General features: G+C 69.4%; 50 protein-coding genes (2 of these 50 cut by a window edge). 13 read left to right on the top strand and 37 right to left on the bottom strand.

What is annotated here, in order from left to right; genetic code table 11:
- The 7 genes from ACFWHT_RS12090 to ACFWHT_RS12060 form a co-directional block, all read right to left on the bottom strand.
- Positions 1 to 424, bottom strand: the beginning of a protein-coding gene (locus ACFWHT_RS12090; RefSeq protein ID WP_378829490.1) for a branched-chain amino acid ABC transporter permease. It extends 464 nt beyond the left edge of the window; 424 of the gene's 888 nt are visible here — the first part of the coding sequence; its start codon is at positions 422 to 424; its stop codon lies off the left edge, out of view.
- A gap of 70 nt (positions 425 to 494) precedes the next feature.
- A complete protein-coding gene (locus ACFWHT_RS12085) occupies positions 495 to 1,682 on the bottom strand; it encodes a branched-chain amino acid ABC transporter substrate-binding protein (RefSeq protein ID WP_378828806.1) in 1,188 nt (395 codons plus the stop codon).
- 140 nt (positions 1,683 to 1,822) lie between these two features.
- Positions 1,823 to 2,488 carry a GntR family transcriptional regulator gene (locus ACFWHT_RS12080; protein ID WP_378828803.1) on the bottom strand — a complete coding sequence of 222 codons (666 nt, stop codon included), beginning with the start codon at positions 2,486 to 2,488 and terminating at the stop codon, positions 1,823 to 1,825.
- Positions 2,489 to 2,510: 22 nt separating this feature from the next.
- Positions 2,511 to 4,262 carry a thiol reductant ABC exporter subunit CydC gene (gene cydC / locus ACFWHT_RS12075; RefSeq protein WP_378828801.1) on the bottom strand — a complete coding sequence of 584 codons (1,752 nt, stop codon included), beginning with the start codon at positions 4,260 to 4,262 and terminating at the stop codon, positions 2,511 to 2,513.
- Positions 4,259 to 5,893 carry a thiol reductant ABC exporter subunit CydD gene (cydD, locus tag ACFWHT_RS12070; protein ID WP_378828799.1) on the bottom strand — a complete coding sequence of 545 codons (1,635 nt, stop codon included), beginning with the start codon at positions 5,891 to 5,893 and terminating at the stop codon, positions 4,259 to 4,261. Before cydD ends, cydC begins: the two co-directional genes overlap by 4 nt.
- Before the next feature lie 10 nt (positions 5,894 to 5,903).
- Complete coding sequence (gene cydB / locus ACFWHT_RS12065) at positions 5,904 to 6,932, bottom strand: cytochrome d ubiquinol oxidase subunit II (RefSeq protein WP_378828797.1); 1,029 nt, start codon at positions 6,930 to 6,932, stop codon at positions 5,904 to 5,906.
- Positions 6,933 to 6,946: 14 nt separating this feature from the next.
- Positions 6,947 to 8,359 carry a cytochrome ubiquinol oxidase subunit I gene (locus tag ACFWHT_RS12060; RefSeq protein WP_378828795.1) on the bottom strand — a complete coding sequence of 471 codons (1,413 nt, stop codon included), beginning with the start codon at positions 8,357 to 8,359 and terminating at the stop codon, positions 6,947 to 6,949.
- Between the two features lie 258 nt (positions 8,360 to 8,617).
- Between ACFWHT_RS12060 and radA the strand changes: the two genes are divergently transcribed.
- Entirely contained in the window at positions 8,618 to 9,982 is a 1,365-nt protein-coding gene (gene radA, locus ACFWHT_RS12055; protein WP_378828793.1) for a DNA repair protein RadA, read from the top strand.
- 61 nt (positions 9,983 to 10,043) lie between these two features.
- Here the strand turns inward: radA and ACFWHT_RS12050 are convergent, their stop codons facing one another.
- From ACFWHT_RS12050 to ACFWHT_RS12000, 11 genes are all read right to left on the bottom strand, one after another.
- Positions 10,044 to 10,454: a dehydrogenase gene (locus ACFWHT_RS12050; RefSeq protein ID WP_378828791.1), complete on the bottom strand. Its 411-nt coding sequence runs from the start codon at positions 10,452 to 10,454 to the stop codon at positions 10,044 to 10,046.
- Positions 10,455 to 10,680: 226 nt separating this feature from the next.
- Positions 10,681 to 11,331: a hypothetical protein gene (locus ACFWHT_RS12045; protein WP_378828789.1), complete on the bottom strand. Its 651-nt coding sequence runs from the start codon at positions 11,329 to 11,331 to the stop codon at positions 10,681 to 10,683.
- A 9-nt stretch (positions 11,332 to 11,340) separates the two neighbouring features.
- Positions 11,341 to 11,844 (bottom strand): amino-acid N-acetyltransferase, encoded by a 504-nt coding sequence (locus ACFWHT_RS12040; RefSeq protein ID WP_378828786.1) that lies wholly within the window; start codon positions 11,842 to 11,844, stop codon positions 11,341 to 11,343.
- A 55-nt stretch (positions 11,845 to 11,899) separates the two neighbouring features.
- A complete protein-coding gene (locus tag ACFWHT_RS12035) occupies positions 11,900 to 12,289 on the bottom strand; it encodes a Rieske (2Fe-2S) protein (RefSeq protein WP_378828784.1) in 390 nt (129 codons plus the stop codon).
- Complete coding sequence (locus ACFWHT_RS12030) at positions 12,286 to 12,594, bottom strand: hypothetical protein (protein ID WP_378828782.1); 309 nt, start codon at positions 12,592 to 12,594, stop codon at positions 12,286 to 12,288. The genes ACFWHT_RS12035 and ACFWHT_RS12030 overlap by 4 nt, the downstream gene beginning before the upstream one ends.
- Positions 12,594 to 13,859, bottom strand: coding sequence for an amidohydrolase family protein (locus tag ACFWHT_RS12025; RefSeq protein ID WP_378828780.1), 1,266 nt, complete (start codon positions 13,857 to 13,859; stop codon positions 12,594 to 12,596). The genes ACFWHT_RS12030 and ACFWHT_RS12025 overlap by 1 nt, the downstream gene beginning before the upstream one ends.
- 26 nt (positions 13,860 to 13,885) lie before the next feature.
- Positions 13,886 to 15,043 (bottom strand): ABC transporter ATP-binding protein, encoded by a 1,158-nt coding sequence (locus ACFWHT_RS12020; protein WP_378828778.1) that lies wholly within the window; start codon positions 15,041 to 15,043, stop codon positions 13,886 to 13,888.
- A gap of 21 nt (positions 15,044 to 15,064) precedes the next feature.
- Entirely contained in the window at positions 15,065 to 16,183 is a 1,119-nt protein-coding gene (locus ACFWHT_RS12015) for an ABC transporter substrate-binding protein (RefSeq protein ID WP_378828777.1), read from the bottom strand.
- A gap of 23 nt (positions 16,184 to 16,206) precedes the next feature.
- Positions 16,207 to 17,970, bottom strand: coding sequence for an ABC transporter permease (locus tag ACFWHT_RS12010; RefSeq protein WP_378828775.1), 1,764 nt, complete (start codon positions 17,968 to 17,970; stop codon positions 16,207 to 16,209).
- 158 nt (positions 17,971 to 18,128) lie between these two features.
- Positions 18,129 to 19,178: a pyridoxal phosphate-dependent aminotransferase gene (locus tag ACFWHT_RS12005; RefSeq protein WP_378828773.1), complete on the bottom strand. Its 1,050-nt coding sequence runs from the start codon at positions 19,176 to 19,178 to the stop codon at positions 18,129 to 18,131.
- 112 nt (positions 19,179 to 19,290) lie between these two features.
- Positions 19,291 to 19,968 (bottom strand): FadR/GntR family transcriptional regulator, encoded by a 678-nt coding sequence (locus ACFWHT_RS12000; RefSeq protein ID WP_378828771.1) that lies wholly within the window; start codon positions 19,966 to 19,968, stop codon positions 19,291 to 19,293.
- Between the two features lie 145 nt (positions 19,969 to 20,113).
- Between ACFWHT_RS12000 and ACFWHT_RS11995 the strand changes: the two genes are divergently transcribed.
- Positions 20,114 to 21,328, top strand: a complete 1,215-nt coding sequence (locus ACFWHT_RS11995) for a M20 family metallopeptidase (protein WP_378828769.1) — start codon at positions 20,114 to 20,116, stop codon at positions 21,326 to 21,328.
- A gap of 86 nt (positions 21,329 to 21,414) precedes the next feature.
- On the opposite strand, the gene ACFWHT_RS11990 is transcribed toward ACFWHT_RS11995, so the two are convergent.
- Positions 21,415 to 22,101, bottom strand: a complete 687-nt coding sequence (locus tag ACFWHT_RS11990) for a DJ-1/PfpI family protein (RefSeq protein WP_378828767.1) — start codon at positions 22,099 to 22,101, stop codon at positions 21,415 to 21,417.
- A gap of 26 nt (positions 22,102 to 22,127) precedes the next feature.
- The gene (locus ACFWHT_RS11985) at positions 22,128 to 23,738 is read right to left on the bottom strand and encodes a thiamine pyrophosphate-binding protein (protein WP_378828765.1); all 1,611 of its coding nucleotides are present in this window, start codon (positions 23,736 to 23,738) and stop codon (positions 22,128 to 22,130) included.
- Between the two features lie 148 nt (positions 23,739 to 23,886).
- Between ACFWHT_RS11985 and ACFWHT_RS11980 the strand changes: the two genes are divergently transcribed.
- Together ACFWHT_RS11980 and ACFWHT_RS11975 are read left to right on the top strand one after the other, a co-directional pair.
- Positions 23,887 to 25,053: a PucR family transcriptional regulator gene (locus tag ACFWHT_RS11980; RefSeq protein WP_378828763.1), complete on the top strand. Its 1,167-nt coding sequence runs from the start codon at positions 23,887 to 23,889 to the stop codon at positions 25,051 to 25,053.
- A gap of 114 nt (positions 25,054 to 25,167) precedes the next feature.
- Positions 25,168 to 26,544, top strand: a complete 1,377-nt coding sequence (locus ACFWHT_RS11975) for an aldehyde dehydrogenase family protein (protein ID WP_378828761.1) — start codon at positions 25,168 to 25,170, stop codon at positions 26,542 to 26,544.
- Between the two features lie 75 nt (positions 26,545 to 26,619).
- Here ACFWHT_RS11975 and ACFWHT_RS11970 read toward each other — a convergent pair whose 3' ends face one another.
- The 9 genes from ACFWHT_RS11970 to ACFWHT_RS11930 form a co-directional block, all read right to left on the bottom strand.
- Entirely contained in the window at positions 26,620 to 28,287 is a 1,668-nt protein-coding gene (locus tag ACFWHT_RS11970; RefSeq protein ID WP_378828759.1) for an FAD-dependent monooxygenase, read from the bottom strand.
- 58 nt (positions 28,288 to 28,345) lie between these two features.
- Entirely contained in the window at positions 28,346 to 28,999 is a 654-nt protein-coding gene (locus ACFWHT_RS11965; RefSeq protein WP_378828757.1) for an RraA family protein, read from the bottom strand.
- Positions 28,996 to 29,652: an RraA family protein gene (locus tag ACFWHT_RS11960; protein WP_378828755.1), complete on the bottom strand. Its 657-nt coding sequence runs from the start codon at positions 29,650 to 29,652 to the stop codon at positions 28,996 to 28,998. The genes ACFWHT_RS11965 and ACFWHT_RS11960 overlap by 4 nt, the downstream gene beginning before the upstream one ends.
- Positions 29,653 to 29,656: 4 nt before the next feature.
- The gene (locus tag ACFWHT_RS11955; RefSeq protein ID WP_378828753.1) at positions 29,657 to 30,319 is read right to left on the bottom strand and encodes an RraA family protein; all 663 of its coding nucleotides are present in this window, start codon (positions 30,317 to 30,319) and stop codon (positions 29,657 to 29,659) included.
- 1 nt (position 30,320) lies between these two features.
- A complete protein-coding gene (locus tag ACFWHT_RS11950) occupies positions 30,321 to 31,337 on the bottom strand; it encodes a hypothetical protein (protein ID WP_378828750.1) in 1,017 nt (338 codons plus the stop codon).
- Positions 31,338 to 31,361: 24 nt separating this feature from the next.
- Complete coding sequence (locus ACFWHT_RS11945; RefSeq protein WP_378828748.1) at positions 31,362 to 32,363, bottom strand: amidohydrolase family protein; 1,002 nt, start codon at positions 32,361 to 32,363, stop codon at positions 31,362 to 31,364.
- A 144-nt stretch (positions 32,364 to 32,507) separates the two neighbouring features.
- The gene (locus tag ACFWHT_RS11940; protein ID WP_378828746.1) at positions 32,508 to 34,388 is read right to left on the bottom strand and encodes an FAD-dependent monooxygenase; all 1,881 of its coding nucleotides are present in this window, start codon (positions 34,386 to 34,388) and stop codon (positions 32,508 to 32,510) included.
- A 190-nt stretch (positions 34,389 to 34,578) separates the two neighbouring features.
- Positions 34,579 to 36,027 carry an aldehyde dehydrogenase family protein gene (locus tag ACFWHT_RS11935; protein ID WP_378828743.1) on the bottom strand — a complete coding sequence of 483 codons (1,449 nt, stop codon included), beginning with the start codon at positions 36,025 to 36,027 and terminating at the stop codon, positions 34,579 to 34,581.
- A gap of 228 nt (positions 36,028 to 36,255) precedes the next feature.
- Positions 36,256 to 38,775: an ATP-dependent Clp protease ATP-binding subunit gene (locus tag ACFWHT_RS11930; RefSeq protein ID WP_378828741.1), complete on the bottom strand. Its 2,520-nt coding sequence runs from the start codon at positions 38,773 to 38,775 to the stop codon at positions 36,256 to 36,258.
- Between the two features lie 202 nt (positions 38,776 to 38,977).
- Here ACFWHT_RS11930 and ACFWHT_RS11925 point away from each other — a divergent pair, with 202 nt between their 5' ends.
- From ACFWHT_RS11925 to ACFWHT_RS11905, 5 genes are read left to right on the top strand one after another with little or no spacing between them, the layout of a single operon-like run.
- Entirely contained in the window at positions 38,978 to 39,595 is a 618-nt protein-coding gene (locus tag ACFWHT_RS11925) for a hypothetical protein (RefSeq protein WP_378828738.1), read from the top strand.
- Positions 39,595 to 40,191, top strand: a complete 597-nt coding sequence (locus ACFWHT_RS11920; protein WP_378828736.1) for a hypothetical protein — start codon at positions 39,595 to 39,597, stop codon at positions 40,189 to 40,191. Before ACFWHT_RS11925 ends, ACFWHT_RS11920 begins: the two co-directional genes overlap by 1 nt.
- Positions 40,191 to 40,907, top strand: a complete 717-nt coding sequence (locus ACFWHT_RS11915) for a hypothetical protein (RefSeq protein WP_378828734.1) — start codon at positions 40,191 to 40,193, stop codon at positions 40,905 to 40,907. The genes ACFWHT_RS11920 and ACFWHT_RS11915 overlap by 1 nt, the downstream gene beginning before the upstream one ends.
- Positions 40,904 to 41,146, top strand: coding sequence for a helix-turn-helix domain-containing protein (locus tag ACFWHT_RS11910; RefSeq protein ID WP_378828733.1), 243 nt, complete (start codon positions 40,904 to 40,906; stop codon positions 41,144 to 41,146). The genes ACFWHT_RS11915 and ACFWHT_RS11910 overlap by 4 nt, the downstream gene beginning before the upstream one ends.
- Positions 41,146 to 41,364 carry a hypothetical protein gene (locus ACFWHT_RS11905; protein WP_378828731.1) on the top strand — a complete coding sequence of 73 codons (219 nt, stop codon included), beginning with the start codon at positions 41,146 to 41,148 and terminating at the stop codon, positions 41,362 to 41,364. Before ACFWHT_RS11910 ends, ACFWHT_RS11905 begins: the two co-directional genes overlap by 1 nt.
- A 183-nt stretch (positions 41,365 to 41,547) precedes the next feature.
- On the opposite strand, the gene ACFWHT_RS11900 is transcribed toward ACFWHT_RS11905, so the two are convergent.
- The 5 genes from ACFWHT_RS11900 to ACFWHT_RS11880 all read right to left on the bottom strand — a co-directional run bounded on the left by ACFWHT_RS11900 (position 41,548) and on the right by ACFWHT_RS11880 (position 48,929).
- Complete coding sequence (locus ACFWHT_RS11900) at positions 41,548 to 43,026, bottom strand: DUF222 domain-containing protein (protein ID WP_378828729.1); 1,479 nt, start codon at positions 43,024 to 43,026, stop codon at positions 41,548 to 41,550.
- 73 nt (positions 43,027 to 43,099) lie between these two features.
- On the bottom strand, positions 43,100 to 44,026 hold the full coding sequence (locus ACFWHT_RS11895) for a restriction endonuclease (RefSeq protein ID WP_378828727.1): 927 nt from the start codon (positions 44,024 to 44,026) through the stop codon (positions 43,100 to 43,102).
- 73 nt (positions 44,027 to 44,099) lie between these two features.
- Complete coding sequence (locus tag ACFWHT_RS11890) at positions 44,100 to 46,646, bottom strand: restriction endonuclease (RefSeq protein WP_378828725.1); 2,547 nt, start codon at positions 46,644 to 46,646, stop codon at positions 44,100 to 44,102.
- A complete protein-coding gene (locus ACFWHT_RS11885) occupies positions 46,639 to 48,303 on the bottom strand; it encodes an Eco57I restriction-modification methylase domain-containing protein (protein WP_378828723.1) in 1,665 nt (554 codons plus the stop codon). Before ACFWHT_RS11885 ends, ACFWHT_RS11890 begins: the two co-directional genes overlap by 8 nt.
- Complete coding sequence (locus ACFWHT_RS11880) at positions 48,300 to 48,929, bottom strand: N-6 DNA methylase (RefSeq protein WP_378828720.1); 630 nt, start codon at positions 48,927 to 48,929, stop codon at positions 48,300 to 48,302. The genes ACFWHT_RS11885 and ACFWHT_RS11880 overlap by 4 nt, the downstream gene beginning before the upstream one ends.
- A gap of 93 nt (positions 48,930 to 49,022) precedes the next feature.
- Here ACFWHT_RS11880 and ACFWHT_RS11875 point away from each other — a divergent pair, with 93 nt between their 5' ends.
- Entirely contained in the window at positions 49,023 to 49,298 is a 276-nt protein-coding gene (locus ACFWHT_RS11875; RefSeq protein ID WP_378828718.1) for a helix-turn-helix domain-containing protein, read from the top strand.
- Positions 49,299 to 49,423: 125 nt separating this feature from the next.
- A complete protein-coding gene (locus ACFWHT_RS11870; protein ID WP_378828717.1) occupies positions 49,424 to 50,842 on the top strand; it encodes a dicarboxylate/amino acid:cation symporter in 1,419 nt (472 codons plus the stop codon).
- A gap of 90 nt (positions 50,843 to 50,932) precedes the next feature.
- Here ACFWHT_RS11870 and ACFWHT_RS11865 read toward each other — a convergent pair whose 3' ends face one another.
- The gene (locus ACFWHT_RS11865) at positions 50,933 to 52,645 is read right to left on the bottom strand and encodes a cation:proton antiporter (protein WP_378828715.1); all 1,713 of its coding nucleotides are present in this window, start codon (positions 52,643 to 52,645) and stop codon (positions 50,933 to 50,935) included.
- Positions 52,646 to 52,729: 84 nt separating this feature from the next.
- The gene (locus tag ACFWHT_RS11860) at positions 52,730 to 53,362 is read right to left on the bottom strand and encodes a phosphoribosyltransferase (RefSeq protein ID WP_378828713.1); all 633 of its coding nucleotides are present in this window, start codon (positions 53,360 to 53,362) and stop codon (positions 52,730 to 52,732) included.
- 136 nt (positions 53,363 to 53,498) lie between these two features.
- On the opposite strand from ACFWHT_RS11860, the gene ACFWHT_RS11855 reads away from it, so the two are divergent.
- The gene (locus ACFWHT_RS11855; RefSeq protein WP_378828711.1) at positions 53,499 to 54,542 is read left to right on the top strand and encodes an LLM class flavin-dependent oxidoreductase; all 1,044 of its coding nucleotides are present in this window, start codon (positions 53,499 to 53,501) and stop codon (positions 54,540 to 54,542) included.
- Between the two features lies 1 nt (position 54,543).
- On the opposite strand, the gene pheA is transcribed toward ACFWHT_RS11855, so the two are convergent.
- Positions 54,544 to 55,488: a prephenate dehydratase gene (pheA, locus tag ACFWHT_RS11850; protein ID WP_378828709.1), complete on the bottom strand. Its 945-nt coding sequence runs from the start codon at positions 55,486 to 55,488 to the stop codon at positions 54,544 to 54,546.
- Between the two features lie 123 nt (positions 55,489 to 55,611).
- Here pheA and pgm point away from each other — a divergent pair, with 123 nt between their 5' ends.
- A protein-coding gene (gene pgm, locus ACFWHT_RS11845; RefSeq protein WP_378828707.1) for a phosphoglucomutase (alpha-D-glucose-1,6-bisphosphate-dependent) crosses the window boundary here: on the top strand, positions 55,612 to 56,769 show its 5' portion. Its footprint extends 486 nt past the window's final position; 1,158 of the gene's 1,644 nt are visible here — the first part of the coding sequence; it begins with the start codon at positions 55,612 to 55,614; its stop codon lies off the right edge, out of view.

Raw genomic sequence — 56,769 nt, 5'->3', positions numbered from 1 at the left:
CCGTGATCCGCATGCCCGCGAACGAGAAGCCGGTGGACTCCAGCCGCACGGGGAACGCCTCGGGATTGGGGCCGAAGATCTGGCGCACCGCGTACTCGAGGGTGAAGGAGACGCCGATGGCCGTGATCAGCACGGCCAGTCGCGGGCTCTTGCGCAGCGGCCGGTACGCGATGCGCTCGATGCCGACACCGATCAGCCCGGTCGTCACCATCGAGAGCAGCAGGATGACCAGCAGCAGCGGGATCGACGACTCGTTCGAGATGCCGAAGGCCGAGAGGGTCGCGAAGCCGGCGAAGGCGCCGAGCATGTAGATGTCGCCATGGGCGAAGTTCAGCAGCTTGATGATCCCGTAGACCATGCTGTAGCCGAGCGCGACAAGGGCGTAGAACGAGCCGACGATCAGGCCGTTCCAGATGAGTTGCATCACTGCGGATGTCCTTCCGCGTCACAGGACGCCGATGCGGGTGGGGCGGCGACCGCCCCACCCGATCGGGTCAGCCCTGGAGGTCGTCCTCGAGCACGAAGTCACCCGTGGCCGGGTCGATCCCGACGATCACGAAGCCGCCGCCCGAGAGGGTGTGCTCCTTCGTGAAGGTCAGCGGGCCGGCGAAGGTGTCGAAGTCCTTCAGGCCCTCGAGCGCCGAGACGACGTCGTCGAAGTCGGTGCCGCCTGCCTCCTTGATCGCCTCGGCGACCACGCGGACCGCGTCGTAGGACTGCGTCGAGTACGGGCCGGGCTTGCCGCCGGCCAGCTTCTCGTAGTCGGCGATCCACGAGTCGGCGCCCTCGATCATGTCGGGGGTCTGCGTGAAGGTGCCGAGGACGTGCTCGGTGTAGCCCTTGCCCGCGATCTCGGCGAACTTCGCGTCGACCGAGCCGTCGCCGACGAGGAAGTCGCCCTCGTATCCGGCATCCGTCGCCTGGCGGACGATCAGGCCGCCCTCCTGGTAGTACCCCGTCCAGTACACGAGACCGGGCTGCGCGTCGGAGAGCTGCGTGGCGACCGAGGCGTAGTCGTTCTCGCCGGGGGTGACGGTGGCTTCGAAGGCGACCGTGAGCCCCTCGGCCTCGGCCTGCTCGACGAAGGAGGCGGCGAGGTCGGCGGAGTACGACGTGGCGTCGTCGATGACGGCGACCTCCTCCGCTCCGATCTTCTTCGCGTAGGTGACGGCCGCCTGGGCCTGCTGCGTGCCGGTGCCGTTGATGAGGAAGACGCCGGGCAGGTTCTGGCTGACCAGCTCGTTCGAGTTGGCCGCGGGGATGACCATGGGGATGCCGGCCTCGTCGAAGATGGGCAGCGTGGGCAGCGTCGCGCCGGAGCAGTAGCCGCCGACGGATGCCACGATGCCGTCGGTGACGAGCTTGTTGGCGCCCGAGACCGCGGTGGTCGCATCGCACGCGTCATCTTCGACGACCAGCTCGAGTTCGCGGCCGTCGATGCCGCCGTCGGCGTTGATCTCGTCGATGGCGAGCTGTGCGCCGTTCTTCATGTAGTCGCCGAAGGCCGACTCGCTTCCCGAGAAGGGCGCGAGCATGCCGAGCTTGATGGGTCCGTCGCCGCTGCCGGAGCCGCCTGCGTCGTCGGAGCCGAGACCGCCGGAACAGCCGGCGGTGAGGATGATGGCGCCGATGGCGGCGGCGATGGACAGTGTGCGCCGGATGCGCGGGGTGCGGGTGTGCATGGATGGTCCTCCTGGATGCCTCATTGCATGTGCCACGGGATAGCACGTGACACATTACTCAGCGAGAGGACCGAGCGGAACCCATCGAGACCGATCCGTGACCGAGGCGGCCCGAGTGGCCGGTCGAGACCGAGGCGCGATCAGCCCTCGTCACGTCCGCTCCACACCCCGCCGACGTGCCGGATGTGGCGGCGCATCAGCTCTTCCGCATCCGCTCCGCGCCCCGCCACGAGCAGGTCGACGAGCTCCGCGTGCTCGAGGGCTGTGGAGATCAGGGCATCCGATTCGGCCAGCTGCACAAGGCCCAGCAGCCGCGTCTGCTGCCGCAGCTCGCGGACGGTCTCGACGAGTTTGCCGTTGCCCGTGCACTCCAGGATGCGCAGGTGGAACTCGGTGTCGGCGGCGAGGTACTCGTCGAACCGCCCCGTGCGGGCGGCGGAGACGATGCGGTCGGCGACGGCCCGGAGGTCGGTCTCGGTGGCGGCGTCGAGCGCGCCGGCCACGGTCCGCATGGGCGGTGCCTCGAGCAACATCCGCACCTCGGTCAGTTCGCGCAGTTCGTCGGGCGAGACCTCGGTGACCTCGAAGCCGCGGTTGCGGATCGGACGCAGGAATCCGCGGCGGGCGAGATTGAGCATCGCCTCGCGCACCGGGGTGGCGCTCACGCCGAAGTCGCCCGCCAGCGTGGGCACGGTGAGCACCTGCCCCGGCGGGATCTCGCCCGAGACGATGCGCGAAGCCAGCTGCGCCTCCACCTGCTCGCGCAGACTCTCGGCGGGCGAGAGCAGCGTCGTGAAGCCGCTCATCGCTCACCCCGGCAAAGAATGGTCATGCGTCATATGGTACTGCGCGCGTCGGGTCGAGCGTGCGCCCGCGGCCCATGCGCACCACGCGATCGACCGCCCCCTCGGGCGGGGGCACGTGCGAGATGAGGATCATGGTCTGATCCCCCGCGGCGCGGAGCAGATCCTCCAGCAGTGCGCGGGATGCCTCGGGGTCCACGCCCGCGGTCGGCTCGTCGAGCACGAGCACGGGGAAGCCGCGCAGCAGTGCTCTCGCCAGCGCGATGCGCTGCGCCTGGCCGCCCGAGACCAGCGCACCGCGGTCGCCCACGCGCGCATCGAGCCCACCGCGCTCGCGCGCCCAGTCCGCCAGGCCGACACGGCCGAGGGCTGCGAGCAGCTCGTCGTCGGTGGCCGTGTCGCGGGCGAAGAGCAGGTTCTGCCGCAGATCCTCGTCGAACAGGGTCGGCGTCTGCTCGCACAGCCCCACCGTGCGCCTCAGCTCCGGTCCGGGGATGCGGTCGGCGTCCCTGCCGTCCACGGAGTACTCGCCGTCGTGGCGGAGGAACCCGGCGAGCACCGCCGCGAGTGTGGACTTGCCGGCTCCGCTCGGGCCCGTCACCAGCACGCGCTCGCCCGGCGCCGCATCCAGATCGACGCCGACCAGGGTGGGCACGGGCGACCCCGGCCAGGCGGCCTGGACGCCGCGGAGTCGCAGCCCTCGCACGGCGAGGCCGTCCGGAGCGTCCGTGACTCCCCGTGCCGCGACGCGGCTCGGCGCAGCAACGTCCTGCGCGATCGGCAGGACCTCGTCAGGACGCACCTGCGCGGGAAGGGCAGCGGGCGCCACCGCGGCGATGCGCGCAGCGCTCGCACGCACGCCGCGCCACGCGGACGCCGCCTGCGGCACGACCGCGAACACCTCGAACACGGCCATCGGCAGCAGGACGGCCACGGCGAACCACGCGGCATCCCGAGCACCGCCGTCGGTGCCGGGCACAGCGGCGGCGAGCGCCCACATCGACGCCGTCCCGGCTGCCACGGACACGATCGCCGCCGACGCGGCCTGCGCCAGCGCCGCGCGGGTGACGGTGCGGCGCAGCCGGGCATCCGCCACCCGGATCCGCTCGCGGGAGGAGTCCTCGGCGCCGTAGGCGATGAGCACGTCGAGACCGGTCAGGTGATCGACGAGGGCACCCGTGAGCTCGGCGCGCCGGCGCGACACCTCGCGCTCGGCGCGGCCGCCCAGCATCCAGCCGACCAGGATCGCGCCGGCGACCGCCAGCGTCAGGCAGATCGCGAGCGCGAGTGACGCTGCGGGCGAGATCAGCGCCATCGCGCCGACCGCGAGCACGGCGACCACGATGCCGGTGACGAGGGGCTGCGCGACCCGCAGCGGCAGGTTCTGCAGGCCCTCGACGTCATCGACGAGCGCGGCGAGCACCTCGCCCCGGTCGGTGCCGGCTAGGCCCGCGGGCGAGAGCGGGGTGAGCCTGCGCACGACGCCCGCTCGCAGGCTCGCCAGCTGCCGCAGCGCCGCGTCGTGCCCGGCGAGCCGCTCGAGATAGCGGAAGACCGCCCTCGAGACGGCGAAGAACCTCACCCCGACGACCGCCACCGACAGCGGCACGAGCGAGTCGACGATCGAGGCGCTCACGATCAGCCAGCCGCTCACGAGCAGCAGGCCGATGGCCGCACCGGCGGAGAGGACTCCGGCGACCAGCGCCGGCAGGAACCGTCGCGCCGGCGGCATCGCCTGCCGCAGCATGTCGCGGACCTCGGGCCGCAGGAGGCTCATGCGGGCACCCCCAGGGCGACGATCTCATCGGCGATGACGCGGGCGGAGCGCCGGTGCGAGACGAGGAGCACGGTCGCTCCGGCATCCGCGGTCGTGCGAAGCGATGCCCACAGCTCCGCCTCCGTCGCCTCGTCGAGTGCACTCGAGGGCTCATCGAGCGCGAGCACGCGCGATCCGCATCCCAGCCGGTACAGCGCCCGCGCCACCGCCACTCGTTGCGCCTGGCCGCCGGAGAGCCCGGTGCCCTGGACGCCGAGCCGATGCCCGGGGTCGAGCTCGGCGGCACCGGCGCGCGCCAGGGCGTCGCGCACGCGTCCGAGATCCGGCTGGGCGTCGCCGAGGGCGACGTTCTCCGCGATCGTCCCCCGCATGAGCGCAGGGTGTTGCCCCGACCAGGCCAGCCACGCCGAGGGCGGCAGAGCGCGCACGTCGTCGCCGTCCACGGAGGCAGCGCCCTCGAAGGGCACCGCGCCGCGCAGCGCCGCGAGCAGGCTCGACTTTCCCGCGCCGCTGGGACCCTCGATGAGGGTGATCGTGCCCGGTCGGGCGGTGAACGACACCGGCGGCAGATCCCTCACGCGCAGGTCGCGCACCGTGAGGGTCGCGGCGTCCGGCGCGGATGTGGCGCGAACGGTCGCCTCCGCGCCGGGGATGCGACCATCCGCGCCACCTCCGGCGGCACCGGGGGTGGAGTCGAGCACGGCGAACACCTGCTCCGTGGCGGCGACGCCCTCCGCCGCCGCGTGGAACTGCACGCCCACCTGCCGCAGCGGCAGGAAAGCCTCGGGGGCGAGCAGCAGCACGAACAGCCCGACGCCGAGCGAGAGCTCGCCCGACAGCAGCCGGAACCCGACGGCGACGGCGATGAGGGCGACCGCCAGCGACGACAGCAGCTCCAGAGCGAACCCGGACAGGAACGAGAAGCGCAGCACGCGCATCGTCTCGGCGCGATACTGCTCGGCCGTCTCGTGCGTGCGCTGCGCGGCACGGCGCTCCCGCCCGAAGATCCGCAGCGTCGACAGTCCCTGCACCGTGTCGGCGAAGCGCGCGGCCAGCTGCTGCAGCACGGCCAGCTGACGGCGCTGCACGCTGCGGGTGGCGAGTCCGATCAGCACGAGGAACAGCGGGATGAGCGGCAGCGTCAGGGCGGCGGTCAGTCCGCTGGGCCAGTCGGTGAACCACATCACCGCGACGATGGCCGGCGTCGCGATCACGGTGAGCACCAGCTGCGGAAGATATCGCGAGAAGTAGGGATCCAGCGCGTCGAGCCCGTGGCCGGCGGTCACGGCCAGTGCGGCACGGTTGTGCCGGGCGAGCCAGCCCGGGCCTCGGATGCCGATCGCGGCGATGAGGTGCTGTCGCAGCTCGGCGCCGGCTCCCGCGGCGGCGCGCAGGCCCCAGGCCTCGGATGCCCAGAGCAGCCCACCCCGGGCGAAGACCACGAGGGCGATCAGGCCGAGCCGCTGGGCATCCACCCCGTTCCCGCCGGCGATGGAGGTGATCGCGTCGGCGAGCAGCCACGAGAAGCTGATCGTCACCGCCGTCTGGGCGAGGGCGATCAGCGCGGATGCCGCCAGGAAGCGGCGCGCGGACGGCGCGCGGCGCAGCAGCCGGGGATCGACGGGCTTCATGACCGTGGTCTCATGCGTGGGCCGGCGCGGTCTCGATCGAGCGGCGGGTGACCCGCTTGCGGAACACCCAGTACGTCCACGCCTGATACGCGATCACGAGGGGAAGGGCCACGAGAGCCGTCCAGCTCATGATCTGCAGCGTGTACGGGGTGCTGGACGCGTTCTCGATCGTCAGGCTGTTCGCGTCGGCGATGGTCGACGGCAGCACGGACGGGAACAGCGCGGCGAAGAGCATGACCACGGACGACAGCACGGTGACCGCGCCCGCCGCGAACGCACGGCCGTCGCGACCGCGCAGCGCGAACAGCGTCGAGGCGATCAGGGCCGCCGCCGCCATCGCTCCCGCGGCGACCACGATCCACAGCAGGGGCGCTTCGCGCCCCGCCGCCAGGGCGATCGTCCACACCACGGCGCCGGCGGCGACCGGCACCGTGGGCAGGGCGGCCCGTCTGGCCAGGCGACGGGCGTCCGCCTGCACCCGGCCGTCGGTCTTCAGCGCGACGAAGTACACGCCGTGCAGGAAGAACAGCAGCAGCGTCGTGACGCCGACCAGCAGCGCGTAGGGGTTCAGGAGCGTGAAGAATCCGCCGATGTGCACGTGGTGCTCGTCGAGGGGGATGCCCTGCACGATGTTGCCGAACGCGACGCCCCAGAGAAAGGCGGGCACGGCCGATCCGATCACGATCATGCGGTCGAAGCGGGCCTTCCACTGCGCCTGCGGGCGCTGATGCCGGTACTCGAACGACACCCCGCGCAGGATCAGGGCGAGCAGGATGATCAGCAGCGGCAGGTAGAACCCGCTGAACAGCGAGGCGTACCACTCGGGGAACGAGGCGAACAGGCAGGCGCCCGCGACGATCAGCCAGGTCTCGTTGAGGTCCCAGATCGGCCCGATGGTGTTGATCACCTGCCGACGCGAGACGTCGTCCCTGCCGAGGAACGGCAGGGTCATGCCGACACCGAAGTCGAAGCCGTCGAGCACGAAGTAGCCGACGAAGAAGAACGCGATGAGCCAGAACCAGAGGTACGAGAGATCCATGTCCGTCCTTCCGCTCAGTAGACGACCGAGGGCGCCGGCACCGACGCGTCTGCGGTCTCGCTGGTGTCGGGTCCCTTCTGGGCGGCCCGCACGATCAGGCGGACCTCCACCACGGCGAGCGCGGCGTAGACGGCGGTGAACGCGATCAGCGAGATGAGCACGTCCACGCCGTTCATCCCGGGCGAGACGCCGTCCCGGGTGGACATCAGGCCGAAAACGATCCAGGGCTGGCGGCCCATCTCGGTGAACACCCAGCCGACGATGTTCGCGCCCAGCGCGAGGGGGTGCGACCAGATCGCGATCTTCCACATCCAGGCGGCGACCGGCTTCTTCGCGTTCTTGCGCGTGACCCAGAGGCCGGCGAGCGCGACCAGCGCGTGCGCGATGCCCAGGCCGATCATCCAGCGGAACGCCCAGTACGTGATCCACAGCACCGGTGCGAAGTTCGTGATGCCGAGGTCGGCGTACGTCGTGGCGTACTCGGCGTTGAGATCGTTGATGCCGTGGACGCACGAGTCGAGGGAGTGCGTCGACAGCAGCGAGAGCAGGTACGGCACCCGGATCGAGAACAGCTCCGAGGTGCCGTCCGGAGTGCCGAGCGTGAAGAGGCTGAACGACGCGTCCGCACCGCAGACGGTGTCGAAGGTGGCCTCGGCCGCCGCCATCTTCATCGGCTGGGCGGCGTACATCGCGAGCCCGAGCTGATCTCCGGAGAGCACGACGCCGGCGGTGGATGCCAGCATCCCCCACAGGCCGAACTTCAGCGACACCCGCATGGTGTCGACGTGCTGACCGCGGGCGAGGTGCCAGGCAGAGACCGAGATGATCACACCGGCGGCGAACATGAACGCGCCGAAGATCGTGTGGGGGAACGCGGCGAGCGCGACGGGGTTGGTCAGGAGAGCGGCGAAGTCGACGAGCTCGGCGCGGTTCGTGACCGGGTTGTACTCGTAGCCGACCGGGTTCTGCATGAACGCGTTGGCGGCGATGATGAAGTACGCCGACAGGATGCTGCCGATCGACACGCACCAGATGGTGGCCAGATGCAGCTTCTGGGGGAGGCGATCCCAGCCGAAGATCCACAGACCGATGAAGGTCGCCTCGAAGAAGAACGCCAGCAGCCCCTCGAAGGCCAGCGGTGCGCCGAAGACGTCGCCGACGAAGCGGGAGTAGTCCGACCAGTTCATACCGAACTGGAACTCCTGCACGATGCCGGTGACGACGCCCATGGCGAAGTTGATGAGGAAGATCTTGCCGAAGAAGCGGGTGAGGTGCAGGTAGTGGATCCTGCCGGTGCGCACCCAGGCGGTCTGGAAGATCGCCGAGACGGTGGCCATGCCGATCGTCAGCGGCACGAACAGGTAGTGATACACGGTCGTCAGACCGAACTGCCAGCGCGACAGCACCAGCGGATCGAGCCATTCCATGCCTTGCTCCTCGCTCTCATCCGGAAGAGGTGGGGCGCGGCGCTGCGCGGGCTGCGGATCGGACTGTGAGGAGCCCGCCGCCTGCTCTGCCTCCATTATCAGCTCGCGTCGCCCGCCCCCAGTGGCCACGGGCCGCGGAAAAGGCCCGATGACGATAGGAATGCCGGATGCCGTCGATAGCCGGGGCGCATGGCCGGCGCCCCGGTGGCACGCTTCTGCGGCGCACCGATGTCCGGGGTCGCGGATAGCCTTGCCTGCATGGCCACCCGTCGACCTGCACCGCCCGCCTTCGTCTGCACCGAATGCGGCTGGACCACGGCCAAATGGGTGGGGCGGTGCGGCGAGTGCCAGCAGTGGGGAACCGTTCAGGAGCAGGGTGCGAGAACCGGCCTGACCCGGCAGACCGAGGCGGTCGCGCCGGTCGCGGAGCGTGCTGCCCGACCGATCACGCAGGTCACGACGACGGATGCCCCGCGCCGCACCAGCGGCGTGGGCGAGTTCGATCGCGTGCTGGGCGGCGGGATCGTTCCGGGGGCGGCCATCCTGCTCTCCGGCGAGCCGGGCGTCGGCAAGTCGACCCTCCTGCTCGAGGTCGCGGCGTCCACCGCCCGCGCGGGCCGGCGCGTGCTGTATGCGAGCGCCGAGGAGTCGCCCGCCCAGGTGCGCCTGCGCGCCGAGCGCACCGGCGCGCTGCACGACGAGTTGTACCTGGCGAGCGAGACCGACCTCGCGACGATCCTCGGACACATCGACGAGGTCCGGCCGGATCTGGTCATCGTCGACTCGGTCCAGACCGTCTCGTCCGGTCTGATCGACGGTGCGGCCGGGCAGCCCAGCCAGGTGCGCGAGGTCGCGGCGACCCTCATCCGCATCGGCAAGGACCGCGGCCTGCCGGTGATCATCGTCGGTCACGTGACCAAGGACGGCCAGGTGGCGGGGCCCCGCGTGCTCGAGCACCTGGTCGACGTGGTGTGCCACTTCGAGGGCGACCGGCAGACCGCGCTGCGGTTCATCCGGGCGCTGAAGAACCGCTTCGGCCCCACCGACGAGGTCGGGTGCTTCGAGATGACCGGCGCCGGCATCGCCGAGGTGCCGGACCCCAGCGGACTGTTCCTGTCACAGGGCGCGGCCGAGCCCGGCACCTGCGTGGCGATCGCGATGGAAGGACGGCGTGCCCTGCCCGTCGAGGTGCAGGCGCTCACCATCGAGTCCGGCGCCCCCAACCCGCGACGGGTGGTGCACGGCCTGGACTCGTCGCGGGTCGCGATGGTGCTCGCCATCCTCGAGCGGCGGGCGGGGATCTCCACGTCGAAGCTCGACGTGTACGTGTCGACCGTGGGCGGCGTGCGCTTCACCGAGCCCGCTGCGGACCTCGCGATCGCCGTGGCCGTCGCGGGCTCCATCCGGCAGATGTCGGTGCCGCGCACGGTCGCCGCCGTGGGAGAGCTCTCGCTCGCCGGCGAGATCCGGCCCGTGACCCAGGCGGCGCAGCGCCGCAGCGAGGCCGCCCGGCTCGGCTACCAGCAGGTCGTCGACGATCGCTCCAAGACGCTGCGATCGGCGCTCAGTGACGTGCGCTCCCGCATGACGGAGCGCCGCGCCGACGACATCCCGCCGTTCTAGGCATCCGCGCGCGGGAGGCCGCAGATTCGCACCTGCAGGCCGCCCGCGCGAGACGCGGTGCTCACACCTCGAGAGCCTTCAGCAGTTCCGTCGGCGGCGCCTGCATGGGATGCGGCCCCGCGATGTCGAGGAACACGGTCGTGATCGCGTCCCGGTGCGTGGTGAGGAACGCGCGCAGCCAGGCCGGCGAGTACACGCCCACGCCCGGGGGGAGGTTGGCGGGCTTGTTCTTCGCATCGCTGAAGAGCAGGAGTGCGACATCGCCGGTGGCCGGATCGCGGTAGGTCCACACCTCGCCGCCGTCGAGCGGGTTGTCACGAGGACCGGGCTTGATCAGCGGGACGACCGTGTTGCCGTTGCGCAGCGCCAGAGCGACGGCCGCCATGTCCTGCTTCTCGAGGGCCAGGGCCAGGGCCTCGGAGCGGAAATCCTGGGGTGCGGGGCGCTTGGCGCCTGCCCTCTTCTTCGCCATGTTTCCAGCTTAAGAGTGTGGGGCCCTCTCGAGTCCTCCATTGGGGACTGGGGTACTCGAGAGGGCCCTCTGGTTCTCGCGCGGTGATCGTCGAAGCGCTGGGGACGCTGGAATCGACACCACTGGGGATGGCTTCACCGCATGGTTCGGAGAACCAACCTCCATGGTATCCCAAAATACCGGTGCTCGGCAGAGGATACCCGGACTCCGTACACCATTTGTCGACTCAGCGCAGGAAGATCTGCCGGGAGGTCTCGCTCTCGAAGCCCCCGATCGCCACGGACACGTGGTACGAGGCTCCGCCGCCCGGCGCGCGGGGCCGGTTCTTCTGCTCGCAGGTGTCCACCGATGAACGGGTGCGATCCCAGACGACGGGATCCGCGCTGCTCACGGTGGTGCCGGCCTTGAGGGTGACGATCATGTCGCTGGGATCGCTCTGGCAGTCGGTCGAACGCCACCACACGTCCTTGCCGCTGGTGACCGTGAACCTCTGCGTGCTCGAGCCGACGTTCATCGTGCAGTCCTCGGTGCTCCTGCTCGTGAGCGTGATCGACAGCTTCGGCAGCGCGCCGGCCGCGTACGACTCGGCATCCGTCACCGCCTTCACCTCGACGTCGCCCGCCTCGCACGCGACCAGTCCGGGGGTCTCCGAGGGATCCGGAGCCGGTGAGTCGGCACCGGCCGTGGGCGCGGGCGCCGAGCCCGTGGGTGCGGGCGCCTGCTGCGTGGAGCTCGGGGCCGGGGCCGGGGCCGGGGCGCTCCAGGGCTGCGCGACGGCGAGCCACACGCCGCCCGCGATCGCGGCGATCGACACGATCAGCAGCAGCACGACCGCGAGCCGCCGGCGGCGGTACACGGCGGCGGAATGACGGGGCATGCCTCCAGGCTAATTCAGCTGCTTGAGCATCCTGGTGTTGCCGAGCGTGTTCGGCTTGACGTGCGCCAGGTCGAGGAACTCCTCCACGCCGGCGTCCCCGCTGCGCAGCAGCTGGGAGTACACGTCGGCGTCGACGATCTGCTCCCCGATCGGCGAGAACCCGCGACGGACGAAGAAGTCGGTCTCGAAGGTGAGGCAGAACAGGCGCGACAGCCCCAGGCCACGCGCACGGCGCTCGAGATCCTCCACGATCGCGCGGCCGACGCCGTGGTGCAGCCAGTCGTCGCGGACGAGCAGCGTGCGCACCTCGCCGAGGTCCTCCCACATGACGTGCAGGGCGCCGCAGCCGATCAGCACGCCGTCGGCCTCGGCCACGACGAACTCCTGCACGGCGCCGTACAGCACGGCGAGGTCCTTGCCGAGCAGGATGCGCTGCTCGACCAGCGGCGCCAGAAGGGCGTGGATGCCGGTGATGTCGCCGCTGCGCGCGGCGCGCACGATGTAGTCGCTCACGTCGTCCAGCCTAGAACCGGGTTCCTGTGCGACCGCTCCCCTCGCGGGGGGGGACTCAGATCGTGACGATCACGTCGTCACCGTCGACCCGCACCGGCACGGGGCGCAGGCCCACCTGCCGGTCGGCCGGATGCTTGCCGGTGAGCACGTCGAACTCGAAGCCGTGCCAGGGGCAGACGATGTTCCGGTCGGTCGGGTGATGTCCCGGCCCGCCGCTCTTGAGTCCTCCCTCGCCGCGCACGAGCTGCACGGTCCTCGGCATGGTCTTGCCCTGGCAGACCGGCCCGCCCTGATGGGGGCAGACGTTGTACCAGGCACGCACCTCGTCGGCGTGGAAGTACAGTCCGAACTCGGTGCCGTCGACGTCCAGCACGATGCGCTCCCGCTCCCGCAGGTCGCTCAAGCTGGCCACCACGACCTCGCGGCGGATGATCTGCGCGGTCATTGCGCTCTCCGGTACCAGATGGCCATGTCGAAGAGGTTGACGTCAGCGGCGTCGAGCAGCGCGGTGACCAGCACCACGGTCTCGGTGGCGTTCAGCGCATCCTCGCGGATCGGCCAGGCGATCTTGCCCACCCGGTCCTGCTTGGCGGAGAACAGCCGGGCCGCGGCGTACAGCACGTCGGCGATGTGCTCGTCGGCCACCTGCGCGCCGAGCTCCTGCTCGGTCACCTGGCGGGTGAGGTCGCCGAGCCGGGCGACGAGGCCTTCGAGCTCCGCGAGCTCGGGGGTGGTTGCGGCGTCAGTCATCACGAGACTCCCGGTCGGTTCTGGAGCACCTGTTCTGCGGTGGGCTTCTGTCGGTCGGTGGGGAGGTTGAACACCCGCGCGGCGTTCAACCCGAGGATGTTGCGCTTGGCCTGATCGGACAGGAACGGCAGACGGGTGATCGTCGACGGCGCGTCCCAGTCCCAGTGCGGCCAGTCGGAGGAGTACAGCAGCTGCGTCTCGGCGTTGAACGACTTCATGGTCGCCTCGAGCAGCTCCATGTTCGTGCGCTCCATCGGCTGCGTCGTGTACCACATCTCCTTCATGTACTCACTCGGCAGGCGCTTCAGGCCGGGTGCCTCGCTGGGCCGCATGAGCACCTCGTGATCGAGGCGCTGCATCAGGAACGGGATCCACGCCAGCCCGCTCTCCACCCACACCATCTTCAGCTTCGGGAACCGCTCGGGCATGGCGTTGATGATCCAGTTCGTGACGTGGATCTGGTTGTAGTGCGTGAACGACAGGGCGTGCATCGACAGGAAGCGGTTCAGCTGCGCGAACGACGGGTCGCCCCAGTGGTAGCCGGAGTGGAACGCGAGCGGCTTGCCGCTGTCCTCGATGAGCTTGTACAGGCGCGTGTACACGTCGGAGTGCACCGGGTTGTTGCGTGTGGAGCAGACCGTGTAGCCGATGATGCCGGGGTCGTCCGCGTACTTCTCGACGAGCTCCTCGCACACCTCGGGGGTGTTGTACGGCAGGTAGAGCATGCCCTTCAGACGCGGGTTCGGGGGCAGGATGACCTCGGTCAGCCAGCGGTTGAACGCGCGCCCGAGGACCACCTCGACCTCGTCCTGCGGGTGCATGCCCAGCAGGAGCATGGCGCTGGGGAACACGACCTGGTAGTCGAGTCCCATCGCATCCATCCCGCGTCGGGCCGCGGTGACGAACGGATGCCCCTCCCCCGGCTCGACCGGCTCCTTGCGACCCTGGTGCCCGATCCTGCCGCCGACGCTCTGGTGCGACATGCCCGGCTGGATGTTCAGCAGCGCGTTGGCGCCACCGAATCCGGCGTGCTGCTGCAGCCCGATCTGCTTCCAGACGTCGTTGTCGATGAGATCCAGCACCTCGCCCCAGAAGTGGTCCTCGGAGACGTGGGCGTCGATGTCGACGATGAAGTAGTCGTCATAGCTCTCCTGCGCCTGCTTGGTGGCGTGCGCGAGGACGTCGCGGGTGTCGGAGCGCCCGCCGATCTCGGCGAGCTCGCGGATGCGCGGCGCGTCGGAGCGGGGGGTGGGCAGATCACTCATGGTGTTCCTCTCGGATCGGGCGGGGGTCAGCGGGGCGAGACGACCGCATTGGTCGCGACGGTGAGGTACTCGTCCTCGACCTGCGCCTGGGGGATCACGACCGCCCGGGCGGGCGCGACCGCGAAGGACAGCCGATCCCCCACCTGCGGGACGTCCTCGGCGTTCAGCTCGGAGGTCTCCACCCGCACGCGCAGCGGGATGCCCTCGGAGCGGACGAGCAGGTTCACGGCGCTGCCCAGGTAGGTGCTGCGCTCGACGGTCCCCTCGAAGCGTCCGGCCCCGGATGCCCCACCCTGACGGTCGATGCGCACGTGCGCCGCACGGAAGGCGACGTCGGCGCGGTCTCCGATCGCGACCTCCCCGGTGACGACACCGGTCACGATCAGGGATGTGGCGTCGACCCGCACGTCGGCACGACCGTCGGCGACGGCCACCACCGAGCCCGGGAGGATGTTCTGGAAGCCCATGAAGTCGGCGACGTACGTCGAGCGCGGCCGGTCGTAGAGGTCGGCGGGCGAGCCGTCCTGCACGATCTCGCCCTCGCTCATCACGATGATGCGGTCGGAGAGCGTGATCGCCTCCTCCTGGTCGTGGGTGACGTAGACCGAGGTCGTCTCGAACTGGTTGTGAAGGGCCCTGACCTGCTGGCCCATCTGGTAGCGCAGCTTGCTGTCGAGGTTCGACAGCGGCTCGTCGTAGAAGATGATCCCGGGCCGGGCGGCCAGTGCGCGCGCCAGTGCGACGCGCTGCTGCTGGCCGCCCGACAGGGCGGTGACGGGTCGGTTCTCGAGTTCGGCGAGGCCCACGGCGGCGAGCATCTCGCGCATCCGCTTCTGCCGATCCTGAGCGCCCAGGCCCGCCACCTTGAGCGGGTACGCGACGTTCTCCGCCACGCTCATGTGCGGCCACAGGGCGTAGCTCTGGAAGACCATGCCCACCTGCCGCTTGTCCGCCGGCACGAAGGTCCGCCGCTCGGTGTCCACGACGATCCGGTCACCCATGGTGATCCGGCCCGTCGTCGGCCGCTCGAGACCCGCGAGACAGCGCAGCGTCGTCGTCTTACCGCAGCCCGACGGGCCCAGCAGGGTGACGAACTCGCCGGACTCGATGGTCAGGTCGAGCCCGTGCAGCGCCGACTTGCTGCCGTACCGCTTGGTCAGTCCGGATACCGAGACCTCAGTCATGCCGATGTGTGCTTTCTCGTCTTACTTCTTGAACGCTTCGTTGATGAACTCGAAGTAGGGGGCGTTGAACTCGGGGTCCGGGTTCGAGAACGGGAGCCGCTTGAGCTCGCCGAGCGGCGGTGCACCCGCGGGTCCGGGAGCCTCAGGCGTCCAGCCGTACGAGTTGTCCTTCTCGGCGAGTGTCTTCTGCCCCTCGGGAGAGTACATCCAGTTGATGTACAGCTGCGCGACGTCGGCGTTCGGCGCATCCTTGATCAGGCACATCGCGGAGCGCGCCATGTAGTTCCCGCCGTCTTCCAGCGGGAAGACCATCTCGAGGTGCGCGCCCTTGTTCTTCTGGGACTGGTAGTAGCCCTGGAAGACACCGATGCCGATCGGGAAGCGACCGCTCGCGACGTCGGCCGAGACGACCGCCTCGGACTGCGCGATCTGCACGTCCTGCTCGGCGAGCTTCGCCACGTAGTCCTCGCCCCAGGTCGCCTCGTTCTCCGGAAGCATGAGGGAGGTCAGGATGTAGCGGATGCCGCCGGGGACCGTCGGGTCGCCGACGGTGATCTTGCCCTTCCACTGCGGGTCGAGCAGGTCGTGCCAGGACTTCGGTGCGTCCTCCGCGTCGACCATGTCGGTGTTGTACACGAAGCCGAAGTACCGGAGCGCGAAGTAGGTGAGCCGGCCGTCGTGGAGCGTCTCGATCTCGAAGTCGTCCGGGGCCGTGCGCACATCGGCGGGAGTGCAGATGTTCGGCTTGGCCGCGGCCTGCGGGGACTCGCCGCCGATGTAGATGTCCGCGATGCGATTGCCGCTCTCGGCCTCGGTGTCGAGTTTGGTCAGGCTCTGCGCGTCGGGCTGATCCTGGGGGATCACGGTGATGCCGGGGAAGCGGGCCATGAAGACCTCGTTCATCGCCCGGTTCGAGCTCGGTCCCGGGCCGTAGAGCACGAGCTCGTTCTGCCCGCCCTCCTTGGCCTTGTCGTAGAGCTCGTTCATGTACGCGTTGGCGTCGTCGGAGGCGCCCGGCACGTCGATCGGACCGTCCGACGTGTTCCCTCCGGCGGGTGATGAGCAGCCTGTCAGCAGGGCGAGAGCGCCCACGGCGACGACCGCGGCGGTCGTGTGCAATCTGGTGCGGTAGAACGTCATTATTCTTCCTCTCGTGGTTCGGGTCAGGGAGTGATGCGCAAGAGTGAGGCCGTCTCGCCGACGGCCCGGGAGCGGAACCGTGCGCCGAGCTTCATCGACAGGGCGGCGAGGCCCAGGACGACGGCAGCGGCGATCAGGATGATCATGAACAGGGCGGCGCCGCTGGAGAGCTCTCCGTTGAGGAAGAGCTGGAAGGCCGTGAGCGACACCGGCTGCAGCCCTGGCGGGGCGAGCAGCATCGGAACGGCGAGGTTGCCCGAGATGAACAGCGCCGAGAGGAACCATCCCGCCAGGAAGCTGGGGATGACGAGCCGCAGCACGATGGTCACCAGCACGCGCATGGCGCCCGCCCCCGAGATCCGCCCCGCCTCCTCGAGCTCGGGCGACAGCTGCGCGAGCGCGCCCTCGGCGATGCGGCTCGACACCGGGATGGTCGCGACGATGAGCACGATGGTCATGAGCAGCGCCGACCCGTACAGCCCGCGGAAGGCCGGCACGTAGAGCACCGCGAACATGTAGGCCAGTGCCAGCACGATCCCGGGCAGTGCCCAGGGGATCCAGACGGCGAAGGACGTGTAGGACTTCAGGAAACCCGAGCGGCGAGCCGTGACGTATGTGGTGAGCAGGGCGATCGCGATCGATCCGAACCCGCCGATCACGGCGAGCCAGGCGGTGAGGCTGAGGCTCGAGCTGAAGAGCGGATCGGTCAGCATCCGCACGTAGTTGTCGAAGCTCAGGCCGGTGTCCGTGACGCCGAAGATCGGCTGCAGGCTCCCCAGGATCATCGCGAACAGGGGCGCGACGAGGTTCAGCAGCATGAACACGACGATCAGCGCGCTGAGCAGCCACCGGGCGGGGCCCAGCTCCTGCGGGTCGCGCCGGGAGGTCTTGCCGGTGAGGGTCGTGAAGCTGCGCCCGCGCAGCAGCCACCGCTGGGCGAGGAACAGCACGAGCACGAGCACGATGAGCACGAGCGACAGGGCGAACGCCTGGGTGTACTCCGCGGGCGCCTCGTCGCGCACGTAGCGGTAGATCTGCGTGGAGAAGACGTAGATGCCGGCCTGGCGGCCGATGAGCTGAGGGCTGTCGAACGACTGGAAGATGAGCACGGCGACCAGGATCGCGGCACCGGTGATGGCGGGTCCGACCGAGGGCACGGTGATCGTGAAGAACGTGCGGATGGTGCCGGCACCGCTGATGGCCGAGGCCTCATCGAGCGCCTGATCGCGGTTCTTGAACGCCCCGAGCATGAGCAGGTACGCGAAAGGCAGGTACCCGAGCGACATCAGCAGGATCAGCCCTCCCCACGACTGGATGTTCAGGATCGCTCCCGGGGCGCCCAGCGCACGGCCGAGCTGGTTGAGCAGCCCGTTCTGCGGGTTGCCGAGCATGATCCAGCCCAGCGTGTGGAACAGCGGAGGCACGAAGAGGTTGATCGCCATGAGCGGCGTGAGCAGCCTGCGACCGGGCACGTTCGTGTTGGCGGCGATCCACGCGAACAGCCCGCCTCCGGCGACCGAGATGGTTCCGCACACGAGCACGAGGATGACCGAGTTCGACAGGGTCTGCCAGGTCTCGGGGGCGAGGAAGGCGTCGCGCAGCCCCACGAGGGTGAACGGCAGGCTCTGCGACGGCAGACCGTCGCGGAAGGCGCCGATCACGATCATCGAGACCGGGTAGACGAAGATCAGCGTGACGGCACCGACGAAGATGCTCCAGAGCACCCCGCTGGTGAGGGACCGGCGGAAGGATGCCCGTCGGTCGCGCTCGAAATCGGTCGCAGTCACTGCCAATCCTTTCGCGCGGGTGGTGTGGGAGGACCGGGTCATGGCGGGTTCAGACCTCTTCGTCCGTTGTTCTGTCAGCGTATGAATCGAAGCTGTGCGTCCTCATCGGCGGGCGATCCGAAGTCCTCCCACCCGAATCCGACACAGTGTCGGAGCGGTCAGCGCAGCGCTGCCAGCGTCGCGTCGTTCTCGCGGGGCAGGCCGACCGTGACGCGCACGCCGCCCGCGTGCGGGAAGGGGCGCGCGAGCACGCCGTGCGCCTCGAAGCGGTCGAGCAGCTCGGCTGCGTCGCCGTGCACGAAGAGGAAGTTCGACTGGCTGGGCAGGAAGGAGACTCCGCGGTCGCGGAGCGCCGCGATCATCCGCTCCCGTTCGGCGACGACGGTCGCGATGCGCTCGGCGGCGACCGCCTGCGCCTCGGCGCCGAAGGCGCTGATGACCGCGGCCTCGGCCACGCTGTTCAACGCGAAGCCCACCGAGCTCCGCCGCAGCGCCTCGGCCACCCGGGGTGCTGCCAGGGCGTAGCCGGCGCGGATGCCGGCGAGACCGTGCGACTTGGAGAGGGTGCGGAGGATGACCAGGTTGTCGAACTCGTCGAGCAGCGCCGTCGTGGCGTCGACGGGCTCCGAGGTGACGAACTCGCGGTACGCCTCGTCGAGCACGACGAGGACGCGCGACGGCACATCGCGCAGGAAGGCGCGGATCTCGTCCACCGGCACGAGCCCGCCGGTGGGGTTGTTCGGGTTGCAGAGGTAGACGATGCGGGTCGCGGGGCCGATGGCGGCGAGCATGGCGGGCATGTCCATCGCCCCGCTCTCGGCCAGCCCCACGGCGATCCCCTTCGCGCCCGCCAGGCCCAGGGCGGCGGCGTACGCCTCGAAGGACGGCGAGCAGTAGACCCCCTCCACACCCGTTTCGCAGACCAGGCGCGCCGTGCCGTGCAGCAGCGAGCCGGAGCCGTTGTCGATCGCGACGCGGCCCGCGTCCACGCCGAACGCCGCCGCCACGGCCGTGCGCGCCGCCGTGCGGTGATAGTCCGGGTAGCGATGGCTCGACCGCACGGCCTCGATCATGGCTTCGACGATGACGTCGGTGGGCGACCAGGGCATCTCGTTCTGCGACAGCCGGATCGGGGGCACGACGGCCCGCGCGGGGCGGTCCGGAACGCCGAGCATCTGGTCGATCACACTGCGGAACTCGAGTGCCATGGTCTGCTCCTAGCGACGGGGGAAGGATTGTCCGTATTGAATATGAACAATAGGAGCACGCGTCGTCACTGTCAACTCGCGCGCCCGTGCGGGCGGGTCGAGGGCGACCGCGTCAGTGGGAGCCTGCAGACGAGGAGCCGCGGTGGCGCTCGACGGCGGAGGCGGCGAGATCGTGATCGCGGTCGATCACGGCGTCGGCGAAGTCGAGATGGGTCTGAAGCCGCTCCGGCGTGCTCGGCGCCGTCGCGTCCTGGAGCTCCTCGACCAGGATGTACTCCACGAGGTTCGTGTACAGGCTCCTCAACAGCTCGTTGGGGGTGATGCGCGCGATGCGCGCATGCAGCGTCCACATGGTCTCCGACCCCTCCGGGGTCTGCCAGTTCGCTTTCAGTGCCTCGGCGATGCCGCGGATGTCATCGATGTCGCCCTGCTCGGCGTGCTCGACGGCATCGTGCAGGACCGCGCCGTCGAGCGCATCGAGCACGCGCAGGCAGTTGGCCACCGTGGCGGTCCCCTCGCGCAGGCGCAGCAGCTGATCGCTCAGCTGGGTGAAGGGCGAGCGGTCGGCGACGAAGATCCCGCCGCCGGGGCCGGGCTTCGCGTCGACGATTCCTCGCGAGCGCAGCAGCTGGATGGCCTCGCCGAGCGTGGCGGGCGCGACGCCGAAGCGGGCGGCGAGCTCCTGCCGACGGCCGATGAAGTGCCCCGGCTTCCAGCCGTTGGAGGTGATCTCCTCCTCGAGCGTCCTGGCGACCTGCACCGCGACCGCGGCGTTCACGATCTGCGCCATGCTGCTCCCTTCGACGACGAGGCACCGCCATCGGCAGGCGCCACTACAGATTAGACATAGATGATCGGATCGCCGTTGAGCGACGTATTAAGTATATTGATATAGGTAGATCGCTCGTGATCGCGCAACCATGCAAAGGAACCCGATGTCCGTTTACACCGGCCTCGCCACCGACGCCGAGACCCTCCTGCCCGAACTCGTAGAGCTGCGCAGGGCGCTGCACCGGCATCCCGAGACCGGCTTCGCCCTCCCGCGGACTCAGGCCGCGGTGCTGGCAGCGCTCGAAGACCTGGGGCTGGAGATCACTGCCGGACCCGAGGACTTCTCGTCGATCGTGGCCGTGCTGCGCGGCGCCTCCCCCGGGCCCTCCGTGCTGCTGCGCGCCGACATGGATGCGCTGCGGGTCACCGAGGAGACCGGCCTTCCCTTCGCCTCCGAGCGAGAGGGGGCCATGCACGCCTGCGGCCACGACCTGCACACCTCGGCACTGGTCGGCGCCGCCAAGATGCTCAGCGCCAGACGCGAGCAGATCGCCGGTTCGGTGGTCTTCATGTTCGAGCCCGGTGAGGAGGCCGGCGGCGGAGCGCCGAGGATGCTCGCCGAGGGGATGCTCGATGCGGCGGGCGAACGCGTGAGCGCCGCCTACGGCATCCACGTCCTTCCGGGGACGAGAGGCGTCTTCTCCACCCGGCGCGGGGCGCTGATGGCCGGTGCCAACAGCCTGACCGTCCGGGTGATCGGCCGGGGAGGCCACGGCTCCCGCCCCCACCAGGCCATCGACCCGGTCCCGGCCGCCGCCGAGATCGTCCTCGCGCTGCACGCCTTCGCGACGCGCCGCTTCTCCCCCTTCGACCCCGTCGTGCTCTCCGTCACGAAGATGCAGGCCAGCGACGTCATCAATGCGATTCCCGAGGAGGCAAGCCTGGGTGTCACGATCCGGACGCTGTCCAATCGCAGCATCGAGGTGCTGGCCGCCGAGCTCCCCCCGCTGGTCGAGCAGATCGCCGCCGCTCACGGGTGCCGAGGCGAGGCCGACTTCCGCACGGTCTACCCGGTGACGGCCAACGATCCCGCTGCGGCGGAACACGTGCTGGCGGTGCTCGGCGAGGTCTTCGGGCCCGAGCGCGCCGAGGATCTCGAGCATCCCACGATGGTGTCCGAGGACTTCTCGTACGTCCTGGACGAGGTGCCCGGGGCCTTCCTGTTCCTCGGCGCCACGCCGGAGGGCGAGGACCCGGCGTCGGCCGCCATGAACCACTCTCCCCGCGCGGTGTTCGACGACGCGATCCTGGGCGATCAGGCCGCGGCGCTCGCGGCGCTGGCGCTCAGCCATGTGGGCACGCCCGTCGCTCGCGACTGAGCGCATCTGCACCCGGCTCGCTCCGGCACGACGCGGAAGGGCCGGTGGCGGTGCAGCGCACCGGCCACCGGCCCCGGAGCAGCCGGTCAGTTCGCGGAGAGCCGCTCGGCCGCGCGCCTGACCAGCGGACGGCGTACCTCGTCCATCCGCGCGCGGAACGCGGTCACCTGCGCCTGGTCGGCATCGGGCCGGTCGGGCGAGCCCGCGTCGAACGGGGGTGCCGGGTCGTACTCGATGCCGAGCTGGATGCGCTTGGCCTGGGCATCCCCGAAGAGCTCGGCGGTCAGCGAGAGCGCGAAGTCGATGCCGCTGGAGACCCCGGCACCCGTGATGAGCTTGCCGTCGCGCACGACCCGCTGCGAGGTGGGGATCGCCCCGAACTCCTCGAGCATGGCGAGTGAGCCCCAGTGGCTGGTGGCACGGCGACCCGCCAGCAGGCCCGCGGCGCCGAGCGCGAAGGAGCCGGTGCACACGCTCGTGACGAAGCGCGCGCCCACCGCCTGCGTGCGGATGAAGTCGAGCGCCACCTCGTCGTCGAACAGGTGGAACGCGCCGGCGCCGCCCGGCACGAAGAGCACGTCTGCCTGACCCGCGTCCTCGAACGTGGTCGAGGGCAGGATCGAGAATCCGGCGTCGGTCGAGACGGGTTCGATGCGGTGCCAGGCGAACTGGACCTCGACGTCCGGCATCCGGGCGAACACCTGGGCGGGACCGGTCAGGTCGAGCTGGGTGACGACGGGGAAGGTGAGGCAGACGATGCGGGTGGTGGTCATGGTGGTTCCTCTCTCTCGGACTGCGGTCAGTGCTTCTCGTGGATGAGCGGCCAGGGCGACGGGAACACGTCCACCGGCACCTTGATGATGGCGGGCCTGCGGGCCGCGATCGCAGCGCCGACGGCCTTCTGCACGGCATCGGCGTCCTCGGCGAGTGCGAAGTCGACGCCGAAGGCCTGCGCGAGAAGGGCGAAGTCGGGGTTGACCAGGTCGGAGCCGATGAATCTTCCGCCGTAGCTGTCGCGCTGGATGCGCCAGACGTTCCCGAAGCGGTTGTCCTCGAAGAGCACCGTGATCAGCGGGATGCCGTACCTCTTCGCGGTCGCGAACTCCTGCAGCGACCAGCCGATGCCGCCGTCGCCGGTGACGACGACCACCGGGCGCTCGCCGGCGCCGACCGCGGCGCCGAGAGCCGTCGGCATGGCATACCCGAGGGTGCCCTGATATCCGGGCCAGACGTACGAGTGCGGGGCCTGCACGGGGAAGCCGTAGGTCGACACGTAGCCGATCTGGGTGAGCTCGTTCACGAAGATCCCGTCGGCGGGGAGCGAGGCGCGGATGGCGTCGACGAAGGCCATCTGCGGCGCGACCTGGGCCCGGATGCGGTTCTCGCAGTCCTCGCGCAGCCGGCGCAGCTCCTCGCCCCAGCCCGCGCGGGCCTCGAGCCGGGCGACGAGCGCCTCCAGCACGGTCGTCGCGTCGGCGATGACCGTCACATCCGGGCGCCGTGGTGCCCGGACGTCGTCGGGATCGATGTTCACGAGGGCGAGCCGCGCGTCGCCGATGTTCGCCTGCTGCCCGAAGGGCGTGAGGAACCGGCTGCCGAACGAGACGACGGCGTCGGCCGTGCCGCGCAGCTCCCACAGGGAGAAGGCGGGCAGGGCATGGGGATCACGGGCGTCGAGCGCGCCGCGTCCGTTCTCGCTCATCACGACCGGTGCGTCCAGGAGCTCGGCGAGGCGCGGGAGCAGGTCGAACGCGCGCTGCCCGCGGACGCCGCCTCCCACGTGGATCACCGGGCGGCTGCTGGCGTTGAGGAGCTCGACGATCTCCGCGACGCCGTCGTCGGGGACGGTCGGCGCGGCTGCCGCGAACGGCTCCCCCACCTCCAGATCGGCGACGGCGTGCAGGAGGTCGGGGCCGAGCTCCAGTGCGACCGGCCGCGGACGCCCCGTGCGCATCTGACGGAAACCCTCGTGCACGAGTTCGGGGATCTCCTCGACGCGGCTCGGCCGCGCCGTCCACTTGGTCAGTCCCTCGATCGTCTCGGTCTGCTTCGGGATCTCGTGCAGAGCGCCCAGCCCGGAGCCGACGAGCGTGCTGGGGATGGTTCCGGCGAGGAGCATCACCTGCGAGGAGCAGGCGTAGGCGGTCGCCATGCCGGCTGCGGCGTTGAGCACCCCGGGACCCGGCACGACCATCGCGACGCCGGGCCGGCCGGTGACCCGGTGGAATCCGTCGGCCATGTAGGTGGTGCTCTGCTCGTGCCGTGGGACCAGCAGGCTCAGCTCGTCCTGGCGTCGGTACATGCCGTCGGTGAGTCCGTCCAGCTGCACCCCGGGGATGCCGAAGACGGTGTCCGTCCCCTCGCTGATCAGTGCCTGGGTGAGGGCATCGCCGCCCGTCATCTTCGCCATGGATGTATGCCTTTCCTAATTGACTATATTGAATATATATCAGTTGGCGGCGCCATCACAAGCGCAGCTGGCGGCCGCATAGAATCGACTGCGGCGCGGATGCCAGGCGACGCCGACGACGACCAGCCAGGCGAGAGGGAGTCGTTCGATGAATCTCGAGGAGCACGTGCAGGCGTACGCCGATCATCTCGGCCGCCCGATCATCGTCTTCGACGCCGACTTCAACGTGATCGCCTTCAGCATCCACGGCGAGGACGTCGACCATGCGCGGCTCGCGATCATCCTCTCCCACCGCGGTTCGTCGCGAGCCCGGGAGTCGATCCGCGAGTATCGCGTCGCGCAGTCCGACGGCCCCGTGCGCATTCCGCCGCTCGAGGGGGGCAGGACCCGCATCGTCGCCCCGGTGCGCCATGACGGCCACCTGGTCGGCTACATCTCGTCGACGATCCCCGATGACCTGCCGGACGGCGACGTCGTCGAGGACGAGGCGATCCGCGAGAGCCGCGCGCAGATCGGGGTGATCCTGGCCGCCATGGCCCTCGGCGCGCGCGAGGACGAGGACCGCACCCGTCGCCTCGTGGCGGCCCTGCTGGAGGGAGACGGCGATCAGAGCATCCGGGCCGCCGACGAGATGCTGACCGACCGCCTGATCTCACCCGCCCCGCACTACACCGTCATCTCGCTCTCCCCGCCCCCGCGCGCGGACGTGAACACCGCCACGCTGCGGCTGGCGCTCGACCGCGCGCTGGCCGCGATTCCCGCCTACCCGACACTCAAGGCCGTGGGGACCGTGCTGGACGCCGAGGCCGTCCTGCTCGTGCCGTACGAGATCGACAGCGACCGGCTGAGCGCACTGCTCGACCTGCCCGCCTTCACCGATCTGCGCGCCGGGGTCGGCGGCGCGCACGCGACACTGGCGGATGCGCACCGCTCACGGCGAGAGGCTCGCATCGCGGCACGCGGCGCCGACATCGACCCCTCGCGCGGTCGCATGGTGCACTGGGACGACCTCGGCCTGGACCGCGTGCTCTTGCAGCTGCCCGTGGAGAAGCTCACCCCGTCGGATCTGCCCGCTCCGGTGCAGCGACTGCTCGCCGCCCAATCGGGGCCCGACCTCGCCGAGACGCTCGAGGCCTATCTCGACCACGGGTGCGACGCCCAGCGCACCGCACAGGAGCTTCACATCCATCGCAGCACGCTGTACTACCGCCTCGACCGGGTCAAGGCGATCGCCGATGTCGACCTCGCCGACGGCGTGATGCGGCGCGAGCTGCACACCGCTCTGCGAGTCGCCACGCTCGCCGGTCTGCGCTGATCCGCGACGCCGGAAGCCGGCCAGCACCCCCGGCGACAAATTGAGTATATTGATTAGAGATCATTATTCGGTCGTCGCCGACGCTCCGCCGGTGCAGACGGAAGGACTCCGCAGATGAACGCACTCCTCGACACGGTCTCGGTCGACGCCGAGCACGGCCGCCCCCTCCTGGATGCCGCGACCCGTGAGGTGTTCGGCCACGCGCCCGAGCAGACGGTGGCGGAGCTGCACGCGGCGATCGCTGCGGCATCCGCGGCGCAGCCGGCCTGGGCGGCCCTGGGCCACGCCGAGCGCTCGCGGCTGATGCACGCCGTCGCCGACGACATCGACGCGCATGCCGAGGAACTCGGCGAGATCATCACCCACGAGCAGGGGAAGATCGCCGGCGCGGGCGAGGCCCACGGCGCGGCGCACTGGCTGCGCGGCGCCGCCGACACGGTGCTCGAGACCCAGCGGCTCGACGACCGCTCGGAGCTGCACTACGTGCCCCTCGGCGTCGTCGCCTCGATCGGTCCGTGGAACTTCCCCGTGATGATCGCCGTCTGGCACATCGCGCCCGCGCTGCGGATGGGCAACACCGTCGTGATCAAACCCTCGGAGAACACTCCGCTCAGCGTGCTCGCCCTCGTCGAGATCTTCCGCCGGCATCTGCCGGACGGCGTCGTGACCGCGATCTCCGGCGATCGCGAGGTCGGCGCCGCACTCGCCTCGCACCCTGACGTCGCCAAGATCGTCTTCACGGGATCGACCGCGACCGGGCGTCGCATCGTCGAGAGCTCCGCGAACAACCTCGCCCGCCTGACCCTGGAGCTCGGCGGCAACGACGCGGGCATCGTGCTGCCCGGAACGGATGTCTCCCAGGTGGCCGACAAGCTCTTCTGGGGCGCCTTCATGAACACGGGGCAGGTCTGCGCGGCGCTCAAGCGCCTGTACGTGCACGAGTCGGTGTACGACGAGTTGGTCGAGGCGCTCGCCGCGATCGCCGAGACCGCACCGATCGGCTCCGGACATGTGAAGACCAACCGGCTGGGACCGGTGCAGAATCCCTCGCAGTTCGACATCGTCTCGCGGCTCGTCGAGGACGCCCGTGCGCGCGGCGCGCGCATCGTGACCGGCGGCGAGCCCGCGACCGACCTCGGCCCACTGTTCTACCGCCCCACGATCATCGCCGACGTCGAGGACGGGGCGGCCATCGTCGACGAGGAGCAGTTCGGTCCGGTGCTGCCCGTGGTCCGCTACAGCGATGTCGACGACGCCGTCCGCCGCGCGAACGGCACGGACCAGGGGCTCGGCGCATCGGTGTGGGGGCCGGACGAGGAGGTGGCGAAGGAGATCGCACTGCGCCTCGAGGCCGGCACCGTGTGGATCAACCAGCACGGAGGCGTCGACCCGTCGACCCCGTTCGGCGGTGTGAAGGCCTCCGGCTACGGGCTCGAGTTCGGCGTGGAGGGGCTCAAGGCGATGGCGGCGACGAAGGTCATCCGCCGCTGAGCCCGACCCTCTCCCGAGAACGAGAAGGCGCCGGATCTTTCGATCCGGCGCCTTCCTGTTCCGCCGCGGAGCCGCTCAGACGGCGACGCGCACGCGGGCGCCGCGGAGCAGTTCGCAGAGCTCGGCGGCATCCGCCGCGTCGAGCGCGGCGCCCCGCCAGACCACCTGCTGATCCTGGCGGACCAGCGTGAGCGGCGCCGCGTACTCCGCCGGGAGCACCCGGTCACCGGGCTCGACCACGACCAGCGGGATGCCGCGTCGCTCGGCCTCCTCGACGAGGGCGGGGCTGCCGTACCCGTCATGTGTCACCAGCGTGTACCCGTCGGAGAGCCGGTCGTAGAACGAGGTGCCGTCGGCGAGCACGAAGTGCGGGGCCCGGCAGCCCGGAGCCGTCGAGGGCGTGTATGTGCCCATGGTGTACCCGGGCGCCTCGGCGCCGTCGTACGCGATGATCGGCGAGGCGTCGTACACGTAGCCGTAGTTGAGCCCGGCCGCGGCGAACTGCGGCTCGTTGAGGGCGTGCACGGCGGCGCCGAACTCGGCGCGGGCTCTCTCGCCCTCCGGCGTGCTCTCCTCGAGTGCATCCGGGAGCGCGGGCCGTGCGAGCTTCTGCTGGTGATTCATCGCGAAGTGCGAGACCTGCTGGGTGATCGGTCGCCGCTCGGCCTCATAGGCGTCGAGGATGCCCTCGTCGGCCCATCCGCTCAGGTGCGCGCCCAATTGCCAGGTGAGGTTGAGCACGTCGGCGATGCCCGCGTTCATCCCGAATCCTGCGAAGGGCACCCACAGGTGGCTGGCGTCACCGGCGATGAAGACCCGGCCGCTGCGGAAGCGGTCGGCCAGCAGCCGGCGCGCGATCCAGTCCTCCTTCGAGACGACCTCGTAGTCGAAGTCCTCGTCGACGCCGAGGATCGCGCGGATCGCGGCGTCGCGATCCACCGACCCCTCCTGCGCGGCCTCCTCCGGGGAGAGGTAGGTGTGCACCAGGAACGTCTCTCGACCGTCGATCGCGTAGACGTGCCCGAGGCGGCGACGGTTGAACGTGTAGTAGCCCCACGCCCGCGGTTCGTCCGCCGACATCCCGCGGTAGAGGTCGGCCGAGCGGATGCAGGTGGACTGCACGTGCTGCAGCACAGGATCGCCGCTCAGCTTGGCGCCGATCTGCTTGCGCACCATCGAGCGCCCACCGTCGGCACCGATCAGGTAGCGGGCGCGCACCGTGCGCTCGTTCGAGGCATCGAGGTCGGAGATCACCGCCGACACCGAGGACTCGTCCTGCGCGAGGGTGTGGAAGAGGGTGCGGTTCAACAGGGTCACCCCGGGCGCCTGCGCGGCGTGGCGCGCGAGGATCGGCTCGAGGAAGGTCTGGTTGATGCGATGCGGCGGCTCGGGCGTCTGCCATGCGGTGTCCGGTCCGGTGCGCGACGTGTACCGCTCGCCGCTGGCCGGGATCGGGATGCGGGCGAACTCGATGCCGGTCAGCGAGGTGCGGAAGGCGACGTCCTGCGGGTAGTCCGCCGGCAACCCGGCCGCCCGTACCTCGGCGGCGATACCCAGCCGGCGGAAGCTCTCCATGGTGCGGGAGGCGACGTGGTTGCACTTCACGTTCGGCGGCTGGAGGAACTCGCGCTGCTCCACGACGATCGTCGACACACCTCGCGCGCTGAGGTCGAGCGCTGCGACCAGTCCGACGGGGCCCGCCCCGATGATGAGGACGTCCGCGTCCAGCGCCGCCTGCGTCATGTGATTCTCCCGATTCCGATCAGTGTGAGGTGTCTGCGTCCGGTCGCGCCGTCATCGATCAGCGTTCGGCCGGCCCGCGCTCCGGCGCCCCGAAGCCGCGGAAGTCGTAGAGGTCGAGCGTGCTCTCGCCGTCCCGCAGCCTGGCCATGAAGGCGTCCTCCTTGGCGGCGCGCTCCCGCGAGGACGCGAGCACCTCGTCGTAGCGCGCCGAGGGGATCACGGCGATGCCGTCGCGGTCGGCGACGATGACGTCGCCGCGGTGGACCACCCGTCCGCGCAGGGTGACGGAACGACCGAGCACTCCCGGCCACTGCTTGATCGTGCCGCGGATGGAGATGGAGGTACTGAACGCGGGAAAGCCCAGGCCGGCCAGCTGAGCGGTGTCGCGCACGCCGCCGTCGATGACGAGACCCCGGATGCCGCGCGCCTGCGCGGCGACCGTCATGACCTCGCCCCAGTAGCCGTGGACGCCGCCGCCGGCGTCCACGACGAGCACGTCTCCTTCGCACGCCGCCTCGATGCCGTGGTGCAGGGCGAGGTTGTCACCGAGCTGGGCGGACACCGGGTACGCGCGCCCGACGACCTGCGCACCCTCCCAGGCGGGGCGGAACGCCGCATCCAGGAAGCAGTCGCTGCGAGACGCCTCGTAGAGCGTGGCGCTGCCCAGCCGCAGCAGCTCCTCGGCATCCTGCAGAGCGTCGGCGGACGTCATCCCTCGGCCCTCTGCAGGTTGTGGTAGCCGAAACGCGCGCGGGCCTCGGCGATGGTGGCGCCGGCCAGGGCCGCCTCGAGGATCGACTCCTCGCGCGCGTGGATCGTCTCCGCGGTCTCGAGGATCTGCTTCTCGATGTCCTGGGGGACGGCCACGACCCCGTCGGAGTCGCCGAGAAGGATGTCGCCGGGCCGCACGGTCACGCCGCCGATCGTCACGGGCGCCTGCTCCTCGGCGACCTCCACGCGGTCCTTGCCGGTGCGCATGAAGCGACCGCGGCTGTAGACCGGATAGCCGAGCGACAGCGCGCGGTGCGTGTCCCGGCAGACGCCCTCGATCACGGTTCCCGCGATTCCTCGGTGGTGGGCGACGGCGGTGAGGATATCGCCCCAGACCGTGCAGTCGACGCGCGCATCGTTGTCGAGCACGACCACCTGGCCCGGCTTCACCTGATCGATGTAGTCCCCCACCGTGCCCGCCGGGGTCTGCGCGCTGATGTAGCGCACGGTGAAGGCGCGTCCCGCCATCCGCTGCCCGTCGGCAAGCGGCGAGAGCCCGAGCAGGCTGCCCGTCCTCTGGTGCTTGTCGAGGGCGTCCGAGACGGTGGCGGTGCCGAGAGCGGCGAACCGCCGGACGAGGGCGTCGTCTGACATGCGATCACTCCGATGCGGTGACGGTGGGGAACTGGGAATCGTGCATGACCTCGCTCACGTCGCGGCCGCTGCGCACGGCCTGCGACATCCGCGTCTCGCGCTCGGCGACCCGGCGGGCGAGGTCGACGACGCGGTCGGCGTCGGCCGCGGCCACGAACACGACGCCGTTGACATCGGCGATGACGTAGTCGCGGGACGCGACCGAGACGCCGGCGACCTGGATGCGCTCGTCCATGGCCTGCTGGACGATGCGACCGCGCGCGCTGACGGGCACGGCGCGGCGGGCGAAGACGGGGAGGCCGAGCGCCTGGCTCTCCTGCACGTCACGACAGGCGCCGTCGACGATGACGCCGGCGATGCCCCGCTGCACGGCCGCCTCGGCGAGCAGGCCGCCCCAGCAGGAGACGTCGGTGCGCCCGTGGTTGTCGATGACGACGACGTCCTCCGGCTCGGCGACCGCCACCAGCGGCGTTGCGATGTGCGTTGCGGGACCCGCGGCGGACTTGGGTGCGGCAGTGACCGTCCTGACCCGGCCGGCGACCGTGCGACCGGCCGGCCACATGGGCGACAGCGCGGTCACCGCGCCGGGCAGGCCCAGCGTGTCGAGGGCGTCCGACACGGCGCAGCTGTCCAGCGCGCGCAGGGCCTCGACGATCCGATCCGTCATGTCAGGCGCGCCCCCAGGTCACGAAGCCCATGGCGTTGCCGGTGCCCGCTTCGGTGCGGTAGCACGCCTCGTAGTCGGAGCTCGTCACCTGCAGACCGACCTCGTCGGCGATGCCGGCCACGGCGATCCAGTTGCGCAGCTCGGACGCGCCGGACATCATCTCCGAGGCGGGGACCTGTGACAGGTACTCGGCGTCGTGGTTCTTCATGGCCTCGATGAACTCACCGTCCAGCTTCTCGTCGATGACGAAGTGGCTGAGTCCGCCCGAGGCGACGACGCCGACCCGCAGGTCTCCGGGGAAGGACTGGATGGCCCGGCCGACGGCGCGTCCGAAGTCGTAGCAGCGCTTCGCGCTGGGCGGGTTCGGCTCCCAGAAGGTGTTGATGAAGATCGGCACCATGGGCACGGTGGAGTCCTCGCCCATGAACCGCTGGTAGATGAAGCCGAAGCCGTGCGGGATGGAATGGTTCTCGTACCGGCCGGCGGGCACGACCTCGGTGGCTCCGGTGTCGAAGTCCTCGGACTGCGTCGACTGGATGATGTGCTTGCCCAGTTCACGGTGCGTGGGACGCATGATCGTGTGGTCGGGCACGTCGCCCATCGCCGCCTCGGCAAGCCCGGGCGCCATCGCATCGAGCTGCTCCTGGGTGAACGGCACGTGGGCGACCTCGTCGCCCCAGAAGACCGAGAACGGCGCGAGCCACTCGTCCCCGTAGGTCTCCTTGTGGTCGCTGGAGACGATGACGAGCACATCGACGTCCTGCTCGCGGATGTACTGCGCGACGCGGTCCATCGATGCCTGGCAGCTGTCCCAGCGCCGTCGCATCACGTCGTGGGTGATCTCGTGCGAGAAGTCCTCGCGCAGCTCGCGCAGCTCGTCGAAGCTGTACGTGCCCCCGCGGAACTTCAGGCCCTTGCTGCGGCGGTCTGCGACCCCGCGGGTCTCCCAGGCCTCCGGCGGGGCTGCCTTCAGCTGCGGTCCGTGCGACGTGCCGATTCCGGCGACGATCTCGGTCATGGTCGGTCCTTTCCCGTTCGGTGGCTAGAGGCGGAAGATGCTGCGTGCGTTGTTCTCGAGGACGTCGGCGCGACGATCGGCGTCGAGCCATTCGATGTCGTCGATGAGCAGATGGATGTCGTCGAACCAGCGGCCGGTCTCGGGATCGATCTGCGAGCCCGTGCCGGGCTTCTCGGACCCGAACAGCACCCGGTCGGTGCCCACGGTCTTCATCAGCAGCTCTAGGCTGTCCTGGGTGTAGAGGCAGGAGTCGAAGTACAGGCTGCGCAGCTTGTCGAGGTACGACACTCCCGTGCGCACGACCGAGGGCAGGAAGCGGCCGACCTGGTACGGGATCGCCCCGCCGCCGTGGGAGACGATGACCTTGAGGTCGGGGAAGTCCTTCAGCACGGAGGAGTTCACCAGGCTCCAGACGGCCACCGTCTCCTCCTGGATGAAGTGCAGGCTGTAGGGCTCGCGCGCTGGCGGCTTGCATCCGGCCGAGTGGATGAGCACGGGCACGTCCAGCTCGCACAGCGCCTCGTACACCGGGTACCAGTAGCGCTCGCCCAGCGCGGGCGGCGTCTCCGTGCCCTCGTGCGGGTCGGTGTTGAGCATGGCGCCCACGAAGCCGAGCTCGCTCACCGTGCGGCGCAGCTCCTTCGTCCACTGCTCAGGGGTCAGGTCGGGGCTCTGCGGCATGCCGGCGACGCCCCGGAACCTGCCCGGGAACAGCTCTGTCGCGCGATGGATGAGGTTGTTGGTCTCCTCGGTGAACCACTCGACGAGCTTCGCCGGGCGCTCGCTGTGCATCATCTGGAACGGACGCGGCGAGATGAGCTGCACGTCGATGCCGGCTCCGTCGATGTGCTCGAGGTGAGAGATGTTCCCGAAACTCGGATGCGGTGCCGCGTACGACGCGATGAGCGCGTCGTCGCTGATCGCGGGCGGTCGGCCGCCGTGCGCTCCGCGGTGCGAGAGCAGCGACGCCTTCCACGCGTAGTACGCGTCCGGTGCGGTCATGTGGCCGTGGACATCGATGATCACGGTTACTCCTTCGGGATCTGTGCGCCTCGGTTCGACGCTACGGGAGCGGCGCCGGGCGAGAATCGGGCCGCTGCGGGAATCTCCCGGCACCCGATGCGACACCGTGTACGAACGGTGCGGCACCGGCTGCGCGACGACGGCGGGTCACTGCACCAGGACGCTCGCGGCGGCGCGGATGCGCTGGAGATACGGCTCGGCAGGGTCGTCCTGGGGTGCGTCCCCACCGCGGAGGATGATCTCCATCGCCGCCCTCAGCGCCGCAGCCGGATCGGCGACACCGGATGCGCAGCGCCAGGCGACCTTGCGGTCCGGCCGCACCAGCAGGGCGCCGTCGTCGTCGATCTGGCGCACGCCCTTCCAGCCCTCGTCGTCGGGGACGGCGACGAGGGTGATCGGCATGGAGCCGCCGACGGCCTGTGCCGCCCGTCTCCACCGCGAGGCGGCCGCGTCGGAGGTGAGCAGGGTGAGCCCCCTCGGCCTGACGAGATCGTGTGTGGAGCGCATCTCGCCGGCGCCCGCGTCGGCGGCATCCGCCAGCCACACGTGCGGCAGATGGTGCCCCGGGCGCGAGGTCGGGTGGAACGCGACGGGATCGGACGCGTCTCCGGGCACGGGCGAGCCGTCCGGCACGAACGCCCCGGCCCAGTAGTGATACCCGGCTTCGACGCCGAGCTGACTGTAGTCGTGGGCGTTGTGCGCCACCTCGGCGGCTACTCGTCGGCGCATGTCGTCGCTCTGCGGACCCTCGCCGACGAAGACCTCCAGGTGGCGGTACCCGTCGGCCTCGTCGTCGCTGAAGCCGAGCGCCTCGGCGATCGGAGGATGCCGGTTCGCGTTCTCCAGCGAGTGCGCCGTGTACCAGGCCACGATCGGCCGGCGCTCCGCCTCGTAGCTGTCCAGCAGCGCATCCGGAGCCTCTCCGCGCAGCACAGCGGAGAGCTTCCAGCACAGGTTCTGCACGTCCTGGATGCCGCTGTTCAACCCAAGTCCGCCCGTCGGGGGATGCTTGTGCGCGGCGTCGCCGGCGAGGAAGACCTGCCCGACCCGGAAGCTCTTGGCGACCAGACCGTTGTAGTTCCACCTGGTCATCGAGTGCATGGTGATGGCGTGGTCCTGCGCGAGTCCGAGCATCCGCCGGATCGACTCGAACAGCACCTCTTCGTCGTTCGCGTCGCCCTCGAGCATCCATGCCGCCACCGAGACCAGCCACTCCTCGGAGTTCCGGTTGTAGTGCGTCGGTCCGAGCGCCTGGATCGTGCCGCGCCTTCTCGCTCCGCCGGCGGGGTGCAGGAAGTGGCCGAGCAGGGCATCCGGCTCCGACCACGACGACAGGTCGAGGCTGACGTGGTAGTTCACCACCTCGCGCATGTCGCGCGGGCCCTCCATCTCGACGCCCAGCATGTCGGCGCTGCTGCGCCCGCCATCGGCTGCGATCACGTAGCGTGCGCGCACGCTGCGCAGCTCCCCGCTCTCGCGGTCGCGGATGCGCACGACCGCCGCCTCGCCGTCCTGGTCGATGCCGACCACCTCCTGGCCCTGGCGGATCCGGCCCGGGGCGGCGGCGACCGCGTGCCGGTGGATGAGCGGGTCCAGGCGCAGCTGAGGCATGTTCGCGAACGCGCGCGGGCTGGACGACCGGTAGCGTTCGGCGTCTTCACCACCGCCCCAGGCGGGGACTTCGCCGATCTTCAGGCCGTCGAACCGGCCCGGCCCGGTGGCCGTCGTGTACCAGACCGCCTTGCGCCATCGGTCGTGCTTCGGTGTGGCCGCGTAGATGTCGTCGGCGACGCCCATGTCGTGGAACGCCTCCATCGTCCGGGTGTTGAGCAGGTGCGCCCGCGGGAAGCGGAACACGAAGTCCCGGCGCTCCACCAGGAGCACGTCGACGCCCCGCTGGGCGAGCAGGATGGCGCTCGAGAGTCCGACCGGCCCGCCGCCCATGATCAGCACCTCTGTCGACTCCGGCCAGAGGTCGTCATCGATGGGCGGCAGGGACGCACTGCGGCTGTTCTGGGTTGCGGACACGGACTCCTCCTCGACTGCGGGAACCCCAGGTTATGAACGGGCTCCGTGCCGCGGATACGTGAGCCAGGCGTGAAACTCCGGCTCGGGTTCCGACACGATGTCGCATTCTGCCGTCGACGACACGCGACGAGAACGAGCGAGGGCGAGCCGGACCTCCGGCTCGGCTCGCCCTCGTCCGTCGGGTCGCGTCTCAGGCCGAGGTGGTCGGGACGGTCACCCACTGCCAGTAGGTGAACTCGTCCAGGTTCCAGTGCCCACCGTGACGACCTCCGTTGCCGGATGCGCCGATGCCGCCCATCGGGATATGGGCCGCGTCGTAGATCGTCTGTCCGTTGACCGCGACCATGCCGGCCCGCAGGCGCGAGGCGAAGCCCAGGGCGCGGGCCACGTCGCGGCTGTGGATCGCGGCCGACAGACCGTAGTCGCTGGCGTTGGCGAGCGCGAGCGCCTCTTCGTCGGTGGAGAACCGGGTGACGGGCGCGACGGGGCCGAAGATCTCACTCTGGAAGGCCGCGTTCTCGGGGGTGACGCCGTCGAGGATCGTCGGCTGATAGAACACGCCCTCGTGGGTGCCGCCCTGCACGACCCGCGCACCGCCTGCGACGGAGGCGTCCACGATGCCCTGGACGCGCTCCGCCTGCCCGATCGTGATCAGCGGGCCGAGGGTGGTCTCCGGGTGCAGCGGATCGCCGAGCCGCATGCGCGAGACCGCGGCTCGCATCCGCTCGACGTACTCGTCGGCGATGCTCTCGTGCACCAGGTGGCGGCCGGTGGCCATGCAGATCTGGCCCTGGTGGCGGAACGATCCGCCGACCCCGCTCGCGACCGCGCGGTCGAGGTCCGCATCGGCCATGACGATGAACGCGTTGTTGCCGCCGAGCTCGAGCACGACGCGCTTGAGCAGACCGCCGGCGACCTCACCGACCCGCTTTCCCGCCGCCGACGAGCCGGTGAAGGAGATGACCGTCGTGTGCGGCGAGCGCACCACGGCCTCGCCGGTCTCGGGTCCGCCGGGAAGCACGTGCAGCACGCCGTCGGGCAGCCCCGCCCGTGCGAAGGCCTCGGCGATGGCGGCGCCACCCGAGAAGGCCGTCTTGACGTCCGGTTTGACGATGACGGCGTTGCCGAGCGCGATCGCCGGCGCGACCGAGCGGATGGCGAGCATGAGTGGGGCGTTCCAGGGCGCGATCACGCCGACCACACCCACGGGGATGCGCCGGGCGATGCCGAGCGTACTCGGGTCCTCCACGGGGAGGATGTCGCCCTGTGACATGGTGACGAGGCTCGCCGCGGCGACGAGTTCGTCGATCGCCTTGTCCACCTCGTGCGCCGCCTTGCCCGGGAGTGATCCGCTCTCGCGGATCAGTACGTCCTCGACGTCCGCGCGAATCTCGCGGAGCGCCTCGGCGGCCCGCATCAGCACGTCCGCCCGGGTGCGGTACGAGGCGCGTCCCCACGCCGCCTGAGCGGCGACCGCGCTCAGTCCGGCGCGCTCGACGTCGGCGTCGTCGGCGACCCCGGTGCGTCCGACGAGGCTGCCGTCGCCCGGCGAGACGACGGGAATCGTCCCCCCGCCCGCTTCTCGCCAACCGCCGGAGAAGATCCTGCCGTCGGCCTCGCTGCGGTCCCATCGCGCCATCGTCGGCCTCCAGCTGTGCGTGCGTCTGTGAGCGGAATCGTTGCGATGCTAGCCGCTCCGGATGCGCTCCGGTTCCGCATCGCGTAGCGAAGCGGTGCGGATGCCCTGGACACCATGTCGCATGGCACCGGCGCGACCCTGAGCGGACCAGGGCGTGCGTCAGCATCCGTCGGAACGGCGAAGGGCCCGGATGCCTTCGCATCCGGGCCCTTCGCGGGAGCAGTCGGCTCAGCCGGCCGCGAGGTCGGGGGTGGCGGTGATGCCGCCGCCGGTGTTGATGCCCACCGACACCTTCTCACCGCGCGGAGCGCTGTCGAAGACGAAGGCGCCGTCGGCGACGTCGACCTTCACGTGGTCTCCGCTGTTGAGCTGGCCGTGCAGGATGCGCTCGGAGAGCTGGTCCTCGATCTCGCGCTGCATGGCGCGGCGCAGCGGGCGCGCGCCGAGCGCGGGGTCGAAGCCGATCTCGATGAGCTTGTCCTTGGCGGCGTCCGACAGTTCGACGGTCATGTCGCGGTCGAGCAGGCGGTCGGCCAGCTGCTTGACGAACAGGCCGACGATCTGGCGCAGCTCATCCTTGTCGAGCTGCGGGAACACGATGATGTCGTCGAGTCGGTTGAGGAACTCGGGCTTGAAGTGACGCTTGAGTTCCTCGTCGACCTTGCCCTTCATCCGCTCGTAGGTCGTCTGCGAGTTGCCCTCGACCTGGAAGCCGACCGGTCCGCCGGCGATGGCCGACGAGCCGAGGTTGGTCGTCATGATGATGACCGTGTTCTTGAAGTCGACGATGCGGCCCTGGCCGTCGGTCAGACGACCCTCCTCGAGAATCTGCAGCAGCGAGTTGAAGATGTCCGGGTGGGCCTTCTCGATCTCGTCGAACAGCACGACCGAGAACGGCTTGCGGCGCACCTTCTCGGTGAGCTGGCCGCCCTCCTCGAAGCCGACGAAACCGGGAGGGGCTCCGAAAAGGCGCGAGACGGTGTGCTTCTCGCCGAACTCCGACATGTCGAGGGAGATGAGGGCGGCCTCGTCGTCGAAGAGGAACTCGGCGAGCGCCTTGGCGAGCTCGGTCTTTCCGACGCCGGTGGGGCCGGCGAAGATGAACGAGCCGGAGGGGCGCTTGGGGTCCTTCAGGCCTGCGCGCTGGCGGCGGATCGTGCGGGAGAGGGCGGCGATCGCCTCCTCCTGACCGATCACTCGCTGGTGCAGCGCCTTCTCCATGAACACGAGGCGGCTGGACTCCTCCTCGGTGAGCTTGAAGACCGGGATGCCGGTGGCCTGTGCGAGCACCTCGGCGATCAGGCCCTCGTCGACGACGGCGGGGCTCGAGACGTCGCCCGAGCGCCACTGCTTCTCCAGGCGCAGCCGCTCGCCGAGCAGCTCCTTCTCCTGGTCGCGCAGGGCCGCTGCCTTCTCGAAGTCCTGCTCCTCGCTGGCGGCCTCCTTCTCCTGCCGGACGCGCGCGATCTTCTCATCGAACTCGCGCAGCTCGGGCGGGGAGGAGAGGATGCTCAGCCGCAGCCGGGCGCCCGCCTCGTCGATCAGGTCGATCGCCTTGTCGGGGAGGAACCGGTCGGAGACGTAGCGGTCGGCGAGGTTCGCCGCGGCGACGATGGCGCCGTCGGTGATCTGCACCTTGTGGTGCGCCTCGTAGCGGTCGCGCAGGCCCTTCAGGATGTTGATGGCGTGCGGCAGCGTCGGCTCGTTCACCTGGACGGGCTGGAAGCGGCGCTCGAGCGCGGCGTCCTTCTCGAAGTACTTGCGGTACTCGTCGAGCGTGGTGGCGCCGATGGTCTGCAGCTCGCCGCGAGCCAGGAGGGGCTTGAGGATGCTGGCGGCGTCGATCGCGCCCTCGGCGGCGCCCGCACCCACGAGGGTGTGGATCTCGTCGATGAAGACGATGATGTCGCCGCGCGTGCGGATCTCCTTGGTGACCTTCTTCAGGCGCTCCTCGAAGTCTCCGCGGTAGCGGGAGCCGGCGATGAGCGAACCGAGGTCGAGCGAGTAGAGCTGCTTGTCCTTGAGCGTCTCGGGCACGTCGCCCTTGACGATCGCCTGGGCGAGGCCCTCGACCACGGCGGTCTTGCCGACGCCGGGCTCGCCGATCAGGACGGGGTTGTTCTTGGAGCGGCGCGAGAGGATCTGCATGACCCGCTCGGCCTCCTTCTCGCGGCCGATGACGGGGTCGAGCTTTCCGTCGCGAGCGGCCTGGGTGAGGTTGCGGCCGAACTGGTCGAGCACCTGCGAGCCGCCCTGTGCGGCTGCGGGGCCCTCGTTCGCCTGCGCGCCGACGGCGGCGGTCTCGCGGCCGGGGGCGCCCGAGAGCAGCTGGATGACCTGCTGGCGCACCTTGTTCAGGTCGGCGCCGAGCTTGACGAGCACCTGGGCGGCGACGCCCTCGCCCTCGCGGATCAGGCCGAGCAGGATGTGCTCGGTGCCGATGTAGTTGTGGCCGAGCTGCAGCGCCTCGCGCAGGCTGAGTTCGAGCACCTTCTTGGCGCGCGGGGTGAAGGGGATGTGGCCGGTCGGCTGCTGCTGGCCCTGGCCGATGATGTCCTGCACCTGCTCGCGCACGGCGTCGAGGGAGATGCCCAGACTCTCGAGCGCCTTGGCGGCGACGCCCTCGCCCTCGTGGATGAGGCCGAGCAGGATGTGCTCGGTGCCGATGTAGTTGTGGTTGAGCATCTTCGCCTCTTCTTGGGCGAGGACGACCACACGACGGGCTCGGTCCGTGAATCTCTCGAACATGCTGTGACTTCCTTTCGCACGGGGCGAAGCGGCAGTGGTGCCTTGTACATCGAGCGTAACCACCGAGGCGGGCTGGTTCGGCCGTGTTCGCCGTCGGCATAGCCGCATGACGACGGGTTGCGGATCGGGGGCTTGACCGGTTTATCGACTGTCGTTATGTTAACGAAAAGCGATAACAACGACAGTCGTTATGGAGATGGACATGATGATCAAGAGCGACGGGCGGCCCTCGATGCTCGAGGCGGTGACGCTCGGCCTCGTCGCGACGGGTGCCGTGAGCATCGCCGTCGGAGCCCTGAGTGGTGCGATAGGACGCGGCCTGGAGGTGTTCGCCTCGCCCGTGGCGGTGGCGCTGCCGCTGCACGACGCGCCGATGCCCGCGCTCGAGGATGTGGGGGTCGTGGCATCCGCCGAGTACACGGAGTCCGTCGTCGAGCTCGACTCGGTGGATGCCGGTGCCCGATGGCTGCTGCTGGGCGAGAGCGCGCTTCCGGCGCTCGCGACGATCATCGTGTGCATGTCGCTGTGGTGGCTGGGCTACTCGCTGATCCGGCAGCGCGCGTTCCGCAGGTCGATGGTGCCGGTGCTCGGGACCGCCTCTCTCGGTCTCATCGCCGCGGGGATGATCGCCCCTCTGCTCGGCGGCATCGCCCGGACGCAGGTGGTCGAGCAGCTTCCCGATTCCGCCGCCGACACCTTCTGGACGTTCCTGGTCAGGTTCGATCCCTCGCCCATCGGGTGGGGGATCGCCCTCGCCCTCGTCACCACGGCTTTCGAGGTGGGTCAGCGGATGCAGCGCGACACGGAAGGACTCGTCTGATGAGCAGCGCATCTCATGACCGGCTCACCAGCGGGAAACTCATCGGCACGATCATCGTCGCCGTGCTCACGACCGTGGGCATCGCGTTCGTCGCGGCGAACCGGTTCTTGACCACGTTCACGGCCGATGGACTCGCGGTCGAGGTGCCGATTCCCGCGGGTGACGCCTCCACCGACTCACCATCCGGGGCGACGGTGCGGGTGACGCAGGCGGTCGTGACCGTGACGGATGCGGATGCCGCCCTCACCGCGCTGACCATCGGGACGATCGTGCTCGCTGCGGTCACGGGCGTCGCGGTGGTCGTCTCGTGCGTTGCGCTGGCCCTTGAGATCTCCGGCGGCCGATCGTTCTCGCGCCTGGCGAGGCGTCTGCTGACCGCCATCTCGGCGGCGGTGCTGATCGGCACCGCGGGCTGCTATCTGCTGGACAGCGCGATCGCTCGCAGCGTGCGCACCACAGCGGGGTACGGCGAGATCGGGTACTGGAGCCCGTTGAGTTACTGGATGGGCTTCGCGATCGTCGGCGCGCTCGGGCTCATCGCCTACGCGTTCCGCCGGGGGACGGCACTGCAGAAGGACACGGAAGGATTGGTGTGATGGAGCTGTCTACCGGCGATCTTTTCTCGGGACTGTCGATCCTGGTGCTCGTGCTGGTGATCGGGGGGCTCATCGCGGCGTTCTCGATCGCACGAGCCCGCAGGCACGGCAGCACGACGCTCGCCCTGGACGTGACACGCAACGCGTCGTACGGATGGGTGATGCTCATGGGGCTCGGTGCGATCGTCAGCGGCTTCATGAATCTGGGGACGTCGGCCGTCGCGCTCGACGACTCGATCTACCCGTGGGTGCGGGATCAGGAGCGCTCGCTGGCGTCATCCGCCTGCATCGATGGCGACGTCTCCGACGGCGCCATGCTCTGCGGTCCGGTCGTCGGTCCTGTGCCGTTCGGTCCGCGGATCGTGCTCTACGCCGGGACCCTGCTGACGCTCCTCGCCTCCGCGGCCATCGCCTGGGCGATCCACCACGCGACGCGACGCGCCGGCGAGCGGGCTCCGTTCCACCGGTCCGTATGGCGAACCTTCACCGTCGTCGCGGTCGTCGTGATGGTGGCGGCGGTCGTCGGGGGTCTGCTGCAGCAGATCGGGATGACGCTGGCCGCGCAGTCTCTGAACTGGGGCTCGGATGCCTCGCCGATCCCGTTCAGACTGCAGCTGCCGCTCTGGCCGTTCGCCGTGGCGGTGGGTCTGTTCGCGCTGTCGGCGATCTTCCGGTACGGCGCCCAGCTGCAGCGCGAGACGGAGGGGCTGGTATGAGCCCTGCGGATGCGGATGACGAGTTCACCGGCATCCACTGCCGTCTGGACGAGCTTCTCGCCGAGCGAGGGATGACTCTCACCGAGCTGAGCGCCCGGGTGGGGGTGAGCATCGTGAACCTGTCGGTGCTGAAGAACGATCGGGCTCGGGCGATTCGATACTCCACGCTTCGTGCGATCTGCGACGCACTCGGGTGCGAGGTGGGCGACCTGCTGGTGCTGGCGTCGGGGGGATCGTGATGGCGGACGCACACGGGTTCGAGTACATGGTGCGCGGGGACGGCAGCGTCGTCATCACGCATCACGGCCGTCGGGCGACGGTGCTGCGCGGTGCCCGCGCGGAGGAGTTCCTCGCGGATGCGGCATCCGATCCGCAGGGCGCGATGGCGCGCTGGACGGGGAACTACCGGCGCGGCAACGAACGCGTCGCGAAGCGACACCCGCGGAACGCGGGCTGAGAAGCGCTCGGTGCAGCGCGGGCGGCGCGGACATCACACGCGCGGCGAAGGGTTCAGCAGAGAGGGTTGAACGACGGGCTTCGGCGGTGAGTCAGTGACGAGAAAGCGAAGAGTGACGAGAAGCGAAGCGCGCGAAGCGATCGCAGACCTGCAACCGTCTGGCGAGGCGGCGCCCGCCGCGGCTCAGGCAGCGGCGGGCCGGAATCTCTTGGGCGGTGGGTCGATGTCGGACCAGGCGTAGCCGAGCACGGCGCGGCGGCGCAGCACGAACTCCGACCCCTCGGGATGATGCAGCACGAAGTCGCCGGCGCCATCGCGGGTGATGCGCCAGCCGCCGTGGTGCAGGTTCATGTGATGGAACCGACAGAGCAGGATGCCGCGATCGATGTCGATTCGGCCGCTGTCACGGGCCCATTCATCGATGTGATGCGCTTCGCAGTACGACGCCGGGCGGTCGCAGCCTCGCCACATGCATCCGCCGTCGCGCACGGCGAGCGCGATGCGCTGGCGTGGGGTGAAGAGCCGCGCCTCGCGGCCGACGTCGAGCGGATTGCCGCGCGAGTCGACGGTGACCGCCACGATGCCGGTGTCGCAGATGTGCTGTTCGGCGACCGCGGCAGGCAGGGCGACGAGCCCGTCTTCGGTGTGGGCGACAGGGTTCGGGGTGCCGCTCGGGTCGACGACCTGCACCATCCGCACGCCCGCCTGGCGAGTGCCGAACACGGCGGAGGGCTCGGCCAGGACGCCGGCGCGCAGGACGTCGAGGATCAGGTCGTAGCCGAGCTGCTCCATGGTGCGGGGGTCTTCGGTGAGCTCAGCGGCACGGGCGACCTCATCGGAGTCGACGAAGCGGGGGCCACCGCGTCGTGGGCGCAGTGCCGCGGACAGGATTCCCTCTAGGAACGCACCGCCTTCGTCGTCCAGCGCGAGGCTGGCGCGCCGCGCGCCGTCTTGGTCTGTCCAGATGCGGAACGAGCGCCGCTCGAACCGCTGCAGGTGACGCATCTCGGCGCCGTCGGGGTCGAGCAGGTCGCGGATCGTCCGGCCGGCTGCGGCGAGCTCTTCGACGGTGCGTTCGGTCGCTTCGGCGATGAGCTGAGCCGCGGCCTGCATCCACGCTTCGCGTGCGATCGCGTCGGCGGTAGCGCGGTCGCCGTCGTCATCGGCATCCGATTCCGGCGGCTCCCCCAGCCCGCGCTGGATCGCGTCGAACTGCGCCGAGGTGATCGCGCCGGCGCGCAGGGCGTCACGCAGCGGGGTGCGCCAGTCGGCCGACGGGTGCGGCGCAGCAGCATCCGTCGTGTCCTGTGGCGCCGCATCCGTTCCCAGCAGGGCTTCGCCGACGCGCACCTGGCGGGCGGCATCCGCTTTGGTGGCTCCGGTGATCTGCTGGACGAGCGAGACGGGCGTGCGGTGGCCGCGGACCTGCGACAGACCGGCGTGGCCGGCGTCGCGTCGCGAGCGGGTCGCGATGGCGCCCGCGGCGATGACGCGCAGTTGCTCGGCGTGCGCCGCCACCTCGGCTGCTTCACGGAGCACGGCGACGACCTCGGCATCCGTCATGGCCTGTACGGCGGTCTGCGCCTGCGCGGCCGTCGCACTCTCACCGAGCCGCGCCCCCACGGTGGGAACGAGGGCTGCGACCTCGGTGAAAGTTGCCATACTCTATGATGACAACAACCACCGACATTCGGAGTTAAGTCCGAGCTTCTGTGGATAAGTCGACCCGATGCGATCAGGCGAAGAAGTCCTCATCTATCTCGATCGCCTTGAACGTCTCGCGCACCTGCACGCCGACGCCATAGCGGATCATCAGTCGGGACAGGCGGTTGCCGTCGATCAGGATGATGCGGGTGGGAACAGCGTCGGCATAGATACGCGCGCCTTCTGAGAACCGGCTCGTCGTGATGAAGACGCCGCTATCGGCCTTGCCCTGCAGTGCACCCACGAATCCCTGAATGTCGGGTCGCTGGACCACGTTGTCGGTGGCGTACCGCTTGGCTTGGATATAGACGCGATTGAGGCCGAGCACGTCCTGATCGATGACTCCGTCGATGCCACCGTCGTTGCTCAGCTGCGTGACCGTTCCGCTGCCCGTGGTGCCTCCGTACCCCATCGCGAGCAGAAGGTCGACCACGGCCTGCTCGAAGAACCCGGGTTCCTTGCCCTGCAGGCGATCGATGAGCTCGGCAGCCACGTCGTCGTGGATGCGTTCGATGCCCTGCTGCACCTGCTCGATCGGCGTCATCGATTCGTCGACGTCGTCGCGGATTCTCGGCACCGCCGCCTTGGCGCGTTCGGACTTCTCGTACACGCGGATCGGCGAGGTCGGATCCTCACCGAGCTCACGGATGTCCCGTTCCCTGATGCCGTGGGGATACATATCGATGAGCTGCCTACCAGCGTCGGTGATCGTGTAGTGACCCCGCTTGGGGCGAGCGAGAGCACCGACGTTGGTGAGAAACGAGACTCCCCATCCGATGCGGTTCTCGTACTTCAGCTGACTTCCCGAGGGCAGCAGCTCCTTCCTCTGCTCGGCCGTCAGGTTGACCTGGTCGGCCACGAGCGGCTGGAACTCGCGCCAATGCCGAACGATGCCGTCGCTGAGCACCCGAAGCGTCGGGATCATGAAGCCTTCCCAGTTGGGCATCTCGTCGGTCACGTGGCCTCCTCCAGTTCGTGCAGTTGCACGCCATCACGCTACCGGCGCAAGGCGACATCGAGCGACGGCGTGTTCACTCGATCGCGACAACGGTGTCGTAGAGCCCATACCTTCGCAGCCCGTCGTGCGACTCGATCCCGGTGTACGAAAGCGACGCATCCTCGTACCGGCGGAATGCGAACACGGCCTGGTTCATGTGGCCGGCGTTGAAGACGCCGAGCGAAACGAGCAGGTTGAAGTCCGCCACCGAAAGGCCCGTGACCGCCTTGAACAGCTCGGGTTCGATCTTCGTGATGACGTCGTAGAGCGTGTTCTCGCGGTAGTCCGTCAGGTACATGAACGCAGGGATCCGAGTGGCGAACTTGATCAGCTTCTCCTGGATCTGCTTCCGCTTGGACTTGTACTCCTTCTCCTCGGCCGTCAGCTCTTTCTTCTCAGCCGACGTTATGTCGTCGCCCTTCTCCTTCTTGGTCTTCGACACCGCCTCGCTCTTGTTCACGACTGTCTCGAAGACGTTCGACCCGAGCGCGCGGAAGCCCTCGATGTTCATGACGGCGTCCATGGCCTCCTTCGATCCCATGATCTTCTTGAGCGTTCCGTTGTCGACGTTGACAAGAACTGCCGACTCCCATTTGCGCGCGAGGAGCGTCGCCGAGGTGCCCGACATAGCGATGTCGAGGATGCCGGCGGCATCCACCTGCGTCATGTTCGACCCGTCGTACGCGAGCACCGGCAGGAAGCCCACGAGCTCCTCAACGGCCTTCTCGGGGTTGGGGTTCTCGGGCGCCAGCCCGCGGCCGTACTCACTGATCTGCCGCAGCGCACGCGTCGGCGCGAAGTCGAACACGAAGCAGACGGGCTTCAGGATCGCTTCCGCGTGCGGATCATCACCGTTCGGGTTGCGGATGCTCCAGGGCGACTGCACGCGGAACGCCGCCTGAAAATATGTCTCCGGCGCCTGCAAGTTGCGCAGCATCAGGATCGACGACCACTGCGGCACCGTGACGCCGGTCGTGAGCTTGCCGACCGTGAGCGTGATCGTCTTCGTGTCGTGCCCATTGCCGATCGCGTCGCGCACCGGCGGCAACGCCGCGAGCCCGACGCCGATTCCGGGAGCGGAGACGTTGATGACCGTGTAGTCGTGCCAGAACGCGTTCTGCGGTTCGGCGAGCAGGTTGACCATGGCCGCACAGGATGCCGTACGCGGCAGCATCCACAGCGAATGCTGCATGTACGGCAGCAGCCGGGTATCGGAGTACGGGAACGGCGGGCGTGTACCGGCTTTCAGTGCATCGACCTGCGTCGGCAGGTACGAACCACGGATGATGTCGAGCCATTTCTGCACGTCGTCTTTGTGCACGAACTCGGCGTCGATGCCGGCGCCTTTCGCTTCGAAGAACGCGTTCAGATCGAACTCGTCGAACTCGCCCTGGTGCGCGATCGCGACGAGCTCTTCTGGCATCTGGTACGTGAGCAATCGCATCTCAGGCAGCGACGCGTACGGATTCGGTTCGTCAGGATACTCCGCCGCGAACTGCGCCTTCGCGCGCTGCTCGTCGGTGTACGTCCAGTTGAAGATCTGCTCCTCGATGAAGCGCCCCTCGTTGAGCACCTTGAACGGTGTGCCCGAGAGGTAGAGGTACGCGGATGCCTTGATCGGCACGAACGCGTCCTCATCGCTGCCGCGCTCCTCGAGCTCTTCGGCGAACGTCTCCTCGGCGGCGGAGAATTCGATCTTCTCCTCCTTCTTCGCGTCGTCCTCGCCCTCGAACAGCTCCTTGGCCGCATCGCGCCACGCGCCGAAGTGGTATTCGTCGAACACGACGAGGTCCCAGGTGAGTTCGGTGAGCCACTTGTGCTTGGGCTTGAAGTTGCCGGCCGCGTCACGACCCATGAGGTCCTGGAACGACCCGAAGAAGACGAGCGGATGCTCGGGATCGACCGTTGACGGATCGCCCTCGCTCTTGCGCGAGAGGTACTGCCAGCCGTTGAAGTCGACGTGCGTCTTGAGGTCGGTGTCCCACGCGTCTTCCACGGCCGGTTTGAAGGTCACGACGAGGATGCGCTTCGCCTCGAGCTTCTTGGCCAGCTGGTAGGTGGTGAACGTCTTGCCGAAGCGCATCTTCGCGTTCCAGAGGAACTCCGGCACGGCGTCGGAGTCCTTCGACCAGCGGTCTTGGTAGTACCAGAAGGTCTTGTCGACTGCCGCCTGCTGCTCGTCGCGCATGCCGAAGGTCGCGTGGTGGGAACCGGAGTAGCTCTTGTTGGCCCGGAGTTCGGCGATCGCAGTGCGGACGTCGTCGGCTGTGCAGCGCATCCACTCGCGACTGGACTCGAAGACGACGTTGTCGAAGCCCTTCGCGACCAGTCGCTCACGGACATCGCGATCGGTGAACGTGCTGCCGTCCTCGCGATCCGCCGGCTCGTTGACCTCAAGGGTGTAGTCAACGCGCGCCTGCCCCTGCGACTGCTTGATGCGGTCGTTCACGTCGGCACGCGTCGTCTGTCCGACCTTCAGGCAATCGCGCCACCGCTCAGCGACCTCATCGGACGACCAGGCGTAGATGCGGAGGCGGGCGTCGGGTTTTGGCTCGAAAACAGCGACGGCGCGCTCAGGCATCGTCGGATTCCAGTGCATCGAGCAGGGTCGCGTCGTGCTCGGCGACCTGAGACTCGATGAACGCGATCTCCTGATCGTCGAGTCCGTACCGCTCATACAGGAGCGCGTCGGTCCATTCGCGGTCGAGTGGCACGTCGGGTACGAACGCATACACATCCCGAGTCGCGTGCTGCGTCGACTTGCGGAGTGATACGAGGAATCTGACGAATCTAGTGGTGAGCAACGCCGCAAGCCGTTCTGCGTCCACCTCAGATGCGAAGTGTCCAGCGATCAGGTACGTCTCGGTGCACGCAGTGCCGGGTGCGGCGACTATCGGACGCGACAGGAATTTCGTCTCCACCGCGGCGCTCGTGCCTTGCACCGCCGTCATCAGAACCTTCCATTCATCGATCCACGGGACGTTCGTGGTGATCTCTGATCGGTCGATCCAGCTGGTTCTCCGCGAACCATACAAATGCACCGGATCGGCGATTCCGTGATCGGAGTCCGCACCATGCACGAAGGTGCGAAGCCCGAACGGCTTTCCGGTCGATACACGCGCATCCAACGTGGACTCGCCTTTCGCCCGCACCTTCTCGAGGATCGGGATAGCCGCGTTCCATCGCACGAGCACGTCGAAGGCATCCAGGTATCGTGCGACCGGCTCGCCGACCGGCGCTCCGTCCCACATCGTCTGAATCGTACACGGACCGTCGTAGTCGCGATCCCACAGAAAGTATGAGATGCCGCCACGGATCTTCACACCGGGGAACGCCTCGTACAGTTTCGGGTAATCCACGATGACGTGCATGCGGTGGTCGCCGAGCATCCGCTCCCGATATGCGTCGAGTCCCTTTCCGCCAGCGAACCAGCGCGAGGGCGTGACGAAGATGCCGTAGCGCGGGTCGAGATCCAGCGCACGCTCCACAAACAGCTGATATATCGGAGCCGCCGAAGTGCCGAAACCGCCATCACTGAGCTGGTACGGCGGGTTTCCGATGATGACGTCGAACTGCATGTCGGCTCCGAACAGCTCGTTCACGCGAGCCTTGATGTCGTTGGTGTGGATGAACGCGTAGGCGTGGGTCTCGAGGGACTCGTCGCGGGAGTACTCCCCTTCAGAAGCTCCGCAGAACTTGCACTTCCCCGTTCCGACCTGTTCGACGAGTTCTTCCTCGCCGGTCAGAGGATTGGCGCGCCGCTCCTTCTTGCGCCCGGTCCAGGTGTGCTCTGTTCGCTCGAACCAGATGTTGCCCCAGTCACGGTCGAACGACTTCGCGACCGAATGCTTGCCGCGGGCGTCCTTCGAGCAGTAGACGCTGCGCCGCGCAAGTAGCGCGGTCAGCTGGGTGATTCCGATACCGAAGACCTGCTTCGTCAGGATGTGATCGACACGCTCCTCGAGGTCGGGGAATTGCGCCGCCAGGCCGTCCGTCAGGCGGCGCGTGATCTCCCGCAGGAACACACCCGACTTCGTGAACGGGTCGAGGAACGTCACGGTCGGGTCGGTCCAGATCGACGCGCCGGCGTTCGACTCCGCCCACGCCTGCTCGAGGGTGTCGAGCATCTGGTTCGAGAACTCCGGCGGCGTGAAGACCTCGTCGTTTGACAGGTTCGCGATGCAGGTGAGGACGTCGGGGTTGTGGCCCTGCAGCGAAAAGGAAGCCTGGAGGGTCATGACGCCGCGATGTCCTTGACCGTCATGGCGGGGTAGGTGTGCACCGGCGTGAAGATCTCGTGCTCCTCGAAGTGCGCGAACAGACCCTCCGACGCCGCGGCGCGCTGCGTGAGGCTGTCGTAGCGGAAGTCGCGGCGCTGGTACTTTCCGAGCCCGAGATATCCCCACTCGGGAAACGTGATCGGCTTTTGCGTGGAGGTCGTCATCTTCAACGCGTCGCCCTGCACGATGTTCACCGCGAGCACGGCAGATGCGGCAGTCGCCCACTCACTCTCGGCACTGACATTCAGATACCGGGTGAAAGTACCCGCCAGGTTCTCGCGGCACTCCTCCGCGTTGTCAGCCAGCAGCTCGATGCCGTAGATGCACATCAGACCGAACAGCGCGTAGTGGCGCTTCTCGAAGTCGCTCTTGCCGTACTTCGCCTGCACCGCGGCGAGCTTGCGCTCGAGAACGGGCACGAGGAAGTTGCCCGATCCGCAGGCAGGCTCGAGGACCCGAGAGTCGATCCGCTCCGTCTCGCTCTTGACCAGATCGAGCATGTCGTCAACCAGCCACCGCGGCGTGAACACCTCACCGTGATCCGCGACCCGCTGCCGCGACTTGACCAGACGCTCACCGGCCATCCGCACCTCCCAGGCTCCCTCACCCGGATGCGGTACAAGTACCCGGGTGCGTTAACCCTGGCACAATTCACCGACATTCATGACGCTTGATGGGTGCCCCGTGTCCCCTCGCCCGCCGCTGCCCGCATCGGCGAGTTGATCTCGGATGCGAGGAAGCGCCGAGGCATCACGCAGGACGAACTGGCGGTGCTGACGCAGATCGACTCGTCGAACATCCGCGGCTATGAGAAAGGGCGCGCGATGATGGGCATTCCGACGCTGGTGCGCATCGCGGACGCACTGCGCGTCGCGCCGGGCGAGCTGCTCGACGACGTCACGCCGGAGATGTTCACCACCGCGACCGGCGACGCACGCCGTCGCACCGTCTGAGCCACCCGCCCTCCCCGCAGCCGCCGCCCGTCATCCTCCGTCACAACCGCCCGGGAATGATCGCCGACGGCTTAACGTTGGGAACCACGGCGCGCACCTTGCGCGCGACAGAGCATGGAGCACACGTGACCAGCACCGCACGCGCGCAGAAAGCGCCAGACACCCGAGGCCCGGTTCGCAGACTGCTGACCTCCTTCGGGTTCCAGATCCTCGCATCCCTCGTCCTCGGCATCGCCGTCGGCCTGATCGGCGTCTCGCTGGGTGCCAGCGGCACGAACCCGACGGTCCTCTCAGACGTTCTCGATCGCATCGGCAGCTCGTACGTCACGCTCCTGCGCGCGGCGGTCGTGCCCCTCATCTTCACCGCGATCGTCGCGAGCATCTCGAACCTGCGCCGCGTGCAGAACGCCGCTCGCCTCGCGGGTCAGACGATCCTCTGGTTCGCGATCACCGCCTTCATCGCCGTGTCGATCGCCATCGTGCTCGGCCTGGTCATCCAGCCCGGATCGAAGGCCGGCGAAGGGCTCGAGACCGGCGCCCCGTACACGGTCGGCTCGTGGTGGAACTTCCTTCTCGGCCTCATCCCGCAGAACTTCCTGGGCCTGACCGTCTCCACCGGCCCCGGCGCCACCGATGGCTCCTACTCCTCCAGCGTCGGCTTCAACATCCTGCAGGTGATCGTCGTCGCCGCCGTGGTCGGCATCGCGGCGCTCAAGGCCGGCAAGAAGGCCGAGCCGTTCCTCGCCTTCACCGAGTCGCTGCTCAAGATCATCCAGCGCGTGCTGTGGTGGATCATCCGCATCGCCCCGATCGGCACGTTCGGCCTGATCGGCTCCGCCGTCATCAAGTACGGCTGGGACAGGCTCACGGCGCTCGCCTGGTTCGCCGGCGCCATCTACATCGGTCTGGCCCTGGTGCTGTTCGTCGTCTACCCGATCATCGTGAAGACGCACGGCCTCTCCATCAAGCAGTACTTCTCGGGAGTGTGGCCGGCCGTCCAGCTGGGCTTCGTCAGCCGCTCCTCGATCGGCACCCTGCCGCTCACCGAGCGCGTCACCGAGCGCAACCTCGGCGTGCCGCGCGGCTACGCCTCCTTCGCGGTGCCGCTGGGCGCCACGACCAAGATGGACGGCTGCGCCGCGATCTACCCGGCCATCGCCGCGATCTTCGTGGCGCAGTTCTTCGGCATCGACCTGAACTTCGTGCAGTACCTGCTCATCGTCATCGTCTCGGTGGTCGGCTCCGCCGCGACCGCGGGCACCACCGGCGCGATCGTGATGCTCACGCTCACCCTCTCGACCCTGGGACTGCCGCTGGAGGGCGTGGGCCTGCTGCTCGCCATCGACCCGATCCTCGACATGGGCCGCACCGCGGTGAACGTCGCGGGCCAGGCGCTCGTGCCGACCATCGTCGCCAAGCGCGAGGGCATCCTCGACGAGGAGCTCTACAATGCTCCCCGCAACGGTCTGCCGTTCGCCGAGGAGATCGACGACGCGGACGCCGCGGAGCCGGAGTCCGGCAAGACGCCCGCCGTCACCCGCTGATCCCGGGCTTCACGAGAACGCCTCGCCCCTCCCCGGGGCGAGGCGTTCTCGCGTCCGCAGGCTCGCGTCCGGAGAGCGCGTCCGACGCCGTCAGGTCCGCGGCTGCGGGCGCGTCGCGACGCGCGTGTCGAGTGCGAGCTCCTCGGCATCCATCGCCGTGATCAGCTCGCGCATGACCTCCTCGCTGAGGTTTCCGGCATCCCGCTCCTCCAGCAACAGCTGCCGCCGCACCGACAGCCACTCCTTCGACATCGCCAGGAACTGCTCATAGGTGAAGCGGGGCCGCAGGTCGGCCTGCGAGGTCTCGGCGTCCGACTCCACCCGGATCAGCCGCTTCGCGAACGCGTCGAACATCGCCAGCGACTCCTCGCCGTGCTCCTGCGCCCAGGTCCTGCGCATGTCGCGCAAGTACGCCTTGCCCGCCTCGCGGCTGCGCTCGCGCACGGCCGCCAGCTGACGGGCGTCCTCCTGCGCCTCGCTGTCGTCGACGACGCCGAGCCATCGGATCAGCCAGGGCAGCGTCAGGCCCTGCAGCAGCAGCGTTCCGACGGTCACGACGAACGCGACCACGACCAGCGCGTGCGCCGCCTGGGAGTCGAGCCCGGCGAGATCGGATGCCGCGAGCGCCGTCGCCAGAGTCACCACCCCGCGCATCCCGGCCCACGAGATCACCGCGTTGTCCCGCCACGACAGCTTCGTCTCGCTGAGCCGCTGACGCAGCTCGTCCTCGGTGAGCGCCCGACGGCTGCGGCGCTCGACCTGGACCGGGATGCTCGCGCCGCCGCGCCTCATGCGCTCCCACTTGCGCAGCCGCCCGCGTGTCCACCACCGGCCCCACGCGTTCGCCGGGTACACGAACGCCGGACGCACGAGCAGCACGACCAGGAACACCACCACCGACAGGCCGATCACCCGCCCCACCTCGCCGTCGTTGAGGTCGGCGACGACCCGCGGCAGCTGCAGGCCGATGTAGGCGAACACGAACGACTCCAGCAGGAAGTCCGCCGACAGCCACAGCGGGGCCTCCTGCTGACGGGTCGTGTAGCTCGTGCGGGGCGCGTTGAAGCCGACGTACAGCCCCATCGCGACCACGGCGATCACGCCGGACCCGCCCAGCTGCTCGGCGATCGCATACGCGCCGAAGGGGGCGAGCAGTCCGACCGTCCCGTTGATGACCGGATCGTCACTGCGCATGCGCAGCTGATGCATGCCCGCCCCGAACACCAGGCCGACCAGCACGCCGACGATCACGGCCAGCACGAACTGCCAGACCGTGGCACCCAGATCGAACGCGGCGGCGCCGGCCACCACGGCCGCCAGCACCCTGTACAGCGTGAGGGAGGTGGCGTCGTTGATGAGGCTCTCCCCCGACAGCACCGTCATCACACGGCGGGGAAGGCCGAGCTTGCGGCCGATCGCCGCCGCCGACACGGCATCCGGCGGGGCGACGATGGCACCGAGCAGCAGCGCTCCCGGCAGGGTCAGCTCGGGCAGCATCCACCAGGCGATCAGGCCGACGGCGACGGTGGTGACGACGACCAGCCCGATGCCGAGCCGCCGGATCTGCGGGATCGCGCGGGCGAAGCTGACGAACGAGACATCGAGCGCTGCGGAGTACAGCAGCGGCGGCAGCACGAGGTTTAGCAGCACATGCCCGTCGATGGAGAGGTTCGGCACGAAGGGGAGGAAGGATGCCGCGAGCGCCACCACCGTGACCAGCAGCGGAGCCGGCCACCCCCGCCAGCGTGCCACCGCCGCCACTGCGACCGCCCCGACGATGACGAAGAAGATGCTGGCATCCATGGAGGCAAGGCTAACGCCGCACCCCGCGCGGACGCGCGCGCCGACCCGAGGGGGGCAGACGTCGGCTCGGTTCAGCCGTGCCGGTCAGCGCAGGCCCGCCAGCAGCCGCACCACCTCGTCTTCCGAGGTCTGCCGGAAGTCGATGTAGTGCATCCCGACGGCGACGAAGCCCGGCGGCGCGCAGAGGCACACCACCTCGTCGCACTCGTCGAGGCCGGCGAGGGCGCTCGGCGCCGCAACCGGAACGGCCACGACCACGCGGGCGGCACCACGTGCCCGGGCGACACGGCAGGCCGTCCGCACGGTGGCGCCGGTGGCGATGCCGTCATCGACGATGATCGCCGCGCGTCCGGCGAGGCGCTCGGCGGGGCGGCCCGCGCGCAGCATCCCGGCCCGGCGTTCGACCACCGCACGCTCGTGCTCCTCGGCGGCGGCCAGCGTCTCCTCATCCGCACCGACGGCGGCGATCACGTCAGGGTTGCGCACGACGGCGCCGTCCTCGCCCACCGCCCCCATCGCGACCTCCTCGTGACCGGGAGCACCGACCTTGCGCACGACGAGCACGTCCAGCGGCGCGGACAGCGCACGCGCGACCTCGGCCGCGACCGGCACGCCGCCACGCGGCAGCCCGAGCACCACGCTGTCGTCGCGCGCGCGACGAGTGAGCTCCCTGGCGAGCTGCCGGCCCGCATCCACCCTGTCCTCGAAGTTCCACATGGCGTCACCTGATCCCGGCCTACGCCGCGCGGGGTCGCGGGTCAAGCCCCTCGCCGAATGCCGCAGGCACCGGGCGCGGAATGCCGCAGGCACCGGGCGCGGAATGCCGCGAGCGCCGGCGGGGTTGGAGCACACGATGACTTCTCCCGCGCTCTCCGTTCTCGATCTCGTCCCCGTCCGCACCACGCAGACCAGCTCTCAGGCCGTCGCGTCGTCGATGGCGCTCGCCCGGCGCGCCGACGAGCTCGGCTTCCGGCGGTACTGGTTCGCCGAGCACCACAACATGCCGTCCGTGGCATCCACCTCTCCCCCGGTGCTCATCGCGGCCGCCGCGTCGGTCACCACGCGCATCCGCGTCGGCTCGGGAGGGGTGATGCTGCCCAATCACGCCCCGCTCATCGTCGCCGAGCAGTTCGCCGCTCTCGAGGCGGTCGCTCCGGGACGCATCGACCTCGGCATCGGCCGCGCCCCGGGCAGCGACCCCGTGATCACCCAGCTGCTGCGCTCGTCCGGAGCCGCAGGGGACGTGGAGCGCTTCCCCTCGCACGTGCAGGACATCGCACTCATGCTCCGGCGCGACGGGGCGACCGTGCAGTTCACCAGCGGCGGTGAGTACACCGTGCGCTCCACGCCCGCGGCATCCGATTCCCCGCAGATCTGGCTGCTCGGCTCCAGCGACTACTCCGCTCGGCTCGCGGCGTCCCTCGGCCTCCCCTATGTCTTCGCGAATCACTTCGCGGGCGCGGGCCTGCAGCGCGCGCTCGATCTGTATCGATCGACGTTCCAGCCGAGCGAGACGCTGGCCGAGCCGCGCACCTTCCTCACCGCCAACGTCGTCGCCGCTCCCACCGCCGAAGAGGCCGAGGCCCGTGCGCTGCCGCAGCTGCGGATGATGGCGCGGCTGCGCCGGAACCTGCCCCTCGGCGCCCTGGAGACCGTCGAGCAGGCGGAGCAGGGCATCGCCGACGGAGCGGATGCCGATGAGCGCACGCTCATCGACGGCATCCGGTCGAGCTGGTTCGTCGGCGCGTCCGACGACGTGCGCGCCTCTCTCGACGAGTTCGCGTCGCGCCACGGCGTCGACGAGGTGATGATCTCGCCGGTCGCCGGCGCCTATGAGTCCGAGCCGCTCGACGCCCCCGCCGGGCGCGCCCAGACGCTCGAGCTCCTCGCCCCCTGAGTCAGGACTGCTCGGGCTCGCCGGCGATCAGGCCGCGCAGCCAGTCGCGGGCCTCGACGAAGATGTCGTCGGCGTAGCGGTCCGGATACTGCACGATGCGGCGGTCGGCCCGGGGATACGACCCGAGGAAGACCACGCGCGGGCTGAACCGTCGGATGCCCAGCAGCGCATCCGCCATGCGCTCGTCGTGGATGTGCCCGTCGGCGTCGAGCACGAAGCGATACCGGCCCAGTTCGTCGCCGATCGGGCGCGACTCGATCAGCGACAGGTTGATGCCGCGGGTCGAGAACTGCTCGAGCATCTCCAGCAGGGCGCCGGGTCGGTCGTCGGGCAGCTCGACGATGAGAGAGGTCTTGTCGGCGCCGGTCGGCTCACCCGGAGCCGTGGTCCGCGCGACCAGCACGAAGCGGGTGACCGCGTTGTCGTTGTCGCCGATCCGCTCGGCCAGCACCTCGACGTCCTGATGCTGCACGATGCCGGGGGCGGCGATCGCCGCCTGGGCGGGCAGCGTTCCGTCCAGGATGCCCAGAGCGGATGCCACATTACTCGCGGCCGGCACGTGAGCGTGCCGGGGCAGGTTCTCGCCGAGCCAGGCGTGGCACTGCGCATACGCCACCGGATGCGCGGCGACCACCTGCACGTCCTCGAGCTTCGTCCCGCGAGCGGCGACCAGCACGAAGTTCACCTTCACCAGGTACTCGCCGATGATCCGGAGCCCGGGGTTGACCGCCAGGGCATCCTGCGTGGTGGAGACCCCGCCCTCGATGGAGTTCTCGATGGCGATCATGGCCGCGTGGCTGCGCCCCTCGAGCACGTCGGCGAGCGCCTCGCCCACGTTGTGCACCGGACGCCAGTCGTGACCGCGTGCCTCGGGGACCTGATCGAGTGCCGCCTCCGTGAACGTTCCTGCAGGGCCCAGGTAGCTGTACGTGCGGCGTTCGGTCACCCCGCAAGCCTAGTCCCGGGCATCCGCCGGGTGACGAGCGCGCACATCCGGCCAGGGACAGACCCCGGGCATCCGGATGACGTCGAGGATGCGCGAGCGCCAGGGGCGGGGCAGACTATCCCCATGACGAGCCGAGCAGGCCTCCCCGCGGAGGACAAGGACCTCATCGATGTCGACGAGCTGATCGCCGCGTACTACGACCGCATCCCGGATCCGTCCGTCCCGGCGCAGCGGGTCGCGTTCGGCACGAGCGGTCATCGCGGTTCATCGCTGACGACCAGCTTCAACGAGCAGCACATCGTGGCCACCACCCAGGCGATCGTCGACTACCGCCGTGCGCAGGGCATTCAGGGTCCGCTGTTCCTCGGCCGCGACACGCACGCGCTCTCCCTTCCGGCCGAACGCACCGCGGTCGAGGTGCTGATCGGCAACGGCATCGACGTGCGCGTCGACGCCCGCGATTCGTGGGTGCCGACGCCCGCGCTGAGCCATGCGATCCTCACCTACAACCGCGGTCGCGGCGCTGACGACCCGGACCGCGCCGACGGGATCGTCGTGACGCCCAGCCACAACCCGCCCCGCGACGGCGGCTTCAAGTACAACCCGCCCCACGGCGGCCCCGCCGACACGGATGCCACCGGCTGGATCGCCCGACGGGCCAACGAGCTCATCGAGGCGGGCCTGGAGGGCGTCGAGCGGGTGCCGGATGCCGACATCGACGACGACACGATCGGCACATACGACTTCCGCGACGCGTATGTGCGCGACCTGCCCTCCATCATCGATCTGGATGCGATCCGCAACGCGGGCGTGCGCATCGGCGCCGACCCGCTGGGCGGGGCATCCGTGGAGTACTGGCAACTGATCGCCGACGTGCACGGACTCGACCTGACCGTCGTGAACCCGGAGGTCGACCCGACCTGGCGGTTCATGACGCTGGACTGGGACGAGAAGATCCGGATGGACCCGTCGTCGCCGTCCGCGATGGCGTCCCTGGTCGCGAAGAAGGGCGACTACGACGTGCTCACCGGCAACGACGCGGATGCCGACCGGCACGGCATCGTCACCCCGGACGCCGGGCTCATGAACCCCAACCACTACCTGGCCGTCGCGATCGACTACCTGTTCTCGCACCGCGCCGAGTGGCCGCGGGATGCCGCCATCGGCAAGACCCTGGTCTCGTCGATGATCATCGACCGTGTGGCCGACGCGCTCGGCCGGCGTCTGCTCGAGGTCCCGGTCGGCTTCAAGTGGTTCGTTCCCGGCCTGCTCGACGGCACG

Origin of the sequence: Microbacterium sp. NPDC058342 (assembly GCF_042723935.1) — a bacterium.
GTDB lineage: Bacteria > Actinomycetota > Actinomycetes > Actinomycetales > Microbacteriaceae > Microbacterium.
The sequence above is the reverse complement of the archived record's forward strand: the minus strand, read 5'-3'. Positions and strand labels throughout refer to the sequence as shown.

Excerpts from the sequence above, each read along its gene's own strand:
- ACFWHT_RS11890 (WP_378828725.1), bottom strand. The coding sequence starts at position 46,646 with ATGCCTGAGCGCGCCGTCGCTGTTTTCGAGCCAAAACCCGACGCCCGC.
- ACFWHT_RS11975 (WP_378828761.1), top strand. The coding sequence starts at position 25,168 with ATGAACGCACTCCTCGACACGGTCTCGGTCGACGCCGAGCACGGCCGC.
- cydD (WP_378828799.1), bottom strand. The coding sequence starts at position 5,893 with ATGAAGCCCGTCGATCCCCGGCTGCTGCGCCGCGCGCCGTCCGCGCGC.
- ACFWHT_RS12045 (WP_378828789.1), bottom strand. The coding sequence starts at position 11,331 with ATGCCCCGTCATTCCGCCGCCGTGTACCGCCGCCGGCGGCTCGCGGTC.
- radA (WP_378828793.1), top strand. The coding sequence starts at position 8,618 with ATGGCCACCCGTCGACCTGCACCGCCCGCCTTCGTCTGCACCGAATGC.
- ACFWHT_RS12000 (WP_378828771.1), bottom strand. The coding sequence starts at position 19,968 with ATGGCGCAGATCGTGAACGCCGCGGTCGCGGTGCAGGTCGCCAGGACG.
- ACFWHT_RS11855 (WP_378828711.1), top strand. The coding sequence starts at position 53,499 with ATGACTTCTCCCGCGCTCTCCGTTCTCGATCTCGTCCCCGTCCGCACC.
- ACFWHT_RS12085 (WP_378828806.1), bottom strand. The coding sequence starts at position 1,682 with ATGCACACCCGCACCCCGCGCATCCGGCGCACACTGTCCATCGCCGCC.
- ACFWHT_RS12025 (WP_378828780.1), bottom strand. The coding sequence starts at position 13,859 with ATGAGTGATCTGCCCACCCCCCGCTCCGACGCGCCGCGCATCCGCGAG.
- ACFWHT_RS11935 (WP_378828743.1), bottom strand. The coding sequence starts at position 36,027 with ATGGCGCGATGGGACCGCAGCGAGGCCGACGGCAGGATCTTCTCCGGC.
- ACFWHT_RS11995 (WP_378828769.1), top strand. The coding sequence starts at position 20,114 with ATGTCCGTTTACACCGGCCTCGCCACCGACGCCGAGACCCTCCTGCCC.
- ACFWHT_RS11990 (WP_378828767.1), bottom strand. The coding sequence starts at position 22,101 with ATGACCACCACCCGCATCGTCTGCCTCACCTTCCCCGTCGTCACCCAG.
- ACFWHT_RS11865 (WP_378828715.1), bottom strand. The coding sequence starts at position 52,645 with ATGGATGCCAGCATCTTCTTCGTCATCGTCGGGGCGGTCGCAGTGGCG.
- ACFWHT_RS12030 (WP_378828782.1), bottom strand. The coding sequence starts at position 12,594 with ATGACTGACGCCGCAACCACCCCCGAGCTCGCGGAGCTCGAAGGCCTC.
- ACFWHT_RS12060 (WP_378828795.1), bottom strand. The coding sequence starts at position 8,359 with ATGGAATGGCTCGATCCGCTGGTGCTGTCGCGCTGGCAGTTCGGTCTG.
- ACFWHT_RS11985 (WP_378828765.1), bottom strand. The coding sequence starts at position 23,738 with ATGGCGAAGATGACGGGCGGCGATGCCCTCACCCAGGCACTGATCAGC.
- cydB (WP_378828797.1), bottom strand. The coding sequence starts at position 6,932 with ATGGATCTCTCGTACCTCTGGTTCTGGCTCATCGCGTTCTTCTTCGTC.
- ACFWHT_RS11880 (WP_378828720.1), bottom strand. The coding sequence starts at position 48,929 with ATGGCCGGTGAGCGTCTGGTCAAGTCGCGGCAGCGGGTCGCGGATCAC.
- ACFWHT_RS12035 (WP_378828784.1), bottom strand. The coding sequence starts at position 12,289 with ATGACCGCGCAGATCATCCGCCGCGAGGTCGTGGTGGCCAGCTTGAGC.
- ACFWHT_RS11860 (WP_378828713.1), bottom strand. The coding sequence starts at position 53,362 with ATGTGGAACTTCGAGGACAGGGTGGATGCGGGCCGGCAGCTCGCCAGG.
- ACFWHT_RS11885 (WP_378828723.1), bottom strand. The coding sequence starts at position 48,303 with ATGACCCTCCAGGCTTCCTTTTCGCTGCAGGGCCACAACCCCGACGTC.
- ACFWHT_RS11930 (WP_378828741.1), bottom strand. The coding sequence starts at position 38,775 with ATGTTCGAGAGATTCACGGACCGAGCCCGTCGTGTGGTCGTCCTCGCC.
- ACFWHT_RS12080 (WP_378828803.1), bottom strand. The coding sequence starts at position 2,488 with ATGAGCGGCTTCACGACGCTGCTCTCGCCCGCCGAGAGTCTGCGCGAG.
- ACFWHT_RS11925 (WP_378828738.1), top strand. The coding sequence starts at position 38,978 with ATGATGATCAAGAGCGACGGGCGGCCCTCGATGCTCGAGGCGGTGACG.
- ACFWHT_RS11905 (WP_378828731.1), top strand. The coding sequence starts at position 41,146 with ATGGCGGACGCACACGGGTTCGAGTACATGGTGCGCGGGGACGGCAGC.
- ACFWHT_RS11910 (WP_378828733.1), top strand. The coding sequence starts at position 40,904 with ATGAGCCCTGCGGATGCGGATGACGAGTTCACCGGCATCCACTGCCGT.
- ACFWHT_RS11915 (WP_378828734.1), top strand. The coding sequence starts at position 40,191 with ATGGAGCTGTCTACCGGCGATCTTTTCTCGGGACTGTCGATCCTGGTG.
- cydC (WP_378828801.1), bottom strand. The coding sequence starts at position 4,262 with ATGAGCCTCCTGCGGCCCGAGGTCCGCGACATGCTGCGGCAGGCGATG.
- ACFWHT_RS12050 (WP_378828791.1), bottom strand. The coding sequence starts at position 10,454 with ATGGCGAAGAAGAGGGCAGGCGCCAAGCGCCCCGCACCCCAGGATTTC.
- ACFWHT_RS11955 (WP_378828753.1), bottom strand. The coding sequence starts at position 30,319 with ATGACGGATCGGATCGTCGAGGCCCTGCGCGCGCTGGACAGCTGCGCC.
- ACFWHT_RS11970 (WP_378828759.1), bottom strand. The coding sequence starts at position 28,287 with ATGACGCAGGCGGCGCTGGACGCGGACGTCCTCATCATCGGGGCGGGC.
- ACFWHT_RS11965 (WP_378828757.1), bottom strand. The coding sequence starts at position 28,999 with ATGACGTCCGCCGACGCTCTGCAGGATGCCGAGGAGCTGCTGCGGCTG.
- ACFWHT_RS11980 (WP_378828763.1), top strand. The coding sequence starts at position 23,887 with ATGAATCTCGAGGAGCACGTGCAGGCGTACGCCGATCATCTCGGCCGC.
- ACFWHT_RS11960 (WP_378828755.1), bottom strand. The coding sequence starts at position 29,652 with ATGTCAGACGACGCCCTCGTCCGGCGGTTCGCCGCTCTCGGCACCGCC.
- ACFWHT_RS11950 (WP_378828750.1), bottom strand. The coding sequence starts at position 31,337 with ATGACCGAGATCGTCGCCGGAATCGGCACGTCGCACGGACCGCAGCTG.
- ACFWHT_RS12015 (WP_378828777.1), bottom strand. The coding sequence starts at position 16,183 with ATGACGTTCTACCGCACCAGATTGCACACGACCGCCGCGGTCGTCGCC.
- ACFWHT_RS11900 (WP_378828729.1), bottom strand. The coding sequence starts at position 43,026 with ATGGCAACTTTCACCGAGGTCGCAGCCCTCGTTCCCACCGTGGGGGCG.
- ACFWHT_RS12005 (WP_378828773.1), bottom strand. The coding sequence starts at position 19,178 with ATGGCACTCGAGTTCCGCAGTGTGATCGACCAGATGCTCGGCGTTCCG.
- ACFWHT_RS12020 (WP_378828778.1), bottom strand. The coding sequence starts at position 15,043 with ATGACTGAGGTCTCGGTATCCGGACTGACCAAGCGGTACGGCAGCAAG.
- ACFWHT_RS11920 (WP_378828736.1), top strand. The coding sequence starts at position 39,595 with ATGAGCAGCGCATCTCATGACCGGCTCACCAGCGGGAAACTCATCGGC.